The sequence below is a fragment of the Mesorhizobium atlanticum genome, from assembly GCF_003289965.1.
Taxonomy (GTDB): Bacteria; Pseudomonadota; Alphaproteobacteria; order Rhizobiales; family Rhizobiaceae; genus Mesorhizobium; species Mesorhizobium atlanticum.
Genome location: NZ_QMBQ01000011.1, coordinates 1 through 57671, shown reverse-complemented (window position 1 = coordinate 57671; position 57671 = coordinate 1). Strand labels below are relative to the sequence as shown.

Here is a 57671-nt window from a genome sequence, read left to right as displayed (position 1 = left end):
CTCATCGGGAATGTCGAACAGCGGATGGCCTTTGGCACAGTAGAGCTTCTGCACCTCGGAAAAGATCGTCTGCGACCGGAAATGGGAGGGCAGGCTGCTCATCCATGGCATGAGGACGATCTGATAGGCGCCGTCGAGCAACCCCTGGTAAAGCACCTGTGGCGCGGCGACGTCGATTTCCAGGCGGACGCGCGGCGCCACCCTATGGAATTCGCCAAGCGCACCCTGAAGGTTGAGGGCGCGATTGGTCATCATCGCATCCACCGTGCCGAATTTTAGGCTGCCGGACAATTCGCCCTGCGCCTCGCCCAGTCGGCCCTGGAACTGCTCGATCGATCCAAGCAGGTCGAGCGTCGCGGCATGGACCTGTCGTCCTTCTTCGGTGAGCAGGAAGCCGCTGCGGCCCCTTTCGCAGAGCCGTAACCCCAGCCTTTCCTCGAGATGGCGCATGTGGGTCGAGATCGTCTGCTGCGTCATGCCGAGGGCGGCCTGCGCCGCAGAAAATCCGTTGTGATGAACGATCGCCGCGAACACGCGCAGCAGCCGCAACTCGACATCGCCGAGCGACAGATTGAGCACGCGTTGGCGGGAACGGTTGCGCATACATCGAATAATGCACAACTAAACATCCAATCATAGGAATTTATCGAAGTAGCCTTGTCCGACCTACTCCTTCGCCACGAAAGAGGGGTAGGCATGTCGAGCAATTCCTACGAAACCGGGCGACTGAACCTGCCGTTCGTCGGCATCTGCACGTTCGGAAAGTACCCGTACCAGCCCGACTGGGAGGCGATCGACGCCGACGTCGCCGTCGTCGGGGCGCCGTTCGACTGCGGCACGCAATGGCGCGCCGGCACCCGTTTCGGACCGCGGGCGATCCGCGAAGCCTCCACGCTGTTTTCCTTCGGCCATGGCGGCGCCTACGATCATGAGGACGACGTGACCTATCTGCCAGCCGGCGAAGTCAGGATCGTCGACATCGGCGACGCCGATATCGTCCACACCGATACGATGAAGAGCCATGCGAACATCGAATTTGCGGTGCGCAAGATTCTGGCGGCCGGCGCACTGCCGGTGGTCCTGGGCGGCGACCACTCCGTCAATATCCCGTGCATCAACGCCTTCTCTGACAATTGCGCCAAGAACGGACCGATCCACATCGTCCAGATCGACGCGCATCTCGACTTCGTCGACGAGCGCCACGGCGTGCGTTACGGGCACGGCAATCCGATGCGGCGCGCGGCGGAAAAGCCCTATGTCAGCGGCCTTTCGCAACTTGGCATCCGCAACGTCTCTTCAACGGCCAAGGAAGGCTACGAGGATGCCCGCAAGATGGGCTCCGACATCCTGTCGGTGCGTCAGATCCGGGCGTTGGGGATCGACGCGGTTGTCGAGCGCGTTCCCCCCGGCGCGCGCTACTACGTCACCATCGATATCGACGGGTTCGACCCCTCGATCGCGCCGGGAACCGGCACGCCATCCCATGGCGGCTTCGTCTACTACGAGGTTCTGGAGATCCTGGCGGCGCTAGCCAAGCGCGGCAGCATCGTCGGCATCGACCTCGTGGAGGTCGCGCCCGACTACGATCATTCCGGCTCGACATCGATCCTCGCCGCGCAAATTCTGATGAACATCATCGGTCGGGTCATGCACGCCAGGAAAGGCTGATCGATGGGCCGCGTCCGCTACGACTTCTCCGGCGAGAGCGCACTGGTGACGGGCGCTAGCCGCGGAATCGGGCGGGCTGTGGCGGAGTCCTTTGCGCTGGCTGGCGCCGACGTGGCGGTGCTGTCCTCAGGCAAGGGTATTCATGACGCCGCGCGCGACATCGCCGTGAAAGCCGGTCGTCCGGTGCGGGCGATCGAATGCGACATCACCGACGCTGCCGCGGTGAAATCCGCGCTGGCCGAACTCGGACACATCGACGTGCTGGTCAACAATGCCGGGTTGGAGCGCATCACGCCGCTGCTCGATCCGGACGAAGGCGTCGAGGAGACTTTCCGGCGCATCACCGACATCAACACCAACGGCACGTTCTACATTACTCGCCATGCAGTGCCGCTGATGGGCGAGGGCGGCCGGATCATCGTCACCGCCTCGATCTGGAGCCGTGTGGCTGTCCCCGAATTCGCCGCCTACATCGCTTCGAAGCACGCCAATCTCGGCTTTACCCGCGTGATGGCCACGGAACTCGGGCCGAAGGGCATTCGTGTCAACGCGGTGTGCCCCGGCTGGGTGCGCACCGAGGCAGCGATGCTGTCGCTGAAGAACATGTCGCTGCGCACCGGCCGCGGCGAGAATGATCTGTTGGCTGAGATCGTCGGCGCACAGGTCCTGCCTGGCCTGCTGGAGCCCGAAGATCTGGCTGCGCCGTATCTGTTCCTCGCCTCAGATGGCGCGAAGGACATGACGGGTCAGGCGCTGATGCTCGATCGCGGCGAGGTGATGGCATGAGCGCGCGGGTTCTGGTGACGGGGGCCTACAGAGGTATCGGTTCGGCCAGCGCTCTCGCCTTCGCCGGGACCGGAGCGCGCCTTGCGCTGGCCGACATCCGCGCGCCGGAAAACACCGCCGAGGCGGCCAGGGAGAAAGGCGCGATCGAGGTTCTAGACCTGGCTTGCGACGTGTCCGACGCCAATGCCGTGGTCGCGATGGGCGAGGCTGTCAGAACTGCGTTCGGCGGGCTCGACGTGCTGGTCCATTGCGCTGGCATCATCCACGAAGCGCCGCTTCTGGCGACGCCTGTCGCCGACTTCGACAGGGTGATCGCAGTCAACCTGCGCGGCAGCTTCCTCGTTGGCAAGACGGCTATCGGTCTGATGGCCGGGACGCAGGAGGCGCCCGCCCGCGTGATCATGATCGCGTCCGACATGGCCTATTGCGGACGCGAGATTTTTTCGCCTTATGTGGCATCCAAGCACGGGGTCCTCGGCCTGGTGCGCTCGTGGGCCAAGGAGTTTGCACCGCGCATCCTGGTCAATGCGATTTGCCCCGGGCCGATTGATACCGAAATGCTTGGCGCGGCCAATATGAGTGCCGAATGGCGCGCCAGGGAGCTTGCCATCCCGCTCGCCCGTTTCGGCAAGCCGGAAGAGGTGGCAGAGCTCGCCGTCTTCCTCGCCGGCGCAGGCGGCCGCTATTTCACCGGGCAAGGGCTTGGCATCAATGGCGGGAGCGTCATGCCATGATCCGCAACCCGATCCCATGGCCGAACGGCGCCAAATGCGCGGCTTGCATCACCTTCGACATGGATGCGGACAGCCTCATCCACATTGCCCATCCTCAAGACGGTCATTCGCGCGTCTCAGCGATCTCCATGCTGCAATATGGGCCGAAAGTCGCCGTGCCGCGCATCGTGGAAAGCTACCGGCAACTCGGCGTCAGGCAGACTTTCTTCGTGCCGGCCTGGTGCATCGAGCAATATCCCGCTGCTGTCGAAGCGATGCTAGCGGGCGGCCACGAACTCGCCCATCACGGCTTCCTGCACGAGCATCCGCGAGAGCTGACGGAGGAAGAGGAAGCCTATTGGCTCGACCGTGGCATCGAGGTCATCGTCAAGGCCAGCGGCAAGCGGCCGCGCGGCTGGCGCGCGCCCCTCTACAATTTCTCGCACCGCTCCGCGGACCTGCTGGCATCGCGCGGCTTTGTCTACGACGCGTCGCTGATGGGCGACGATATTCCCTATTTGCTTGAGAGCGCGGCGGGGCGGCTGGTCGAGCTTCCATCGCATTGGGGCCTCGACGACTGGCCGCAATATGTCCAGTCGATGGACCTCGATTACTTGATGCCGATCCGCGCTCCGGAGCAGGGCTTCGCCGCCTTCGCGCAGGAGTTCGAGGCGGCCTACCGACACGGCGGCCTGTGGATTCCGGTAGTCCATCCTTTTGCAACCGGACGACTCGCGCGCTGGGAAGTCGTCCACCGGTTCCTCGAGACCGTGCTGGCGCGCGGTGACGTCTGGTTCGCGCCAATGGAGGACATCGCGGCCCACGTCCTGATGGTGGTGGCCGACGGTTCGTGGAAACCCCGCGTCGATCGGATGCCCAGCTATGCGGAACCGGTGAGAGTTCGATGAATTGGGGCGCCACCTCGTGTTTCGAGGGAGCGCCCCAGAAAGACAAGCGTCTGAGGGGACGCTGCTTTTAACAATAAAGCTCTGAATGGGAGAATGACATGCTGAACAGGTTAGTTGGTTTTGCAGCTATTGGATTGGCGTTGGGCTTGGCTTGGCCGGCCGGGGCGGGAACGCTCAGGCTCGCGCATTCGACTTGGGTCGGCTACGGGCCGTTCTACATCGCGCGCGACAAGGGCTTCTTCAAGGAAGAGGGCGTCGATGTCGATCTGACCATCATGGAAGACACGCCCGCGAAGATGGGCGCCTTGCAGGCCGGACAAATCGATCTCGTCGCCTCAACGGTCGACGAGTTTCCTATCTACATGCCGCCGGGCAAGACCCTGCGCTACATCCTGGCCGTTGACAATTCCAAGGGTGGCGACGGCATCGTCGCGCGTAAGGACATCAAGTCCATAGCCGACCTCAAGGGCAAGAAGGTCGCCTTCGAAACGGGGTCGGTTTCCCAGTTCTTCTTCGACGCCATGCTGAAGGAAGCCGGCATGTCGGAAAATGACGTCGAGGTCGTTAACATGACGGCCACCGATGCCGGCGTCGCGTTCGTGGCCGGGCAGGTCGACGCCGCAGTGACGTGGGAGCCCGCGCTCAGCCAGGGCGCAAATTCCGCCAACGGTCATCTGCTGCTGTCGAGCGCCGACAAGCCGGGATTGATCACGGACGTCGTCGCCGTCACGCCGGAAACGGCGGCTACTCACCAGGCGGATATCAAGGCTTTTGTGCGCGCCTGGTACCGGGCCCTCGAATTCATCAAGACCAATCCGGACGAGGCGAACCAGATCATGGCGAGCGGCGTCGGCGGCTGGCTTGCCGATCCGGCGGTCTTCAAGCAGACGCTGGCTGGGATCGAGTATCTCGACAAGAACGCCAACAACACGTTTTTCGGGTCCGCCGCCGCGCCCGGGCAGATTTCAAAGACCCTCGGCTACGCGCTCGACATCTGGTCGGAAAAGGGACGTATCCAGGCGAAGGTAAAGCCGGACGACCTGATCGACTACGGCTTCATCGGAGGGTAGCCCGATGACCAGCGCGGCATTGATCGTAAATCGAATGCTCACGCCACGCCGGCCCATATCGCGCGGTGTCACTCTGGGTGCCGGCTCGATCCTCAGCAGCGGCATTCTGCTGACCTGGTGCGTCGCGACCTATGGTGGGCTGGCGGACCCGCTTTTCCTGCCGGCTCCGCACCGCGTGATCGGCGCGTTCTGGCATTCGCTGATGGACGGGTCGCTGCTGAGGAACACCTGGGCCAGCCTTCTCGTCATCAATGTGGGTTTCCTGCTGTCCTCGCTCGTGGCGGTTCCGCTCGGAATATTGATGGGCAGCTTCCGGGTCGTGGCCGCGGCGCTGGAGCCGATCGTCAACTTCACGCGCTATCTGCCGGTGACGTCGATGATCCCGCTGCTAATCTTGTGGATCGGCATCGGCTTCGAGGAGAAGGTCGCCGTTATTTTCATCGGCACGTTCTTCCAGCAGATCGTGATGATCTCCGATGTCTCCGCCCGCGTGCCGGCCGAATTGTTCAACGCGTCCTACACTCTGGGCGCGACGCGCTGGCAGGTCGTCACCAGGATGCTGCTGCCCGCGACTTTGCCCGGCGTCATGGACACGTTGCGCGTCACGATGGGATGGGCGTGGACCTATCTGGTGGTCGCCGAGCTGGTCGCCTCGAGTTCCGGCCTCGGCTACATGAGCATGCAGGCCATGCGGGGGCTGCATGCAGAATACATTTTCGTCGGCATCCTGGTCATCGGCCTGCTCGGGCTGGCCACCGACCAGATTTTCAAATGGATCAAGATCGTGTGCCTGCCGTGGGCAGAGCAGCGTTGAGGAGGTCGCGCGATGGGTGCTCTGGACATTGAAAATGTGGGCCTTCGGTTCAGGACGCAGCGGGCGGGCGAGGTCGTCGCCCTCAGCAACCTCCAAATGCGCATCCCGGACAAGCAGTTCGCCGTGATCGTTGGCCCTTCGGGCTGCGGCAAGTCCAGCCTGCTCGATCTCGTGGCAGGCTTGAAGGAGGCGTCGAGCGGCGAATGCAGGGTCAATGGAAGAACCGTGTCCGGTCCAGGTCGGGACCGGGGAATGGTCTTCCAGAACTATTCCCTGTTCCCCTGGCTGTCGGTCCAGAAGAACGTCGAATTCGGCCTAGCGCTCAGAAACGTGCCAATGCAGGAGCGGGCCGAACAGGCGCGCCATTTCGTCCATGCCGTCGGCTTGAAGGGCTTCGAGAACGCTTACCCGAACCATCTGTCGGGCGGCATGAAGCAGCGTGTCGCGATCGCCCGCGCCTTGGCGAACGATCCGGAAGTGCTGCTTATGGATGAGCCGTTCGGGGCGCTGGACAGCCAGACCAGGGCAGTGATGCAGGAATTGCTGATCGACATCTGGGAGCGGCACCAGAAGACCGTTCTGTTCGTGACGCACGATATCGACGAGGCGGTTTTCCTCGGCGACGTCGTCTATGTGATGTCGGCCAGGCCCGGCCGCATAGTCGATACGGTTCAGGTCGACTTGCCGCGGCCGCGCCACTACGACCTGGTGACGACGCCGGATTTCATCGAGCTGAAGCGGCGGATTCAAAAGAACCTGTATCACGAAGTCCACAGGGCGATGGCGGCCGCCGACGCCGCCTGATCCCGCAAGGGCCAGACCGCCCTAGGTGCTCTCCTGGGCTCGCCCGGGGGCGCCGTGGATTCGGCCGCGAAACAACGCAACAGGACTCCTTTGCCGGCAGGCGGCACGGGTCCGAAGATTCATAGGGATAGCGCCATGGACGCCACCTTCGACTACATCATCATCGGTGCCGGCTCAGCGGGCTGCGTGCTGGCCAACCGCCTCTCGGAGGATCCCTCAACGCGCGTTCTCGTTCTGGAGTACGGCGGCAGCGACAAGTCGATCTTCATCCAGATGCCTACGGCATTGTCGATCCCGATGAACGGCACGAAATACAATTGGAAATACATGACCTTGCCGGAACCTGGCCTCGACGGCCGGCGCGTCCATTGCCCGCGCGGAAAGGTGCTCGGCGGATCCTCCTCAATCAATGGTCTGGTCTATATGCGCGGCCATGCGCGCGACTTCGACGAGTGGGCCGAGCGCGGCGCGCGCGGTTGGGGCTATGCCAACTGCCTGCCCTATTTCCAGCGCGCCGAAAGCTGGCAGGAAGGCGGAGATACCTATCGCGGGGAAGACGGCCCGCTCGCCACCAATGCCGGCAACAGGATGAAGAATCCGCTCTACCGCGCCTTCGTCGATGCCGGGCACGAGGCCGGCTACGTCACGACCGAGGATCCGAACGGTTATCTTCAGGAGGGCTTCGGCCCGATGCACATGACCGTCAAGGACGGCGTGCGCTGGTCGACGGCCAACGCCTACCTCAAGCCGGCGATGAACCGGCCGAACCTGACCGTCATCACCCATGCGATGACACGGCGGGTGCTTCTGGAAGGCAAGCGCGCCGTTGGCGTCGAATACGAACAGGGTGATCGGCGTCATGTTGTGAGGGCGGCGCGCGAAGTGTTGGTCGCATCCGGGCCGATCGGCTCTCCGCATCTGTTGCAGCGATCCGGCATCGGGCCCGCGGCGGTGTTGCGCAAGGCCGGCGTCGAGGTTCTGCACGACTTGCCGGGCGTCGGCGAAAACCTCCAGGATCACTCCGAGGTCTACATTCAGTACGCCTGCAAGGAGCCGATCACGCTAAACGGCAGGATGGGCCTGCTGAGCAAGGCGCTGATCGGCGCAGAGTGGCTCCTGTTCAAGCGAGGGCTCTCGGTCTCCAATCATTTCGAAAGCGGTGGCTTCATCCGTTCCGACGCTTCGCTCGAGTGGCCGGACATCCAATTCCATTTCCTGCCGGCAGCGATGCGCTATGACGGCAAGAAACCGCTCAAAGGCCACGGCTTCATGGTGCTGACCGGTCCGAACAAGCCCAAGAGCCGCGGCTATGTACGGCTGCGTTCGCCGGATGCTCACGAACATCCAGATATCCTTTTCAACTATCTCGACCGCGAAGAGGACCGGGAAGGCTTCCGCCGCTGCCTGAAGCTGACGCGTGAGATCATCGCCCAGCCGGCTTTCGACCGCTTCCGCGGCGACGAGATCGCGCCGGGCGCCGATGTCAGGACGGACGACGAAATCGACGCCTGGGTGCGCGAGACGCTGGAGAGCACCTATCATCCCTGCGGCTCGTGCCGGATGGGCGAGGACGCGATGGCGGTCGTCGACAGCAATCTGAAGGTGAGGGGGGTCGACGGACTGAGGGTCATCGACAGTTCGGTCTTCCCGTCGGAGCCCAATGCGAACCTCAACGCACCGACGATCATGCTGGCGGAGCGGGCTTCGGACATCGTTCGAGGCAAGGCGCTGCTTGCAGCCTCGAACGCCGCCGTGGGGGTCGCGCCAGGCGTGGGGGTCACCCAGCGCAGCCGCGAGCCGGTCCGAAAGATAGCGCATTGATGGGTGGTTCGAGATCGCCGGCAGGCTACACCGCCAGCGGCCTCGCCTTCAGAAAATGCAATTTCAGCCATGGGGGCGGAAAATGATGGCTCGGGGCATCGGCTATGTGGTGGCCGGCCAGAACTGCGAAAGCGATCCTGGCAAAGGTCACCACGAGCCTTCGAGCGATGCCGGTCGTGGCTCCTCCATTGCCCGGTTCTTTAAGAGGGCCATTGCATGCCTGACGCCTGACCTGTCGGACGTTGGCCAACCGCCAGGGCGAAATCGCGGCGCCGCCTCTCGTGCATCCGCTTAGTGTAAAAGTGGTATAGTTCAAACGCAATAAGTGGCCATCCGAAGCAGTCCATTTTCTTGGCAAATTCCAAGCCGTCTGTTGTTCGGAATGCCCCAAGATGATACCTCAGCCGACGCGCGTTGCCAGGCGCTGTTCACCTTGCCCGAGAGCCTCGGGCGAAGAAGAAGCTGCCGGGAGCGGGGGCGCGATTCGAATTGCCGCGGATGCCCGTCGGGACGGAAAGACCGCATCGTGAAGGGATCGCTCACAAAAGCGATCCACGGCCTGGATTGGCGCAGCCGGATCGAAAACTTGCCGCCGACCATCCGCGGGCGTCTCGCTGAGCGTGCGGAAACCGCGCCTCTCTTTGCCCACGCCTACGCTTTCCATCTCAATCTCAGGTTCGGTGGCATGACACCGCTTGACTTGGCGGCGTTCGCGCATGGCCAGGGTCTTCGTGGCATCAAGATCCATGTCAGCGATGGCGAACATGCCAGCCTCGAAGCCATGTCGCATGGCGAGTTGCAGGCATTCGGAGAAAAGGCGACGGAGGCCGGCCTCGAAATCCACGTTGAAACCAGCACGACCGCGCCTGATGGGCTATCGGACGCCGTTCAGCGCGCCTTGGCGGTCAATGCCACTTCGCTCCGCTGCTATCCTCTCTACGAAGGGCACGTCTCCGAAATCATCGACTGGACGATCGACGACCTGCGCAGACTACGGCGGTTCGATCCCGCCGGCAGACTGCGCGTCACACTGGAGCAGCATGAGGATCTGACGTCTGACGAGCTCGCGCGGATCGTGCAGGAAGTAGCGAACCCGAACCTCAGCCTTCTGTTCGACTTCGCCAACATGATCAACGCCCATGAAAGCCCGCTTGCAGCGCTTATGCGCCAGGCCGCGCACATCACGGACGTACACATCAAGGACTGTACGATTCAGCCGGATCGGGGCGGCTGGGCACATCTCGCCTGCGCGACCGGCCAAGGAGAACTGCCCATCCACGCCATGCTGGTCGAACTCCTCCTGCTCGGCGAGGCAAAGCCCCAAGTCTTGGCTTTCGGGCTTGAGGAAGAGGAAGGCTATTTCGCCCCGGCGTTGCGATGGCCGTCACAGGAGGCGGACCCGTTCATCGCCGCCCGAACACCCAGCTTCACCGACCCGGGCTCGTCGAACCTTGCTCAGCGGCTGAAGCAGGAGTCGATGGCGGCACACACGCAAGTCCGCACCGTCCGATCGATACTCGAGGACATTGCGAGGGAAGCCCTGAACCATGAGGATCGCGGGAATGTCCGAACCCATTTGCCCTGACGAGTGCCTCGCCCTGGCGAACGCGATGGCGGATGCCGCCCGCGTCACAATTCGTCCGCATTTTCGCAAGCGGCTTGCGATCGATTCCAAAACGGATTCAAGCCCCGTCACGATTGCCGACCGCGAAACGGAGGGGACGATGCGGAGCATGATAGAGGCCGCTTTTCCCACCCACGGTATCCGGGGGGAAGAATTCGGAGCGCATCAAGCGGATGCCGAATGGGTGTGGGTTCTCGATCCGATCGACGGCACGAAATCGTTCATTTCCGGTTCGCTGGCCTTCGGCACGCAGATCGCCTTGCTGCACCGGGGCGTGCCGGTCCTCGGCATTATCGACCAGCCGATCACCGGCGAGCGCTGGCTCGGTCGCATCGGCCATCCGACCCTCCTCAACGGCGAGCCGATCCACACGAGTTCGATCGCGAGCCTAGGCGAGGCCATCGTCTATACATCGGCTCTTGAACAGTTCGACGCGGACAGACGGGATCGGTTTTCGGCGCTCGCCGCCGGTGCCCTTTTCATCAGAATGTCGCATGACTGCTATGCTGCAGGCCTGCTGGCGCTCGGCGGAGTCGACCTGCTTCTTGAGAGCAATGTTTTCGACTACGACATCCTGCCTCAGATGCCGATCGTACTCGGTGCGGGTGGCATCGTTACCGACTGGGACGGACAACCGCTCGGCGATGCATCGCGCTACGAAACCGTGCTGATGGCGGCGAACAAGGAACTGCATCACGCAGCCTTGGAGCAACTTTGGAATAGGTGACGAGCCGCGCCCGTTGTTGGCTGACTGCGCTGTTCCTTTCCGGCGGGTGCGATGCGCCTGGTGTGATCGCCGGTTGGTGATAGCCGGACAAATTGCTCTTCGGCGCCTCGATCGTCGCTTGACTGTATGCGAACTTGCATCTACCAAGTTGTAGGCCTAACCATACAACTATCATGAACGCTTCAAAATCAGCTTCATCGGTCGCACCGCTGCAAATCCCGGACCTGCCCGGGCCGGATGCTCAACGGCATCGATTGGCACACCCAGGGCGCTGGGTCAGCGCCATTGTCGGACTTGCGCTCTTGGTGATGATCGTCCGCGCCTTTGCCGTGGGGCAAATAAGATGGGACGTGGTCGGGCAGTTTCTTACCGCCCGAGTCATCGTCATCGGGTTCGGCTGGACGCTGCTGATCTCCGCCTGTGCGCTGGCCCTGGGCATCGCGCTGGGTTTCGCGTTCGGCATCATGCGCACCGCGACCAATCCGACGCTGCGGTTCGCCGCCTGGCTCTATGTCTGGGTCTTTCGCGGCACGCCGGTGCTGCTGCAGCTTCTGATCTGGTTCAACATCGGACTGGTCTTCCCGCGCCTCTACATTCCGGGGCTGGTCGACGAGCGGATGGTCGACGTGGTCACGCCTTTTGTCGCCGCTGTACTCGGACTTGGGGTCAACGAAGGCTCCTACCTGACAGAGGTGGTGCGCGGCGGCATCGCATCCGTGGACCGTGGTCAGATCGAGGCCGCGCATACGCTCGGCATGACGCCGGGTCAGACGATGCGCAGGATCGTGCTGCCGCAGACCTTGCGGCTCATCCTTCCGGTCCTTGGCAATAGTGCTGTCGGCATGCTCAAATTCTCATCGCTCGCCGCGACCATCGCCATGGGCGAGATGCTGAACGCGGCGCAGCGGATCTACTTCATCAACGGCGCGGTCATCGAACTGCTCTTCGTGTGCGCCATCTGGTACCTGGCCGGAACCACCATGCTGTCGATCGGTCAATACTACCTAGAACAGCATTTCGGACGCGACGCCACGACGGCGGGATACCGTAAGCAATGGTTCAAGATGAGCTCGTGGCGCGCCATGGCTTCGGGGGAAGCATGAGTCTCGCGGTCAGAGCGGTCGGGGTCCGCAAAAGTTTCGGCGATCACGAGGTGCTGAAGGGGCTCGACCTCGAGGTCGCCTATGGCGAGGTGTTGTGCATCCTCGGTCCGTCAGGCAGCGGCAAAAGCACGTTCCTGCGCTGCATCAATCATCTCGAGATCCCGAATGCCGGCTATGTCTGGGTGGACGGCTCGATCATGGGCTACGATCTCAGGGCCGGCGTCCTGCACGAACTGCCTGTGCGCCGCCTGCGCGGCCAGCAAAGCCAGCTGGGAATGGTGTTCCAGCACTTCAATCTCTTCGCCCATCGCACCGTGCTGGGCAACGTCATCGAGGGGCCCATGGTCGTGCGCGGCTTGCGCCGTGCCGAGGCGGAAAAGCGCGCCATGGAGCTGCTCGACCAGGTCGGAATGGCCGGGCGCGCATCGAGCTATCCGTCGCAGCTCTCGGGCGGACAGAAACAGCGTGTCGCCATCGCCCGCGCGCTCGCGATGGAGCCTCGGGTGATGCTTTTCGACGAGCCGACCAGCGCGCTCGACCCCGAACTGGTCGGCGAAGTGCTCGAAGTCATGCGCAACCTCGCCAAGGGTGGCACCACCATGATCGTCGTCACGCACGAAATCGGCTTCGCCCGCGAAGTCGCGGACCGCGTGCTTGTGATGATCGACGGCGAGATTCGCGAGACTGGGAAACCCGAGCAGGTGCTCAGCAATCCCGACGATCCACGCGTGAGAACATTCCTTAGCCGCGTGCTGTCCTGACAATCAGGCCACGCAAAAATCCAAAATGGGAGAGACCAAATGAAACCAACGTTTTCCGTGATCCAGCGCCTTGCCTCGGCGGCTCTTCTGGGGTTGGCCGTAAGCAGCCAGGCCATGGCGGCAAAGGATGAGGCGGCGGCCGCCAAGCTGCCTGATTCGGTTCGAACCGGCGGCAAGCTCAATTTGACCATCAGCCTCGCCTATCCGCCGATGGAGTACAACGATGCTGGTTCGACCGATCTCAAGGGCTTCGACATCGATCTGGCAAAGGCGATCGCCGAGCGGCTTGGCCTGGCGGTCGATTTCCAGAACGTCGACTTTCCGCAGCTGATCCCGCAGGTTGTCACCGGTCGCTCGGACCTGATCATGACAGCCTTCTCCGACAAGGTGGAACGCCAGACGCAGCTGGATTTCATCGACTACTTCCAAACCGGCAACGTCTTCTACACCGCCACCGAGCTAAAGGATTCGGTAAAGACCGAGGCGGATCTGTGCGGCAAGACGATAGCGGTTGCGACCGGCACCAGCTGGGTCACCTGGGCTGAGGATCTGAGCAAGAACACCTGCGCCGCCGACAAGCAGATGAACGTCATCCAGATCCCGACCCAAGCCGAACACATCATGCAGATCAAGCAGGGGCGCGCGCAGGCCTCGATCATCGGCCTGGAAGGACTGCTCGACCTGATGAAGCAGGAGCCCGGCAAGTTCTACCAGATCGGCGCCGTCGGCGAGATCAACCACTACGGCATTGCGTTCGCCAAGCAGAACGCACAGTTGCGCGACGCGGTGCTGGCGGCTCTTAACGGTTTGAAGGCAGATGGCACGTATGTCGAGATTCTCGACCGTTACGGCTTGAAAGAAGCGGGCGTCGAGGAATTCACGGTGAATGGCGCAAAGAAGTAGAGGGACCATGCCTCGCTCGGTTCGGACCAACCCGCCCGTCGCAGAGCCACGGCTCGAAACAGGGCGCCCGGATTTCGGCCTGTCGCGGCAGCAGCTCGACGCCTATTCGGGCGAGCAGCTCTACCGGCAGCTTTACCGGATGCTGCGGGCGGCGATCCTCAGCGGGGATCTCGCCGAGGGCGAAGCCATTCCGTCGGAAAACCAGCTGCGCGATCAGTTCGGCATAGCGCGAACCACGGTCCGCAATGCGATGTCGCTGCTGGTGTCGGAGGGTCTGGTGCAGCAGGTCCGGGGTCGTGGAACGATCGTCTCGCATCGGCCGATCAGCCACAGCATCTGGAACTTCGGAAGCTTCACGGAGCTGGCCCGCAGGCAGGGGCAGCGCCCGGTGACGCGTGTGCTGGAACACCAGGTCGCGGACGGCGAATTGCATCTCGTCCGCGCACGCGGCCTCGCCAACGGCGAGGCCGTCACGTGGCTGAACATGGATACGTCGTGGCTGAGCCTCGAGCTCTATCCCGGCCTCGAACGTTATGATTTCGCGGAGCAGTCGCTCTACGAGACCCTGCGTCGCGATTATGGCCGTCACCCGATGCGCTCGGAGCTTCTGCTGACGGTCGTGCCGCCCTCGGAGCGCCTGATGGAGGTCTTCGCCGGCGCGCCGGACGTGCCGGGCTACCTTTGCGCCAGCGGCGACGTGCTGGATGGCGACGACCGATTGGTCGAGCGCACGTCGATCGTCTACTCGCCAGCAGTCCAAATGAAATTCGCGACCCGCTGGGGGCGCAGCACCGCGCAGCTCCCGTCGGGGCGTGACGCAGGAGAAAAGACATGAGCCGCTTCGGCGAAACCTTCACCAACCCCAAGCCGATCCTGGCGATGCTGCATCTTGCCGGCGAAGGACGCCAGGCAAAGCTCGCGCAGGCTGAGGAAGAGGCGCGCATCCTCGCCGGCGAAGGAGTCGACGGGCTGGTGATCGAGAACTATTTCGGCGACGCCGAGGACGTCGAGCGCGCGCTCGATCGCATCAGCGGCCTGGGTCTCGGCAGCAGGATCGGCATCAACGTGCTGCGCGATGACGCGTCCGCCTTCGCATTGGCGGGACGCTATCCTGTGGATTTCATTCAGATCGATTCGGTCGCCGGCCATCTGCCGCCGCAAGACGATGCGCCTTTCGCCGCGGAACTGGCGGCGCGCCGGGCCGCCGTCCTGGTGCTGTTGCTCGGCGGCGTGCGCTTCAAATACAAGCCTGTTCTTTCCGGTCGGCCGGAGGCCGAGGATGTCGAGATCGGCGCCGCCCGCTGCGACGCTCTGGTGGTGACCTCGAACGCGACGGCAGAGCCGACCGACCTCGACAAGGTGGCGAGGTTCCGTGCCGCGACGAATGGGTCGTTGCCGCTTCTGATCGGCGCCGGCATGACGGAAGCCAACGCCGCCGAGCAACTCGCCGTCGCCGACGGCGCCATCGTCGGAAGCTGGCTCAAGCGCGATCACCGCGACACCGGCCCGGTTGAAGCCGCCCATGTCGCGCGTTTCATGCGGGCGGTGCGTTCGCTTCGGATCGCCGCATGACCGGGCTGGATCACATCGTCGCCCGCCACGCGACTGCCGAGGCCTTCGCGCGCTTCGGGACGGTCTATGACCTTGACGGCGGCCGCGACGAAAAGGTCGTCTGGACTGACGGCAATAGCTGGCGCGATGGTTTCACCCACAAGCCGCTGATCAGCGGCAGTGGCCATCTCGGCATGACCAGCGGCGCGGCCGCCCCTTGGCGCTGCGCGGAGATGGAACGTCACCTCGGCACGGAAGAGGCTATCTTTTGCGCGGGTGCGCCGGTCGTCCTGGCCGTCGCTCCGGCTTCCGCGGCGCCGGCGCCCCGCCGCGACGAGATCGAGGCCTTCATAGTTTCGCCGGGACAGGCGGTGGTCATGGACCGGGGCGTCTGGCACGACGCCTGCCGGGGCCTGACGCAGCCCACAGCCTATTTCTGGATGGCGATCTGCGGGCTTGGAGCCAGCCCCTGGGTTCCGGTCGAGGGCGGCCCGCTGCTTGTCCTTGCGGATGCGGGGCAGGGGGCGATCGCGTGAGTGCCTTCTTCATCGGCGATGTCGCGCTAGACGAATATTACACCGCCGAGCGCTGGCCCGGCCCGGCGGACAAGGGCATTGTGAGCGAGTTGCCGGCGGAGATCGGCGGCTCGATCGCCAACGCCGCCGTCGTGCACGCATCCCTTGGCGGCGAAACCGAATTCATCTCGTTGCTGAACGACAGCGCGTTGTCCCGGCGCCTGATCGTGGACCTGTGTGCCAATGGCGTCGGCGTGGCGCATATACTGACCGATCCGACCATCGCGGAATCGCGCAACCTGATCTTCCTTGTCGGCGGCGAGCATGTGGTGCTGACCGTGGAGATGGGCGAGCAGCCGATGTGGCTGCGAACGGAGACGCTGGCGGCGTTGCGCTCGCCGGGCTTTCTCTATCTGACGCTCTATCGTGCCCGCCGCCTGCGTTGCAGGACGGGCGGCGAAGTGCTTGCACAAGCCCAATTGCTGGCCGACCTGCGCGCGCACGGACGCCGTGCCGTCTTCGACCTGGACGTGGGCGGCTGCGTGGAAGCTGATCTGCCCTATCTGGCGGGGGCAGAAGTCGTCATCTTCAACCAAGTGGGTTTTCGCGCCAGCTTTGGCCATGACGATATATCTCGCATCGGCGACTGGATGCGCGCGGCGAAGATCGCATGGGTGGTCCGAACCATGGCGGCCGATGGAGCCGAGGCGAGCAACGGTCAGGAGATTGTACGCGGCCGCGGCTATCCGGTCGAGGTCGTGGACGTGACCGGAGCCGGCGACACCTTCGGCGGCACGTTGACGTGGTGCCTGTCGCGAGGCCAGTCCTTCGCCGATGCCCTCGATTTTTCCGTCGCGGCTGCCTCGCGATCGGTAACGATCCATGGGCCGCGCGGCGGCAAGGCGAAGGTTGAGGATGTGCATCGCTGGCGCGAAGCAGCATCGCCTGCAGTCGCCGTGTTGTCCGAGGCCCCTTCTCCAAAGACGGACTAATTCTAGCAGCGGTCTGACCAGGGTGCGTTGGGATGCTATGCGGCGAGCGTCAGCAAGTCCCGTTCCGATACGCTGATCTGGACCGTCGAGCCCACTTCCGGTGGCGGCGCATCTGGCCGGTTGAACGTATCGAGCGAAACGAACTCACCGCCGACCTGCACGCGGACGCGGATGACTGAGCCGAGGAAATGCACTTCGGCTATGCGCCCCGACAGAACGACATTGCGTCCTTCATGCCGACCGAGCGAGACCGTCTCGGGCCGAAGCGCAAGGCTGACCTTGCCATCGGCGGTTATCGGCAAGGCCCGGTTGAGCGCGACGGGAACGTCGCCAACCTTGATCTTGCCCGCCTTCGCATCGATCACCGAAGCGCCGATCAGGTTCAGCGTGCCGACGAACTGGGCGACGAAACGCGTTGCCGGGCGGTTGTAGATCTCGAAAGGCGTGCCGACCTGGTCGGCTATGCCCTGATGCATGACGACGACGCGGTCGGACATCGACAGCGCCTCCTCCTGGTCGTGCGTCACGAAGATCGTCGTGATGCCGAGCTCGCGCTGGATGAGGCGGATTTCCTCGCGCAGGTTGACGCGGATCTTAGCGTCAAGCGCCGACAGGGGCTCGTCGAGCAGCAACACGCGCGGCTTGGCCGCAAGCGCGCGCGCCAGCGCAACGCGCTGCTGCTGACCGCCGGACAGCTGGAAGGGATAGCGCTCGTCGAGGCCGGGTAAGCCGATTAACTTCAGCATGTCCGCGACGCGGTCGTCGATCTCCGCCCTTGGCTTGCCGGCGACACGGAGGCCAAAACCGATATTCTGCGCAACGGTCAGGTTGGGAAACAACGCATAGGCCTGGAACACCATGCCGATGTTACGCTGGTTCGGCCGCAGGTTTGTCACGTCCTGACCGTTGATGCGTATCGAGCCGGAGCTTGGCGTTTCGAAGCCGGCCACCATGCGAAGCACGGTCGTCTTGCCGCATCCCGACGGCCCGAGGAAGGAAACGAATTCGCCCTTGTCGATGGCGAGGTTGAAGTCCTTCACGACGTGGACCGCGCCGAAGGATTTCTCCAGATGATTGATGTCAAGGAAGGCCATGCTAGCGTCTCGCGGCGGAGAATTTGGAAAATCGTGTGACGAGCTGGATCAGCCCCATGCAGGCCCAGGTGATGATGAAGGCGATCACCGCCAGCGCCGAGGGTTCGTAAGCGCGGTTGCCGCCCATCCAGACCATGAAGGGGCCAAAGCTGTTGATGTTCAGCAGCGCCGCGAAAACATACTCACCAATCACGATGGCGAAGGTCAGGAAGGCGCCCGAAAGCACCGAAATCAGCACGTTGGGCAGGATGACCGTAGCCAGAATCCGCGTCCAGCTCGCGCCGAGGCTCTGCGCTGCTTCGGTCAGGGTGGCGACGTCGATGGTGCGCAGGCCGGTATCGACCGCCCGGTACATGTAGGGCAGGGCGAGCGTGGCGTAGCCGAAAAGTGTGAGGATGTTGGTTCCCCACCAGCTTCCGGTCAGTGGCAGGATCGAAGACGTGTTGTAGATGCGGATATAGCCGAAGACGATGACGATCGGCGGGATCACCAGCGGCAACAGCGTGATGAATTCGATAACGGGGCGAGCGCTCGGCAGGCGCAGTCTCACCCAATAGGCGGTCGGCACGACGATAAGCGCGCCAAGCACGATGGTGAGGAGCGCGAGCACGATGGAATAGCCGAACGTATGCTGGAACTGCGGGTCGGCCAGCACCACACGGTAGGCTTCGAAGCTGTAACCATCCCGCTTCATGCGCATCGAGAATTCGAACATGCCGGCGAGCGGCAGCAGGAAATACAGCGAGCCGAGGAGAATGACGATCCAGGACCAGGCGCGGTTGCCGTTCATTTGAGCCACCTTTCGGCGCGCATGCGCAGCAAGATGTAGATGGCGTTCGCCACGGCGGTGAGGGCAATCATCGCAAAGGCGATTGCATAGCCCAGATGAGGATCGTTCAGCACATCGCCGCGGATTTGCGCGAACAGCATGATCGGCACGATCGACAGCGAGGATCCGGTCAACGCGATTGCCGTGGCGACGGCGCCGAAAGCGTTGGCAAACAGAAGCGCCAGTGTTCCCAGCAGCGACGGCCATAGCACTGGCAGTGCGATCATGCGCCAGTACTGGAGGCCGCTTGCCCCCAGTATTTCCGCGGCCTCCCACCACTCCCGCCGCAGGCCTTCGAGGGCCGGGGTGATGATGAGGACCATCAACGGGATCTGGAAGTAGAGGTAGGTGATGGAAAGACCGAGAAAGGAGATGAGGTTGAAGCCGCAGGCGTAGAGGTTCACGCCGAACCAATCCCGCAGGATCAGGGTGACGAAGCCGAGCCGGCCGAGGGTGGCAATGAAAGCGAAGGACAGCGGCACGCCGGCGAAATTGGAGGCGACGCCGGAAAAGGTGGTGACGGTGTTGCGCAGCCAGCCGGGCAGGTTGCCGAGCGCGATGGCCGCCGCGATCATGAACCCGAACACGCAGCCAAGCACCGCCGTCAACATGCTCAATTCGATCGAAATTCGGAAAGCCTGGCGAATCGTCGGCGTGAACAGCGCCACGATGTTGCCGAAGGTCAGGTCGCCGTCGGCATTGCCGAATGCGCCGATGACGATGTTCATGGTCGGCAGGATCAGAAATAGCAGGGCGAACAGCAGGAATGGGGCGACGCCCAGCCAATTCAGCGCGTGACGAGTCCTGATGGTCGAGCCCATATTTGCAATGTTCATCGTCATTCTGGAGCGGTCCCGGCGATCAAATGATCGAGGCAGGCTCCGCCCGTCAGGCGGAGCCTGGTCTTGGGAGATGCGGTCGTCAGGGCTTACTTGACGTTGGCGCCGACCACCTTGTCCCAACCTCCGGTGACCGCGACCTTGTTAGCGGCAAGTTCCTCGACGGTCGGGAAGATGGCGGCCTCGTAGGCAGCTGCGGGCGGCAATTTGTCGAGGAGTTCCTTGGGGAATTTGCCGGCCTTCGACATGGCGGCGAAACGGGCCGGGTGGCAGTAACCCTTCAACCAGCCGGTCTGGCCCTCGTCCGAGTAGAGGTACTCCATCCAGAGCTTGGCGGCGTTCGGATGGGGAGCGTAGGCGCTGATCGCCTGCACATAGACACCCGCCACGACGCCGGACTTCGGCACCACGACATCCATGGGAGGATTGCCCTTGAGACCATCGCGCCAGGCCAGCAGATTGTAGTCCCATGCGGCGACGATCGGGGTCTGCCCCTGGGCGATCGTTCCTGCCTTGCCCATGACCGGCACGAAGTTGCCGGACTTGTTGAGCTGAGCGAAGAACTCGAGCCCCTTCTTGCCACCCTCTTCGCCCGCCTTTGCGCCCTGCGACAGGCCGGAGGACATGATCGCCAGGATGGCCTGCGAGGACGAACGAGGATCGCCGGTAAGAGAAACGGCGTTGGCGTAGTCGGGCTTTTGAAGGTCGGCCCAGTCGGTCGGGGTCGCCTTGATCAGGTCCTTGTTCACGCCGAAGGCCATCACGCCGTAGTAGTCGCCGTACCAGTAGCCTTCGGCATCCTTGATGTTGTCCGGAATCTCCTCCCAGGTCGCCACCTTGTAGGGCTGGATCAGGCCGTCGGTTTTTGCCGAGGGGGCAAAGGCCAGGCCCAGGTCGACGACGTCGGGCGCCTGCGGACCGGTATTGCCCTTGTTCGCCTTGATCGCCTCGATCTCGTCGCCGGTACCGGCATCCGGGTTCAGTTCGTTGATCGCAATGCCCGGATACTTTGCCTTGAAACCGGCGATGACGTCACCATAGCCGCACCAATCATGAGGCAGCGCGATCACGGTGAGCGCGCCTTCCTTGGTCGCGGCCGCGGCCAGGTCGCTCATCGCGTCGGCGCGGGCAGCCCCGGCTAGCGCGGTCAGCGCGAACGCCGAGGCAATGGCCACACGGCTCGTTGTGTTGGTGAAATTGTTCATCGACTTCTCCCTGTTCAAGCGCTCTCGGCGCCATTGTTTGTGCTATTCCCCGGAAAATCCTGTCTCAGGCGAAGGCCGCCGCCCGAAAGCAGGCGAGCGCGGCCAAGTCCAACCGCGATCCCCGGTGGGACCTTCCGCCGCCGACCCACTCGCGAGAAAACAGTAGGTTTGCGGTGACCGTCTGATCGTCGCCAGAGTGCAACAATTGGACAAACTATCAATGTCCACTATGCTGGTTCACAGCATACCAATTTCATGCCCATGTCACATCCGGAACCGGTCGATTGGCAAAGCAGCAACAAGGCCCGATATTGCCCTTCGTGCGGATCGACCAAACCGCCCCGATGCCGAAGTTCCGGCAGATACAGGATCAACTCCGCACGGCGATTCTCCGGGGGCAATTGCGGGCCGGATCCCGCTTGCCGGCCAGCCGCGTCCTGGCTGACGAGTTGGGGATGTCACGGCCGACGATCGTGCGGGTGCTGGAGAACCTGAAGTCCGAGGGATATCTCGAGACGCGGCAAGGTTCAGGGACTTTCGTGACAAGCGATCTTCCGCGCCGATTGCCCCGCCAGGCTCGGACAACAGGCGCCGTAGCCCCATCGGAAACGGCGGCGCCACGCTTGTCGCGGATCGGAGATCTCTCGCGCCAAATGGCCGCGGACATCGGCAAGGCGGAATATCGCCCGTTTCTGCCCAATCACCCGGCTTTCGAGCGGTTTCCCTTCGCTATCTGGCGAAAGTGCTGGAACGTTGCCACCAGCGGCGGCCGCGCAAACGGTCTGGGTTATGGCGATCCCGCCGGCGAGGTGGTGCTGCGGCAGCGAATTGCGGAGTATCTTGCTCTGCATCGCGGCGACTTGTGCGATCACGAGCAGATCGTGATTACCCCCGGCGGCCACAGCGCTTTTGCGCTCGCCGCGCTCGTGCTCGGCAATCCGGGCGACAGAATCTGGCTTGAGGATCCCGGGCCGCTGACGGTCCGCAATCTGTTCTGGACATTGGCGCTCGACGTCTGTCCCGTTGCCGTGGACCGGGATGGAATGGATGTCGGCCAGGCGATCCAGAAATATCCGGGTGCGCGCTTTGCCTTCGCCATGCCGTCACGCCATCATCCACTGGGCGTCACCCTGTCCCTGCCTCGCCGGCTGGCCATGCTCGATTGGGCGAGACAGCACGAGGCGTGGATCATCGAGGACGACTACGACAGCGAGTTCCGCTATGTCGGACCGCCGTTGCCGTCCATCCGGTCGATCGACGGCCATGATCGTGTCATCTACGTCGGCACATTCAGCAAGGCGCTCTACCCGGCGATCCGCGTCGGCTATCTCGTGCTGCCCCGTCAGCTTGTCGGAGCCTTCCGGAATCTGACGGGCCTCATGAACCGCAGTGTCCCGGTCGACGTCCAGCTTGCTCTCGCGGAGTTCATCGGCGGCGGGCATTTCGCAACGCATCTGAGGCGAATGCGTGACCTGTACACGCAGCGCCGCACCGCCTTCATGGAATTCGGCGCGGGCGCTCTCGACGGCCTTGCACGAATCGACTGCCCCGACAGCGGGATGAACGCCGTCGCCTGGCTTGAGGAGGGGCGCGACGATGTCGTGGTTCATCGATCGGCAGTGGCGGCAGGCATCCAGTGTTTTCCGTTGTCGGACTACACCGTCGGAGCAAAGATGCCCGGTGCGCTCGTCCTGGGGTTCTCCGGCGTGCCGGTCGAGAGAATGAAGCGCCACTTCGACGCGCTTGCGGATGCGATAGCGCGAAGCTGACGCCGAACCGTCGGCTTGAACGGCTCACCGTCCCGAACGTGGACGTTCCGCTCCCGGCCCCCCTTTAGCCGAATAAGTAGCTGGGCGTTCCTCCAGTGGCCAATCATGGCCGAAGGAGAAACGAAATGGGACATTCTCACATGACCCCACTGTTCCTGATCGCCGCGCCTGGAACGCGGGCAAGAAGGTCGGAACGAAACGGCCGCTGAAGTGTCGACAGATATGGGAGATCCGGTTCTTTCTCGATTGAGAGCGGCGACTTCGCGATCGAGCACTCTTCGATCTAGCAATCGACAGCAAGTTGCGCGGCTGCGACCTGGTCAAGATCAAGATCGGCACCTTGGTTCTCGGGCCGGAAATTTGCACTCGTGCGATGGTCATGCAACAGAAGACGGGCCGACCGGTCCAGTTCGAACTGATGAGCGATGGTCGCGGTCTATCATTCCGATCATCGCGAACTATGTGCACACGAGCGCGATTGGCCGTTCCGCATCATCAATATCCTTGAAGTGGTTGGTGAAAGCATGGGGTTGCATCGGCACGATCGCTACAAGGAGCTCAAGGTCATGCAAGACGCCGACCAAATCGTCAACGAGTGTGGGGACCTAATCGCAAAGCACTCCCTCGATCCCCAAGATGCTCGTGACGCCGTTGTCAGGGTGCTACTGGGCGAGCAGCCGCTTCCTCTGCGGGGCAGCGAGAAGGCGAAAATGTCGTAGCACCAGGTTGAATGTCGGCGTTCTCGCAAGCGGTCGTTCGCGGCGTCGCCGCCAGTCATGGCAGCACCCAAGCAAAATTGCGAGCTTGGGAGAACGACCGACCTGCTGGTCGTCGAATGAGAGCGCGAGAGGTTCCCTCAAAAGCTGTCACACGTCTGCGCCCAAGCCGACTGCTTTGCGCCTTATATCGGCCATTCGGGGCTCTGTTGGCGCCCCCAAAAAGCAGACCTCCAAACGGGTTTGCCCAATAGGTCGGTCTGGCTCTATTCGACCGGAAAGCGGGCACCCTACTGAGCGCTTCGCCCATTAGTTCCAGCCATTGCAGCCGCGAGGCTCAAAGCTCGCTTGGAAAGCCGATGCGGGTTCCGTAAATATGTTTGATAGCTTTAAACCGATCCGTTCACGGATATTTGTGCGTTACATTGGTCGTAACTATCGCCTTGAACGGAGCTCTTAGTTGACTTCCGGGCTTGGCCCAGCCAGCCTGCTAGTCCTCGACCGATAGATACCAGATGGCGATGGTAACCCACTGTTGCCGCGACTTCAGGACTCTTAATATTGCGTAGTTCGTAACAATGATCAAACAGGCCAATTATAAGACAGCAATACTGACTGTGGCTTGTGCTGGAGTATCAATTTTCATTCCTTCGTCGCATTCTCTCGCGGGCGAGCTCGTTATCACCGAACAATTGACATGTGGAACGCTCGGCGACTCAGAGCGACGCCAATGGGAAACCGCCGCTGCCTCAGGCAACACGGCGGCGCTCAACAATCTCGGCTTTCTGTACGTATTGGGTTGCGGTGTGAAGCCCGACGCCCAGGGCGCAAAGCAGTACTTTGAGCAGGCCGCCGACAAGGGCGACGCGCAAGCAGAGCACAATCTGGGATACCTCTATAGCAAGGGCGGCATCGGCGTGGCTCAAAACAGCGCTCTCGCCTTCGCCTGGTATACTAAGGCGGCGGCCAAGGGATTTGCTCAATCGGAATTGAGCCTGGCCATAATGTGTCAGACCGGCCAAGGAGCACCAAAGGACCCGGTCAGGGCCGCCGAACTCCTCCGCCAGGCGGCGGACCAAGGGCTTGCCCCTGCCCAATTTCAACTCGGCGCAGCCTACGAGAGCGGCGAGGGTGTTGGGCGCGATTATGCGCAAGCGATGATGTGGTATCAGAAGGCGGCAGCCCAGAACGATCCCACGGCGTTGGCGGCAATTGGCTATTTGTATGAGTATGCCCGGGGGGTTCCACAGGACTTCGCCGCTGCCATGCGCTGGTATCGGGCTGCTGCCGCGCTAGGCAGCCCTATCGCGGAAAATAATCTAGGCGGACTTTATGACACCGGCAGAGGCGTCGCACTCGATCCCGCACAGGCTGCCATTTGGTATGCAAAGGCCTCTGCGCAGGGACTGTCTGCGGCCAGTGCCAATCTCGGCACCCTCTATGCTGCCGGCAAAGGAGTGCCGCAAGATTATCAACGCGCAATGGATTTGTTTTCGATCGCGGCTCAACATGGGAATGCTAAAGGTGAGTATAATCTCGGGGAAGCCTACTTAACCGGAAAAGGTGTTGGGCAGGATTATGCCATTGCTCGTCAATGGTTTGAAAAATCGGCAGATCAAAACAATCCTAGAGCGCAATATGACCTGGCAGCCATATATATGAATGGTATGGGTGTTGAAAAGAATATTGAAAAATCAATAGCATTGTTTGAAGAAAGCGCCAAAAATGGCGACGATGACGCTCAATACGTACTTGGAACCATCTTTGAATTTGGAATTGGTGTAACAAAAGATCGATCGACTGCTATTATATACTACAACAAAGCCGCAGCAACAAGCAATATTAAAGCAAAAGAGGCACTTAAGCGACTTTTTTGATGAATATTATGTAGATTTTCTCTCTTCTCAGAAGGCCGTGACCGTTAACAACCTATAGGCTAGATTTGGCGTCGGATTGGAAGCGGATGCTACGGTAGATGGATCGGCTTAATCGCGGGAGGTGGTCGGCTGGTCCGACTGAACGGAACCACCTTATCCGCTTCCCAGTCCGGTCATCCCGAAAGCAGACATTCGGCTCTCGGCCCCGCAGCCGTCGGTCAGCAAAGCGCCTCATATCGGCCGTTGGGCAGACTATAGCCGTATTGCCAAAAGCGGACATCCGACCGCCTAGGCGAGGCGGCATGTTTGCCGTAGCCAAGTAGTGGGCTATCTCTGGCGCTCTGCAACGTCAAAGCGGGGCGGAGGGCCGTGAAGATGACTCGTCGCCTCCACTTCCAACGGATCACCGTTTGGCGAAGCCATCTTCCGTCCTGAGCCTCGTACTTGGCTCGGAAAAGGCGGTTTGGTTCGGCAGTCAAGCCTCAGGGGTTCACTCCAATCCCGGGTCAGTTCTCAGCGAAAATCAAAGAGTCTTGCAAGGGCCATCGGGCCATCTCCTGAGTTGCCATCGAAAAGGCAGTTGCCGGCGAGAGCCTTGCCCGCCGCGACATCAGCCGCCACCGCGAACTCTTCGGGGTAACTGTAGACGAAAGGGTGCGACCGCGTTGTTTAGTGGGCGCCACCGGCGCCGCTGCCGTCGCCTTTCTTGGCGAAGAGCAGGGCGGTTGCGGCCAGGGCAAGAACCGTGCCGATAACACCAAAGGTATCACCGAAACCCAGGATCAGGGCCTGGCGATGCACGGTTGCGGCGATTGCCGCAACTGCCTTGTCGTGAGCAGCAGCTGGGTCCACAACTCCGTGCGCTAGGAAATATTGAGTCAGGTGGGTGATCCTGTCCTGAACCTGGTTACGATGACATTTGAGTGGAATTGTTCGCGCTTGGTCAGCAGCGTGGCCAACATGGCTGTGCCGGCCGCGCCGCCGAGATTGCGGAGCATGTTCGACAGACCCGATGCCACGCCCGCTTCGGTTGGAGAGATGCCAGCCGTGGTGATGACGGTAACGGGTGTCAAAACCAAGGCCTGCCCGATGGCGCGTACGATGTTTGGAAGGAAGAACTGGTCCCCGGCGTTGTCGAGTGACAAATGGACGTTCATGAAACAGCTGGCCGCAAATATACTGATGCCAACGAATTCGATAAAGCGGACGTCAAAGCGCTTTACCAGATATGGCACTAAGGGAATTATGATAAGTTGTGGCAAGCCGGTCCAAGCTAATACCAGTCCGATTTGCTCAGCGTTGTAGTGTTGCTGAGCATATGCGAGCGACATGCACTATTGGCCGGCTCCCGTAACCTTTTGCCGGCGAGATTTGACTGCCTCCAGCAGTTCGCGCTCGTTCGTATGAGCATTCCGAAAAATGGCCACAACCAATATCGCCACAATTTCAGCGTTCGGGTCCAAGGGATCGAGGCGTTCATCCGCGCAGACCTGATTGAACACGCGTTCGCAAACAGCCATATCGAGAGGGCTAAGACAGGTACGGTTGAAACGCTGATGCGGCATGTGAGCGAACCTTTTCAAGGCCCGCCGCCCGTGCTTTGCGGCGGGCTTATGTCACGAGGCATGAAAGATGTTGTCCATAGCTTTCAAGCAACGTTACTCCATAGCCGGCGGTTGCGTTATCAATAACCCCAAAATCTGCGCGCACTCGCGAGACCTATATTGCCCGGCTGTCATCAACTGGTAATAGTCTTGCCGCTTATTTTCCGGTATATGAAAGCCGCGCCGAAATTCAGCTGCCTCTTTTGGAGTTCGAGTGCAGCCGAGCTTGCTGGCGCTGACTTTCAAGCTCGCCAGTGAGCATCCGAGCTTTGCCGCAATGTCTTTCAGTGGTTCGTTATTGACGTATCCATCAAGAATTATCTTGCGGCGAGCTTCTCCTTTGATCTTCTCGTTCATTCGCGGTCTCCTCAACGTCGCTTTCACGATGTCGGAATCTATAGGTACCACTCCGAATTCTGTCGTTAGCCTCGCATCCAGAAACTTGTCACGGGATGCATTTCTTGCTGTAACTCAGCGTGATCGATGATCCCGCCGACAGGCTTGCCAGACGCCTGGAATACACCACATGATTGCGGGGGCATGGGCATACCGGAATCGGATATGGCACCCCGCGCGATGGACGCTAACAAGCAGGACGAGGCGCACACTGGGCAGGCGCCGGAGCTTGAGCGGCGTCGTTGGCCTCGCGACGCTCAACCTGACAGCGCGGCAGCTCAGCCAATCGCACCGGCGTTGGAGCCACTGTCGCTTTCAACGGTGGAACTGGCACCAAAGGACCAATTCGCCGCTTGGCAGGCGCATGTGGCACCGCTTGTCGAGCTCAGGTTGCCGGACAACAAATCGCAGGACGATGGCTTCCCGGCCACCCACACGGCTTGGAATCTTGGTGGCATGCTGATCGTTGAACAGCGGACGCCGGCGCACAGTTATATTCGTTCCGCCGCAAAGCTTCGCTCCAGCTCGATCGATCACTGGTATGTCGTCTTGCCACATACCGGCCGGTCGTGGACGGAGGTCGATCGCCGCGTCGCGGAAGGACAACCGGGCAAGCTTGAGATCAGGTCGTTGGGCTACCCGTTTCGCGGCAGGACAACGGAGTCAGAAAGTCTCCTTCTCTATTTGCCGCGTGATTTGTTCGCAGATGCGGCGGCAACCCTCGACGCGAACAACAATTCAATTCTTTCCGGCAACCTTGCTAACCTTTTGATCGACTACGTCGACAGCATCGTGACAAGACTGCACAGCCTCACGGCGGACGACCTGCCCCGCATCGTACACGCAACGCGCAGCATGATCATTGCATGCCTCGCGCCTCCGGCCGAAAACGCGGCCGCGGCCGAACAACTGGCCAGTGTCGCGCTGATGGAACGGGCGCGTCGATACGTCCACAACAACCTGGACGCGGTTCGTTTGACGCCGGATTCAATGTGCCGGGCGCTCGGAGTTTCGCGATCTCGTCTTTATCAGTTGTTCGAACCGAGCGGTGGAGTACTCCACTACATTCAAAGTCGCCGACTTTTGGCAGCCCATATTGCGCTCAGCGATCCGGCGGACAGCCGGCGCATCGTTCAAATTGCGGAAGCCTTCGGCTTCAGCTCAGCAGCAAATTTCAGCCGAGCATTCAGCAAGGAGTTCGGTTACAGCCCCCGCGAAGGGCGCAGGACGACAGTGTTGCCGCGCCCCTCGCACTCTGTTTCGCTTGGCGAGCATGAAAAGGCCTCCTCCTTTGAAGGATGGCTCAAGGCGCTTGGAAGCTGAGCACGAGCGAGGCTCCGGTTGAGATCGGCGACTTTTCATCAGAATGCCTCGCGGGGGTTCTGCCGGATGCCTAGCAGCAATCCCCTGCCGGGCAAGAAACTGCCCTGGGGACGGCAACCAAATGGCAACAGCCCTGGGCGAGCGATGCCGCGCCGATATCGAGATATGTACGCCCGGATAAGAATTTGGATGCGCAGCTAACGACAACGCGACGTTACTCGTAGATGTTCGCATGACTTTAGCGGGGGGCTCGGCACAGGCGGCAGGTTTCCAAGTTGGGGGAAATATCGCACCGCCTGTGCCGACCGCGTTGCCGCTATCCGTCAAAAAGTGGTGGCGTAATCGAGCTAGCGTGCCAAGGCCGGGGGCGGCCGGCTGGTGTTCATTCCACCGCAAGATGGCTTCGTGGGGGCTCGACGGCTTAGTTGGGGGCTCGGCACAGGCGGCAGGTGTCCAAGTTGGGACATCAGATCGCCTGTGCCGCTCGCGCCACCTCTGTCCGTCAAACGTGGTGGCGTATTGAGTAAGCGTGCCGATGGCCGGGGGCGACCGGCCGGTGTTCAATCCGTCGCAGAATGGCTTAGTGGGGGCTCGGCACAGGCGGCAGGTGTCCAAGTTGGAGATACCGGATCGTCTGTGCCGCTCGCGCCACCGCTATCCGTCAAAGATGGTGGCGTTGTTGGGTAAGCGTGACAAGGTGGACGGCGAACGGCTGGCGTTCATTCCGCCGCAGATGCCAACTCTTGTCGAGCAGCCGCCCGAAGATGACGGGTGGGTCCACGAGGCCAAGCTCGACGGCTACCGGACGCAGATCATCATCGATAAGGGCGGCGTGCGGCTCTACAGCAAGAATGGCCGTGACTGGACGACAAAATACTGGCCCATCGCACTGGCGGTCGACCTGCCCTGCCGGGCTGCCATTCTCGACGGCGAGGTGATTGTGTCAGGCGAGCGGGGCACGCCCGATTCCGTTGCGCTGGAAGCCGCGGTCTGGAATGAGCCGAGCGAACTGGTGTTCGTCGCGTTCGATCTCCTTCATCTCGACGGTCGCAATCTTACCCCCCTACCTTTGTTGCTGCGTAAGCACGCCCTGCGGCAACTGGTTGAACCTGGCCTCGGCAAGATCCAATACAGCGACCATTTTGAGCGCGGCGCGCTGGCGAACTTTGGCGTCATCGAGAAGACAGGGTTTGGTGGCATTATCTCGAAGCGTTCCGACAGCCCGTACAGGAGCGGACTGTCGAAAACATGGCTGAAGACCGAATATTCTTGAAAGCGTCTTGATTTGCCAGGACAGCCCCGCACAGCGAACGCTGCTCCCCCGGGGAGCCCAATAGTTCGAATCACGTGCGGCGCTATTTTAACATTCGCTAATTTACGTTTTGTTAATGAACTTTGGTGTTCGGCATGTGGATAACGTGCCGCCAATAGCAGTGGACCATGAATTTGCGATGTGGCGCACGCGGCGTTTGTTAAACCGCCGAGTTGAAAGTTGCCAAGCTTGTTACTTATGCTATTTCTAATCTGGGGACGGGGACGCTAATTTACACCGCCTATGGAGGTGGCTTTTGCGCCCGGAGGTATCAGGCGTCGGCACAGAGAATGAGAAGCCTTCCTCGATCGATGTTTCACGTGCTGGCGAAGCGCTTCTCGCTGACCTGTTGGCGAATACGACTGAACTTTTGTCGCTCTATGATCGCGACTTTCGGCTAACGCACTACGCAGCCAGGCTCAAAGGCCTGTACGGAGGCGCGGTGATGCCAGGCGCCGCCATTTGGGAAATCTACCCAAGCTTCCTCGATACCAGGTGCCGCGACGAATTCCTTCGGGTATTTCAGGGCGGCTCTGCGGCAAGCATCGAATTGCCGCGATCATCGGGCGAAGCGCCTAGGTCCGTTTTCGTCTTCGGCACCGCAGATGGTGTCGGAATCATCGAATCTCAGGGGCAGGGAGGGCGCAGCGCCGCGGAGGAGCAGGAGCATGTAATTCTGCTCCATCAGGCGACCCACGACGTGCTGACCGGACTGCAGAATCGACGGCAATTCGGAGAGCGACTACAGGAAGCGCTAGCGGCAATCGGCGGCCCAAAACCGAAAGCCGCCCTGCTCCAAATCGACCTTGATGATTTCAAGTCGGTCAACGACACGCTCGGCCATGGAGCAGGCGACACGCTTCTGCAACTCGCGGCAGGTCGAATCCGCGACGCGCTGCAGGACGGCGAATCTGCATACCGGTATGCCGGCGACGAGTTCGCTGTCATCCAATTGGGCAAGGAGCAGCCCGTGGAAGCCGAGCGCCTCGCCGGATCCCTGGTCAATGCCTTCAAGGACCCGTTCATCATCAACGGCATTCCCGTTTTCGTTGGTTCAAGTATCGGAATAGCTTTTGGGCCGGAGCACGGGACCGACGGCGAGCAGTTGATGAAAGCCGCCGACATCGCTCTTTATGCAGCCAAGACGGATGGACGCGGCTGCGCCCGAACGTTCAATCGCTCGATGCTGCTCTTGCTCGAGCAACGCGAGAATCTCAGGCGCAGCCTTCGAACCGCGCTGGAGCGGGGCGAACTCTATATTGAGTATCAGCCGCTCATCCGGCCTCCTTCATCGGTGATCGGTTTTGAAGCGCTGCTGCGTTGGCGACACCCCGAGATCGGCATCATCCCGCCCGGTGTATTCATTCCGATCGCCGAGGCCGACGGTCTGATGGACGAGATTGGACGATGGGTGCTCGAGCAAGCCTGTCGTCAGGCATTGACGTGGCCTTCCTCGCTGACAGTCGCAGTGAACCTGTCTCCGGCTCAGTTTCTGAGCGGTTCGTTGACAGATACGGTCGCTCAGATCATCGACGCAGTTGGGATTCGAGCCGAAAGACTTGAACTTGAGATAACCGAAACGGTTCTTCTTGAGAAGACAATCGATAATATAGATACATTAAATACTTTGAATGTATTGGGGATAAGAATTTCGCTGGACGATTTTGGAACATATTACTCATCGTTGAGCTACCTGAAGAACTTTCCATTCGACACCTTGAAGATAGATCAATACTTCATCGCGGACTTGGAAACCGATCGCAAGAGCCAAACGATCGTGCAATCGATCATCAACCTGGCGCACGGCCTTGGTATAAGCGTCACCGCCGAGGGGGTCGAGACGTCGGCGCAGGCACGGTGGCTGGTCAAGGAGAATTGCGATTGCCTGCAAGGTAATTTCCTGGGACGGCCGCTTGGAGCCGAGGCAACCAGCGATTTCGTCAGGCGGTCGCCATCGAAGGAGGCGCGAGCGATGGAGGAATCGAATCGGGCGCTCTAGCCCTGCACTCTTTGTGGAGGGTTGAAAAACGATCGAGCTGGATACCGCGCGATGCGGAAACTCATCACGAGGCGGTCAAATTTCCGCCTCGGAGGTCAGGAGGATGCCGATGGGATCTGTTCATCACGAACCGGCTGGCGAGCCGACTTTTGAGCCGATGATCCAGATCGACATGGAGATCAAAACCTTTGTCTCCGCTTGGAAACACTGCGACTATGTCTCGACATATATGGCGCGGATGATCAGTCAAAACAGAACAGACTCGGTCCGACATTCGAATCTGTTTTCTTCTGCCTTCAACGAATTGCTGGAGGTCGCTTTTCGTACGCGCCATGCCGACGGCGAATTGGCATGCAGGGTGTCCCGCCACGGCGCGACGGATAGAATCGAGCTAACAATTCCTTGCGTGCCGGAGGAACGCCAATTCTATCAGGAGGCCGTGTCGCAAGTCGCCGGATTTGAGGCCAGGGAGCGATATCTCAATTCCGTGTCTGGAGATCTGGCGCCCAGCCGGGAGGTGGTACTCCTGGAACTGGCTGTCGACTACAACGCGACACTCAGGGTCGAGGAAGCCGCAAGCGACGCGATCAAACTTGTCGTGGATCTTCCACTTGAGGGCCTGCAGCATTGAGCCCTTACAACCTTCTCCCGCGCTTCAAGGCCCAATACGACGCGAACAACCAGGAGTTCTCCATAGCTGGGGTGGTCCGGCCGCAGGCGATCGATGAGCTTGGGCCCAGCCTGGCATTGCTACGCGATGCGATCGGCCGTGTACGCGGCGTTCTCTATGTCAATGTCAGGCGCCTGACGCAGATGAACAACGCTGCGTTCCATGCCTTTTCGAGGATCATGATTGACGCCTGTCGCGCTCGACCCGATCTCAAATTTGTCGTCATCACATCAAGCGTCGTCGGATGGACCTCACGAAAATTCGGTCGCTTGAGCGGAATCGAACCGAACATCACGGTCAAGCAGTATGACAGCGAATTCTATCCAGGGCAGGGCTTCCTTGAGGAAGGCGGGTTCGTTCCAATCCTGCGCACACAGACAAAGATGACCTGGCGCCACGAGCGTACAATCTTGCCGAGACACGGCATGAGGCCCGGGATCGTTATGGCAGACATCTGTTGCGGGATCGGCGATTTCGTCGTGCTCGTGCAGAAAGAGTTCCAGCCATCGCGGATCGTCGCCCTCGACCATTCCATATCAAGCCTGGACTACGCCCGACGAGTGATGCGCGAATTCGATATCCGGGGCATCGAATATACTTATGGAGATGCGTCGGAAATGCTGCTCGACGAGGCGCAGTTCGACTTGGTCACCTGCCGACATTCGCTTCAAATCTTCAATCGACCGGAACTCATCCTCAAGGAACTCTACCGCATATGCAAGCCAGGCGGGCGGGTCTACATCACCAACGAGAAGAATTCGCATTGCCTCGGCGAGCCGCGCGCAGAAAGCATTCGTTGGACATACAATGAAGTGGCGAAGCTGTTCGCGCATTTCGAGATGGACGTCGAGCTTGGGCCTAAGAGTCGGCGGTACCTGATTGAAGCAGGATTCGAAGACATACGTGTCGAGACCTTCATGGTCACCAACCTGGACGGAGATCCGCAGGACTTCGCCGATGTCATTGTGGCCTGGGCGGATGTCTATGCGGGCGATATGGCCACCCGACGCGGCGATGGGCCGGAGTTCATTGCACGATTCCGGCAGGGCTTTCAGGATCACATTTTTGCTGCGCTGCACCCCAAGGGTTATGCGGGTTGGCCGATCTGGGTCGCATCGGGGCGGCGGCCTCAATGAAAGCCGACGATCAGCCTACACCGCGCTTCGGCCTGCGCTCCTTTCGAGCAAAATTCGTATTGGTCGTTGGCGGCGCGGTACTGTTCGACCTCTTGCTCAGCGGTGGTCTGGCGCTTTGGAACGTTCAAAAGCTGTCGCGCGACGCCACATCGGAAGTCGGTGAGGGCCTGACCACCGCGAACCAGGAATACATTCGCTCGTATGCCGACTCGACAGCGTTAAGTGTCGACCTCCTGCTCGATCGAGTTCATGGGGACGTGAAGGCGCTGGCTGGCGTTCTGCAGGCACAGATCAACGATCCGAGCAGGCAGCAGCAGGTCGGAGCAACCCTTTCGCATCAAGCTCCCGGGTCGGTGAAAGTCGTCTATGACGCGCAGGGCGATTGGGCGCAGAACCTGCCGGGCGCGCCTTCGGTGATAAGCGTCTGGGGCTACCTGCTGGGCGCCGACCATACTCCGCTCCCCGCCGTTCAGCGGGAAATAGAAGACAGTACCGTGATCGATCTCGTCGCGCCGACCCTCATGGCCAGCGGATCGCCAAAACTCCAGATGTACTATATTGGTCCAAAGGAACGGCCGATCTTCAGGACGGTACCCTATACGGACCAGGCGCAGACCTTCGACCGACTCTATCCGGGTCACAACAAGGCGGAGTTCTGGGAGTTCTTCTTTCCGGGCATCTATGGGTCATGGCAGCAATGGGCCAGGGATCCGGCCTTGCGTCCGGTCGCCGACGACATCACTCAGACAGCGCCTTACACCGATGCGATCACGGGAAAGCTGATCGTCAGCTTTTTCCACCCGCTGTGGACGCGAGATCGCACCGGTATCGCCGGTGTAGCGGGTGCGGACATCACCCTCGATCAGCTCGCGGAAGTCGTCGAGCGCGTGAAGATCGCCGAGACCGGGTTCGGCTTCCTCACCATGTCGACCGGCAATGTGGTGGCGATCAATCCATCGGGCCAAGCGATCATCGGCCTGACTTCATCTAATGATGCTGGTACGCAGGGCGTCACCGGCCTGGAGAGGTCCCTGCGGGGAAGTACGCAGCCGGCTATCGCGTCGCTGCCACTCGACCAGAACAATGACGGTGTCATTCAGCATATCATGCTCGACAACAAGGGCGAACGCGTGCCCTACATAGTCGTCCTCAAGAGATTGAAGCCGACCAACCTGTGGAGTTCGGGACCGATCAAGTCCGAAGCGATGTCGGTCGGTATCGTCGTTCCCGAACGCGAGATCTATGCATCTTTGTTCGCCGCGCAGAAGAGTATCTCCCTTGCGACCAATCGCATCCTGCTCTTTCAGATCGGCGCCATCATCGTTTCGCTTCTGATTGTTTTTGCGGCAGTGCTCGGGATCTCGAAGCGGATCACGGCCGGCCTCAGGGCGCTTGCCGGCGCGGCCCAGAGGCTCCAGTCCAAAGACTATTCCGTCCGCGTGAGCATTCCAACGCGCGACGAGGTTGGAGCGGTAGGCGTCGCCTTCAACCGAATGGCCGAGCAGATCAGCTTTCACACGGAAAACCTCGAGCAACTCGTCGACGAACGAACCAGGGAGCTCGGCGATGCAAATCAGGAGATTTCCGCGCTCAACGAAAAGCTGCGGGATGAGAACATCCGGCTCGGCGCCGAGCTCGCGGTTGCCAGGCACATCCAGATGATGGTTCTGCCGAAACCGTTCGAGCTCGAAGCGATTCCGGGGCTTGAGATCGCGGCCTATATGCGGCCGGCCGACGAGGTCGGTGGCGATTATTACGACGTTCTGCAGAACGGGTCACGGGTCAAGATCGGCATCGGCGACGTGACAGGTCACGGTCTCGAGAGCGGCGTGCTGATGCTGATGGTCCAATCGGTCGCTCGCGCGCTGCAGGAGACCAACGAAGGGAATCCGCACCAGTTTCTCGATCGGCTGAACAGAGCAATCTACAAGAACATCGAGCGGACGAACACCGGCAAGCATCTCTCGCTGGCCTTTCTTGACTTTGAGGATGAGCGGGTAACGCTATCCGGCCAGCATGAGGACGTTCTCGTCATGCGCGCTGGCGGGGAAGTCGAACGCATCGATACGCTTGATCTGGGTCTTCCGGTTGGTCTGGAGAATGACATCTCGCCGTTCATTGACACGCGTGACATCGCGTTCGGGAGCGGTGACGTGATCGTGCTGCACACCGACGGCGTGACCGAGGCGGAGGATGAAGACAAGAGACTGTTCGGGTTCGAGCGCCTCTGCGAGAGCGTGCAAAAACGTCACGGCAGGACCGCCGAGGACATCAAGACCGGGATCATCGATGACCTGATGGCCCATATCGGTATCCAGAAGATCCACGACGACATCACCCTCGTGATCATAAGGCATACATGAGATGACAGCGCTGTTCGGTAGCCCTGACATTGCAATCGGGATGAAGGAGAATGTCAGTCGCCTGCGGCTGTTCGACGGACCAATCGACTTGAGTTGGCGCCATTGCGCCACGACCTCGGACTTCATTGCCGATCTTTTCGCGTTGCGCTTTCAGTCGTCCCGCAATGACTACATGGAAGTGCGACATAGCATCGGATATCTGGTCAACGAGCTCATCGAAAATGCGGTCAAGTTTCGCGCACCGGGTGAGATCGTGATCGAGGCGTCGATGGATTCGGAGTGCTTCAAGCTCAAGGTGTCGAACGACGTCGACGGTGAGAACGCGTCTGAGTTCCAAAGTCTCCTGGCGGACATCACGGTTGGCGACCCCAAAGACCTGCTGATACAGCGAATTGAAGCTAATGCCGCGAATCCTGACGTGGCGCGCTCCGGGCTGGGACTGCTGACGTTGATGAGCGACTATGGCGCACGCCTGGCCTGGATATTCAGCTCCGCCGATGAAAGAGATCGGATCTGCCTGGAGACGTATGCCTCCATTCCGATATCGCAAACGCACAACTAGATGAAACGAAGCCAAGCAATGGAAATCAAGACGGACGACTACCGTGTTTGGATTGAGGGAAGCAATATTTTTTTCGACGGTGCAATGCGGCTTGCCAGTTCAGAGGCAGGTGCGCCCGTCATGGCTTTGGCGAACAGTGTCCTTGCCTCAAATCCTTCAACTATTACGCTCGATTTGAAAGACCTTCATTTTCTCAATTCTTCCGGCATCAATCTACTGGCGAAATTTACCATCGAGGTGCGCAAGCATCCCGATGTTCGTCTCGTCGTGCGCGGAACGCCCGACATACCCTGGCAATCGAAATCATTGCCGAATCTGAAGAAGCTGCATCCCGCCCTGGTGCTTTTGATGAACTAATCGGCTTGTCAGAAAGTCAATGCGCCTCTTCAATTGTCAGCTGCTTGAGCATGGACTGGCGGCCGACGTATACTGTTGGGGAATGGGTACTTGAAAACGTCGGCCGCACGTTGACTCTCACGAACGAGGCAACGACGGGTATTCAGTTTCCCGGTGTCGTGCACCGGCCGATTACTGCGAAAATACGGAGGCGAGACCGCAATCGCGTTGAGGGAGTCCGGCTGGCCGCTCGAAGCCGGCATTAAGGATATGCCAACATTGAGCCAAGGCACTCTCTCGCTTGCGGTCGACAAGGCGCAGTTCGAACAAACAGATCTATGCTACGACGTTTCCATTCAACGCACGCTCGCCTATCCAGGAGACTCGAGCATCGGTCTCGCCGCCCTTGATGCAGTCGACCACGAGCTATGGGTTCGATGACTATCCGCGCAGACACTCACCAGCCTTGAAGATCGATCGACCGCAACGTCCAGGGCAACATTTCGCATCGGGCAGATAGGCGACCGTCACATGATGCCGAAGGTCCTGTAAGCGTCCGTTGCACTCATCCCTTCGCGGATCGCCTTGGCGACGCGTTTTTCACCGCGAGCCTTTTCGAGGGCGAGGCGCACCACCTCTTCCTCGGCTTCGGCGGGGACAACGAGGACGCCTTCCTTGTCGCCGAACATGAGCGTTCCCGGCTCTATGCGCAAGCCGCCGATTTCGAGCGTGCAGCGATAGTCGACGACCTTGCCGCGCACGCCCTGGTCCTGTGCGTAGTAGCCGGTGCAGAAGCAAGGAAACCCAAGGGCCTTGATGCCGTCGGTGTCGCGGGCGAAACCGTCGACCAGCGCGCCGCGCGCGCCGAGGATCTGCGCACGCGTCGACATGAGCTCGCCCCACAGCGCATAGCGGGGCGAGGCGCCGCTCGCGACATAGATCTCGCCTGGTTTCAGATCGTCCAGCGCCTCGAACATCAGCCCGAACGGCTTGCTCATCAGCGGATTATGGGTCGGTCCATTGGACGGAAAGATGTCGGTCTCAAGCACGGGCATGGCCCGGCCGAGCAGGCGCGTCTTCTCGTCGACGGGCTTGAACACCGGCGGAAGGAATTGATGCTGCAGCCCCAGCGTGTCCATCACGTCGCCGACCACCGCGACGAAGAGCTCCTGCTCGAACAGGCGGTACATTTCGGAATCGTCGGCGTAGAGGCGTGTCGATCTGGTCATCAGGCTTGCATCCGGATGTTGGTGAATTCAATGGTCCGCGAAGGTCCTAGCGCCGCGGCGTTCTGCACCAGCGCGCGCATATAGCCGAGCGCAAAGGCCTTGCCCGCATGCCAGGGCGCGTCGCAGGACATTTCCGGCGTGTGGTCGGGGATGATGACGCCGTCATAGTTTTCGTCGCGCAGGATGCGGACGATTTCAGCCATGTCGATGTCGCCGTCGTCGACGAAGGTTTCGTGATAGTTTGGCACCTTGCCGCGCACGTTGCGGAAATGGATGTAGCCGATGCGCTTGCGCCGGGCGAAGCGCCGGACATGCCCGTAGATCTCGTCGGTGCCCGGCATTTCCTGCAGCGAGCCGAGGCAGAGCTCAAGCCCGTTGGACGGCGAATCGACGATGTCCATCAGCCGGTCGTATTTCTCCGGGCGGTTGACCAGGCGCGCTGCGCCCCGCAACGCCTCGGCCGGCGGATCGTCCGGATGGGCGGCGAGCACCACGCCGGCTTCCTCAGCCACCGGAACGACGTCGCGCAGGAAGGCGCCGAGCCTTTGCCAAAGCTCATCGCTGCTCACCGTCACCAGCGCGGCACCCGGCCGGGCGGCGCGGTAGCGCATGTTCCAGACCACGCCGTCGGGCAGGGGCAAATCGGGGTCGATCGCCGCAAGGTCGAGCCCCACCGACATCGCTTCGCCGCGCGCGAAAGGTCCGCGCGACCAGCCCCAGACGCCGGCAACGGAGAAATTGTAGCCGATGCAAGGGATGCCGGCGCGGCCGGCATCGCGGATGAGTCGCTTCAGCCCTTCGATCTGCTTCGCCCTGTCGGGGCCATCGAGCAGAATATCGGACCAGAAGCGCGGCGAGAAATTCTCGATCGCGGCGATTTCCAGCCCGTTGCCGCGCACGGTCTTCATCAGGTCGGCGAAGTCCTCGTAGTTCCACAACTCGTCGATGGAGCAATCACCCCAGCCTTCCGTCTCGCTGCCGGCCGACAGCGAAGGGTCGCGGCCGCGAAAATAGTTGGTGAGGTGGGCGACGATATGCGTGGCGCCCGCCTGGCGGGCGAAGCGGAAATTGTCGGGGGTCAGCGATTCCCGGTAAAGGCCAAGACCGATCTTCATGGTTCTACTTCACCCCTATGCCGGCGGTCAGGCCGCCGTCGATCTTATAGTCCGCGCCGGTGCAGAAGCCGGCTTTCGAGGAGCACAGAAAGGCGATGAGCTCCGCCACTTCCTCGGGTTCGCCGATGCGGCCCAGCGGATGGGCCGCGCCGAAGCGCCTGTAGGCCTCCTCGACATCGGCATCGCTGCCGTTGTCGCCGCGCGCGGCCTTCTCCAGGATCGGCGTGCGGATCGAGCCGGGGCTGACCGAATTGACGCGGATGCCGGCCGCCGCGTAGTCGAGAGCCAGCGAGCGCGTCAGCGTGTGGATCGCGCCCTTGGTGGTTGCATATGCGGCGACGTTCTGCTGGCAGGCGAAACCCTGCACCGAGGCGACATTGACGATGGCGCCGCCGCCGCGCTTGATAATTTCCGGGATGCCGAAATGGGCGGTCAGGTAGATCGAGGCGACATTGACCGTCATCGCCTTGTTCCAGGTTTCCCAGTCGGTGGTCGTCGCGGTTCCATAGGGATGGACCGCCGCCGAGTTGACGATCACGTCGAGGCCGCCGAAACGCTCGACGCCGGCAGCGACGGCGTCGCGGACCTGGTCCGGCACGGAGACGTCGGTGTCCACGACCAGCGCGCCGGCCCCGGAACTTTCCAGCTCCGCCCGCATCGCGGCGTTGGCCGAGCGGTCGATGCCGCAGGCGACGATCGCGGCGCCACCGGCGGCAAGGCGCCTGGCGGTTGCGAGACCGATCCCTGTCGTTCCGGTCACCAGGGCGACCTTGCCCTCAAAATCCTTCATTGCCGAAACTCCTTTGGTCACGTCTTGGAAGCCGGTTCTTCGGGCAGGAACCGCAGCGCGAAATCGAGATGGCGGCTCATCAGATAGGCGTAGGCCAGCCTGTCGCGCGCGCGGAGCGCAGCGATGATCTCGCCATGCGCGGCACGGGTGTCGGCCAGCACCGGGCGCATTTCCTTGCCGATGGTCATGATCCGCAGGATCACGGGCGACAGGAAAGAATACATGTCGGTGAGCATGCGGTTGCCCGCCAGCCCGATCAGCGCCATGTGGAAATTGAAGTCGTTCTCGGCGGCTTCCTCGATCGAGCGGCTCTCGACGATCCTGGCATTGATGTCGTCGAGCGCCTCGATCTGGTCGCTCGTGGCGTTGAGCACGATGTGGTCGCCGATGCCGACCTCGATGATGCGCCGAAAACCCTGGATGTCGGCGAAGGACGAACGCGAGACATCCATGTGGGCGGCGAAGAAGTTCTGGATGGCGATGCTCTGCCCGTCGGCCAGCACCGCGCCGACGCGCGGCTTGGGCTCGATCAGCCCATAGGTGCGGATTGTGCGCAACGCTTCGCGCACCGTGTTGCGGCTGGCGCCGGTGATCTCGCTGAGCTCGCGTTCGGTCGGCAGCACATCGCCGACATTGAGCTGTCGCGCGCGGATGAGGTCGAGGATCCGTCCTGCCGCGGCATCGACCGCGGAGCTGCCGCCGGCGCGACGGGCACCGACATTGTCGCGTAGGGCCTGAGGGTTTTCCGACATTTATCCTCCAAATTGTTGGACCACAATATCCTAAGATTCGCGGAAAACAACCAACTCGCGGCTCACTCCGTCGAATTTTCTTAGGCGACCGGGGGGCAGCAAGCCATCTTCGAGTGCCAAATTTTAATTTGACTCTCGTTGTGGTCCAACAATAAGGTCTCGGCCTCTGGTGAGGAAAGCGGCGATGGAACAGTGCTGGCGCTGGTATGGTCCGGACGATCCGGTGACACTCGATCATGTCAAGCAGGCGGGTGCGACAGGCGTCGTCTCGGCCCTGCACGACATCTATGACGGGCGCCTCTGGCCGCTGGAAAACATCCTCGAGCGCAAGCGCATCATCGAGGCGGCGGGGCTGAGCTGGTCGGTGGTCGAGAGCATTCCCGTCCACAACTCGATCAAGATCGGCGCGCCGGAGCGGCTCCGTTATGCCGGTTTCTACAAGGACACGATCCGCGCGCTGGCGAAGGCCGGCATCGCGACGATCTGCTACAATTTCATGCCCGTGGTCGATTGGACCCGAACGGATCTGGCCTATCGCCTGCCGACGACGGGCTATGCGCTGCGCTTCGACGCGATCGACTTCGCGGCCTACGACCTGTTCGTGCTGAAGCGCAAGAATGCGCAGGACGGCTACACGCCCGCCCGCATCGCCGAGGCGGAGTCGCGGCTGAAAGAGCTTGGCGACGACAGGATCGACAGGATCGAGCGCAACCTCATCGCTGGCCTGCCTGCTACCGAGCGCGCCTACAACCGCGACAGCTTTCGTGAGGCCTTGGCCGACTATGACGCAATCGGGCCGAAGGAATTGCGCGAGAACCTGGCCTGGTTCCTGCGCGAGATCATTCCGGTGGCCGAACAGGAGGGGGTGCGCATGTGCATCCATCCCGACGATCCGCCATTCTCGCTCTACGGCCTGCCGCGCATCGTCTCGACCGCCGAGGATGCGCGCTTCATTCTGAACGCCGTCGACAGCCCGGCCAATGGGCTGACGTTCTGCACCGGCTCCTATGGCACGCGCGCCGATAACGACATCGTCGCCATGGTCAAGGAGTTCGCTAGCCGCATCCATTTCGTCCATCTGCGCAATGTCACCATCGAGGATGATGGCTCGTTCCACGAGGCCGAGCATCTCGAGGGCGGCACCGACATGGCGCATGTGATCCTCGCGCTGATGCAGGAGGAGGCGCGCCGCCGCAAGGAAGGCCGCGCCGACTGGCGCATTCCTATGCGACCCGATCACGGGCATCTCCTCGCCGACGACATAGGAAAGACCAGGATCAATCCCGGCTATTCGCTAATTGGCCGGCTCAAGGGCCTCGCCGAACTGCGCGGCATCATGCGAGCCGTCGAGCGGTTTGGGCTGGCGTGAGGTGGCGGACGGGCAGAGGATTGTTGTTTGCGTATGTAAAAACTATTTGCTCAGGTAAAAATAGCTGCTAGTGATCTGCGAGCCGGGCACCTGCCCGGTTCCAGGGAGGAATTGCCGGATATGACAAGACTGCGCGGTCTTGCGTGGGATCATCGACGTTGCTGGGGGCCGCTGGACGCGAGCGTCGGGCCATATTGCGCCGCCAATCCCGGCCTGGAGATCGAATGGGATCGCCGCAGCCTCTATGAGTTCGGCGAGGGCGCGCTCGGCCCCCTGCTGTCGGCCTATGATCTGGTGGTGTTCGACCATCCGTTCATCGGCGACATCGCGCAGGACGAGCTGATGGTGCCGTTCGACGCTTATTTGTCGGCGGAGCAGATCCGTTACTTCGAGCAGGATTCGGTCGGTCCGTCCTGGCAGTCCTACGAAAAGAAGGGGCGGCAGTGGGCATTGCCGGTCGACGCCGCCTGCCATGTTGCTTCGTATCGTCCGGATCTACTGGAGCGCTATGGCCCGGTGCCCCGCACGCATGAAGAGGTCGTCGATCTCGGCCGTCGCGCGCGCAAGGACGGCAAGTGGCTTGGCCTGCCTTTCGTGCCGACGGACGCGATGTGCCTGCTTCTGACGCTTGGCGACCCACAGGAATATGGCGAGCAATTCATCGCGCCGGATATGGTCGAGAAGGCCGTCGGGCAATTGCGCGAGCTTGCGGGGCTTTCGCATCCGAACTCGTCCAAATGGAATCCGATCCGCTGCTACGACCACATGATCGCGCATGACGACGTCGTCTATGTGCCGTTCGCCTTCGGTTACGTGAACTACGCCGCGAAGACCGACAGGCCGTATCTGCGCTTTGCCGACGTGCCGACCGCCCGATCGGCCGGCGCGCTGCTCGGCGGCGCGGGCGTCGGCGTCAGCGCCCAGTCGAAGCACAAGCAGCAGGCGATCGACTATGCGCTGTTCCTGTGCTCGCCCGACTATCAGCGCGGCGACTATGTGAAGTCGGGCGGGCAGCCGGGAGCGCTGGCGGCCTGGAAGGATGCCGGGGTCAATCATCTCTGCCGCGATTTCTTCGCCTCGACGCTGCGCACGATCAGCTCGTCTTATCTGCGTCCGACGCATCCGGGCTTCATCGCCTTCTTCCGCGAATGCGCGCCGCGCGCGGCGGCTGCGATTGCCGGCGACGTCTCGGCCGCTGAACTCGCCGATCACGTGAACCGCCTCTATCGCGAAACCAGGCTACCGGAACGGAGCGTCGCGTGATGGCTGCCGGCATTGCCGAAACCCTCGAGGAAAGCGAAGGCGGCCGCAACGGATATCGCGTGCCGGCGGTGGAGAAGGCGCTCGACGTGCTGGAGTTCATGGCTGCAAGCGCCGAAGCGCTGACCCAGACCGAGATCGCGACCGGCCTCGGCCGCTCCATCCACGAGATCTACCGTATCCTGCTTCTCCTGGAGAAGCGTGGCTACATCTTCCGCACGCGATCGGACCGCTTCCGGCTGTCGCTCAAATTGTTCGAGCTGGCGCATATGCATCCGCCGGTGAACCGGCTGGTCGAATGCGCGCTGCCTGTGATGCGCGAATTGACCGCCAACGCCGATCAGAGCTGCCACCTGGTGGTGCGCGAGGGACAGAACGCGCTGGTGGTGCTGCAGATCGATTCGCCGCTGCCAATGCGCTACTCGGTTGCGCTCGGATCGCATTTCCCGATCCTCGAAACCAGTTCCGGCGCTGTGCTGCTCGCCCATTCGAACCGGGCCGAGCGCGACCGCATCGTCGAGCGCATTGTGGCCGCCGGCGAGGGCCAGGGAACGCGCGAAGAAATCGAGGCGCGGCTGAACGAGGCGGCCAGGCTCGGCTACGAAATGCGAGCATCACTGGCCGTCGAGGCCTGCACCAACATCTCAATGCCGGTGCGCGATCACACCGGTGCTGTCATCGCCGCGCTCACGGTGCCGCTGCTGCCGCAGAAGGCGGCGCGCTTCGACCGTCAGACCGTCTTCGAAAGAACCCGGGCCGCCGCCGAGAAGATATCGGCCGCGCTCGGTTGGGGCGAAGCCAACAGCTCTTCACGTGCCGACCCGGAACGGGGGGATTACCCGTTCAGCGACTGAGACAAACGAAAACCCTGGGAGAGAGAAATGCACCGGTCCAAATCAATCCTGCTCGCATCTGCGGCCATGCTGGCCATGGGGGCCACGGCGGCGCATGCCGAGAACATGCCCAAGCACATCGGCTACGTCACCAACTACGCCACGCATGAGTGGTACCAGAATGTCATCAAGGGCATGAAGGCGCATGGCAAGGAACTCGGGATTGAGGTCGAGGTGCAGGACGCCAATCTCGATATAGCCAAACAGGTCGCCGCGGCTGAAGACTTCATCGCCAAGGGCGTCGACGTGCTGATCATCACACCGGTGAATGAGGAAGGCGTGGTGCCGCTGCTGCGTCAGGCCAAAGCTGCCAATATCCCTGTGGTGCTCGAGGGCAACCCGGTCAAGGGCATGACCACGATGGTCGCCATCTGCGACTACGACACCGGCTATTTCTCCGGCGTCGAGGCCGGCAAATATGCCAAGGAAAAGCTCGGCGGCGTCGCCAAGGTGATGAATGTCGGCCTGCCGTTGCTTTCCGCCACGGTGCTGCGCTCTCACGGCTTCATGGACGGGCTGAAGACCATCATCCCCGATGCGGTCATGGTTCATGACCTCGATGGCGGCGGCAATCCCGACCGCGCTCTTGAAGTTTCCTCGGCGGCGTTGGCTAAGAATTCGGACATCAACATCATCTACGGCATCAACGATTCGTCTTCGCTGGGCGGCCTGCAGGCCTGGAAGGCCGCCGGCAAGTCGCAGGACGGACTGCTGACGGTCGGCACCGGCGGCGAAGGACTTGCCTTCATCAACGCCATGCAGAATGAGCCGTCCTACCGCATCGAGGCCGCCATGTTCCCGGAGAAGGAAGGCTTCACGACCATCGACGCTGCGGTCAAGCTGTTCAACAGCGAGCAGGTTCCGGAGCACATCGTCAGCCCGACCGCGCCGATGAGCGGCGACGACTGGAAGAAGTATTACGACTATGACGGCAAGACCCGCGCCATCAAATGGGACGCCGTCAATGCGCTCCAGCCGCCGGCAAAGTGTATGAAGACCTCGGCCGACCTGAAGAAATAGGTCGATCGACACGGCCCTTCCCGCAACACGGGAAGGGCTACCCGCCAGGCGCCAATGCCGGCAAGGACACGGGCGCCGGCGCCTGACCCGACCGACGGGAACGGACTGACATGAGCGAGCTTACACACGCTTCCGCGCAGAAGCGTCTTATCGGCGGCCAGCTTCTCGGCAGCAGCCAGCTGGTGCTGGGCGCCATCCTGGCAGTGCTTTGCATCGCCATTTCGATCGCGGCGCCGCAGTTCTATTCGGAAGCCAACATCATCGCCATCCTGCGCCAATGCGCTCTGGTGCTGATAGTCGCCTCGGGCATGACCATGCTCATCATCACGGCGGAAGTCGACCTGTCGGTCGGCGCCTCGCTCGCCTTCGTCGGCTGCATTGGCATGGCGGTGCTCAATTCCACCCACAGCCTCGCGCTCGGCATGCTGGCGGCGCTTGCCTTCGCCGGCGGCGTCGGTCTTTTCAACGGGCTCGTCGTCACCAGGCTAAGAGTGAACTCGCTCATCGCCACCATCGGCACCATGATGATGCTGCAGGGCGGCGTCTATCTGTTCACGCGCGAAGCGGTGCAGAACCACAATCAACTGACAAGCTTCACCGATCTCGGTGCCGGCTATGTCGGCGCCGTGCCCGTCCCCGTCATCATCGCGGCACTGATCTTCGTCGTCGCCTATGTGACGCTGCGCTTCACCACGCTCGGCCGCTATCTCTACGCGGTCGGCGCCAATGAAAGGGCGGTGCGCCTGTCGGGCCTGCGTTCGGAACGGCTTAAGCTGCTTGCCTTCGTCGGCACCGGCCTTTGCGTCGGTGTCGCCGGTATGATCCTATCCTCGTTGATGAATGCCGGCCAGCCGACCGCCGGCCGCGGCTTCGAGCTGACGGTGATCGCCGCCGTCATCCTTGGCGGCACCAGCCTGCTCGGCGGCCGCGGCTCGCTGTTTGGCACGCTTCTCGGGGTGCTGGTTCTGAAGGTGATCGACAACGGCATCATCATCCTCGGCTGGAACCAGGACTTGCAGATGGTGGTGCCGGGCATCGTCATCATCCTGGCGACCTATCTCGACATCATCCGGAACAATGCCAATGTCCGTTGATTTCCTTCATCCCGGCGAAGACGCGGCCATCGACACGATTGTGCCGGCGCTGGAGATGCGCGGCATCGGCAAGCGGTTTCCGGGCGTGGTGGCGCTCGACAATGTCGATCTCACCCTGGAGCCGGGCAAGATCCATGCCCTGATGGGCGAGAACGGCGCTGGCAAGTCGACGCTCATCAAGATCATGGCCGGCGTCTACGGCAAGGACGCCGGCACGATCCGCATGCGCGGGCGCGAGGTCGACGTCAAGTCGCCGCGCGACAGCCTGAAGGAAGGCATCAAGGTCGTATTCCAGGAGATCGCGCTGATCTCCGAATTCACCGTCGCAGAAAACATCTTCCTCGAAGGCTATCCGACCGGCAGGACCGGCTCGATCGACTGGAAGAAGATACGCGCCGACTCGGCGGCACTGTTCAACCGCATCGGCTTCAACGTCGATCCAACGGCGCGGACGGGATCGCTGCCGGTCAGCCAGCAGCAGATGGTCGAGATCGCCCGCGCGCTTGCCCACGAGGCGCGCGTGGTGGTGATGGACGAACCGACCTCCTCGCTGACGCCTAACGAAGTCTCGCTGCTGTTCGCCGTCATCCGCCGCCTGGCGGCGCTCGGCATCGCCGTGGTCTACGTTAGCCACAAGCTCGACGAGGTGTTCGAGATCGCCGATACGGTGACCGTGTTGCGCGACGGACGCCACATCTCGACCAAGCTGATCGGCGAGCATACCAACGACACGCTGATCCAGGACATGATCGGCCGCCGCATCGACAACCTCTTTCCGCGCCAGCGCGGCGCGGCGGGCAGCAAGGTGGCGCTCTCCGTCGAGAAGCTCAGCACGGCGAAGAAGCTCATCGACGTGTCCTTCGAAGCGCGCGCCGGCGAGGTGCTCGGCTTCTTCGGATTGATGGGCGCCGGCCGCACCGAGCTCGCCAAGGCGATCGTCGGCTACGATCCGATCACGTCAGGCACCATCACCGTCGACGGTCGGCGGCTGTCGCCGCACGACACGAGCACCGGCGTTCGGCTCGGCATCGGTCTGCTCACCGAGGACCGCAAGAGCGAAGGCCTGATGGGCGAGCTGCCCGTCTACCAGAATGCCAGCCTCGCCTCGCTCGGCGCGTTCGCCCGGTTGGGTTTCGTCGACAAGGCCAAGGAGCATCAGGCGGTGCAGGACTATGTCGACCGCTTCCGCATCAAGACGCCCAGCCTGTTCCAGCAGATCAAGAACCTGTCGGGCGGCAACCAGCAGAAGGTGCTTATCTCGCGCTGGCTGATGCGCGGCCTGAAGGTCATCGTCGTCGACGAACCGACACGCGGCATCGATGTCGGCGCCAAGTCGGAAATCTTCGCGTTGATCGACCGGCTCGCCGGCGAGGGCCTGGCGGTCGTCATGATGACGTCGGAGATGCCGGAGCTGCTCGGCCTCGCCGACCGAATCGCGGTGATGTGCGAAGGCCGCCTGACCGCGGTGATGCCGCGCAACGAAGCCACGCAGGAGAAGATCCTCAATGCGGCGATCGGATAGAACCATGGCGCATCGCCTCGGCATTCCTTGCGACACGGGTCATTCCCTCGGAGGAGTTAAGCGATGAGCCTGGCAAGCACTGCTTCCGCGAAAGACCAGCCATCCATGCTGGCGCGGCTCTTTGCCCGGCAGGAACTGGCGCTGCTCGTCTGCCTCGTCCTGGTGCTGGCGTTCTTTTCCGCAACGGTCGAGAATTTCTTCTCCGTGCGCAACATGACCAACGTGCTGGGACAGGCCTCGCTGGCGCTCACGGCCGGCGTCGGCTGCGCCATCGTCTTCATTTCCGGCGAGGTCGACATCTCAATTGGCTCGCTGCTGGCGACCATCGCTCTGCCGCTGATCATCATCATGAACGACACCAATTCGCTGCTGCTCGGTGTCGGCGGCGCGCTGCTGTTCGGGCTCATCATCGGGGTGGTGAACGGCTATCTCGTCGCCTATGCCGGCATCAACTCGCTGATCGTGACGCTGGGGACTATGTTCATCATGCGCGGCGGCGTCTACCTCTACACCGGCCAACGCGCGATACCCGACGCCGCGAGTCTCGACAGCTTCATCGCGCTCTCCGACGGGCGCCTGTTCAACATCATCCCCTATTCGGCGGTGATCGCCATCGTGCTCCTCGCCGCCTTCGGCTACATGATGCAGCACCGGCCGTTCGGGCGGCAGATCTATGCCGTCGGCGGCAATCAGGAAGTGGCGCGGCTGGCCGGCTATGACGTGCGGCGCGTCAAGTTCATCTGCTTCATCATCAGCGCGCTGCTGGCGACGGTCGCCGGGATTATCCTGGCAGCGCGCGTCGGCTCGGCGCAGCATACGGCGGGGCTGAACTTCGAATTCCAGGTCGTCGCCGCGACGGTGCTGGGCGGCGTGAGCCTCGCCGGCGGCATCGGCAGCCTGACCGGCATGGCGCTGGGCGTGCTCATCCTGCAGTTCCTGTCCAACGGCCTGCGCGGGCTCGGCCTGCCGACCGAATGGCAGCTTGTCATCACCGGCATGATCATCATCGCCGCCGTCGCCTTCGACGAAGCGAAGCGCCGGCGCGCGAATGGAGGCTGACATGGCTCGTCTTGAAGGAAAATCCGCTGTCATCACCGGTGCGGCCGACGGCATCGGCCACGCGATCGCCGAGGCGATGGCGCGCGAAGGGGCGCATGTGTTCCTCGGCGACATCGCCGATGACGCAGGCGAGACGTTCGCGGCGGCACTTCGTGCGGCTGGCCGCCACGCCGACTATGTCCATTGCGACGTTTCGCAGAAAGCCGATATCGCCGGCCTGATCGACAGCGCGGTGAAGAAGACCGGACGTCTCGATATCCTGGTCAACAACGCCGCCGTCGCGATAGGCGGCATGCCGGTGCACGAGATGACCGACGAGCAATGGCACCGGCTGATCGCCGTCAACCTGACCAGCGTGTTCCGCGGCTGCAAATACGCGCTGCCGCATATGATCGCGCAGAAGTCAGGATCGATCATCAACATGGCCTCGGCGCAGGGCCATATCGGCCTCGATGGCTGGACCGCCTATGCCGGCGCCAAGGGCGCGGTGATGGCGATGACGCGCCAGATGGCGGTCGAGTTCGGGCCGGTGAATGTCCGCGTCAATTCGATCTCGCCGGGCACCATCAACACGCCGATGAACGACAGGCTGATCAAGGAGATCGGCGGCAGCCTCGCCAAGGCGTGGGTCAAGATGCATCCGCTCGGCCGCATCGGCGAGCCTTCCGAAGTGGCGGAGGCCGCCGTCTATCTGGCATCCGATGCGGCCGGCTTCACTACCGGCACCGACCTGCGCGTCGATGGCGGGCTGACCGTGGCCCCGCGCTACGTTCCCGAACTGCTTTGAAAAACGAAACGAGACAGAAATGAACAAGGCCCTGGAAGGCGTCCGCATCCTCGATTTCAGCCATCTGCTGCAGGGGCCGTTCGCCACGCAACTGCTCGGCGACATGGGCGCCGATGTCATCAAGGTGGAGCGCGCCGGCGCCGGTGACATGTTCCGTGGCATGACCTTCTTCGCCAAATGGGTAGGCGGCTCCGAAAGCCCGAACTTCCTCGCCTGGAACCGCAACAAGCGTTCGATCGCGCTCAACCTGAAGAGCCGCAAGGTGCACGCCATCATCATGGAGATGGCGAAAAGCGCGGACGTCGTGGTTCAGAATTTCCGGCCCGGCGTGCTGGCCAAGCTCGGCTACGGCTATGAGGACTTCAAGGCCGTCAATCCGCGCATCATCTACTGCTCGGGTTCGGGCTATGGCGAGGAGGGGCCTTACGTCGAGCGCCCCGGACAGGACATGCTGATCCAGGGACTGGCGGGGCTGATCGCCAACACCGGCCGCGGCGACCAAACGCCTGTTCCCGCTGGCGCCGGCCTCGCTGACCAGATCGGCGCCATGAACATGGTCTACGGCATCCTGTCGGCGCTCTACTATCGTGAGAAGACCGGCAAGGGGCAGAAGATCGAGGTCAACCTGCTGGCCGGGCTGCTCGCACATCTCAACCAGGAATATGTGGCCGTGCTCAACCTCGGCGAGGATTTCGTTCGGCCGAATTCTGGCATCGGCCATCCCGGCATGCAGGCGCCGTTCGGCATCTACGAGACGAATGACGGCGGCTATGTGTCGATCGCCATGAGCCCCTTCAAGACGCTTTACGAGGTGCTGGAAGCGCCGCGGCTTGCCGTCTATGACGATTTGAAGACCTTGTTCGACAAGCGCGACGAGGTGTTCGAGAAGGTCAATGCCGAGACCAAGAAATTCGCCACCCAAGATCTGCTGACGCGGCTTCTCAAAGCCGACATCTGGTGCGCCGAGGTGAAGGATATCCGCCGGGCGGCGGAAGACCCGCAGGTCACGCATATGGGCATGATCACCAGCTACGATCATCCGCGCGGCGGCAAGGTCAAGGTGGTGGCGCCGGCGGTCAAGATGAGCGAGACGCCCGCGACCATCGAGCGGCCGGCGCCGCTGGTCGGCCAGCACGGCCGCGAGATCCTGGCCGAGCTTGGCCTGTCGAAGGACGAGATCGCGGCGCTCGAGGCGTCCGGCGACATGACCGTGGACGCAGCCTGACGATGGGCACCTACCAGACGCTCACCGTCGAGATCCAGGGGCGCGTCGCGGTCGTCACCTTCCGCCGCGCCGACCAGCTCAACGCCATGAACCGGCTGATGCAAGGCGAGATCACCGAAGCATTCGAAGCGCTGTCGGGCGACGAAGGTGTCGGCGCGATCGTGGTGACCGGGGAGGGGCGCGGCTTCATGGCCGGTGCCGACATCAAGGAATATGCAGCGCAGACTGCGGCCGAGTTCGACACGTTCCAGGCTGCGGGAACGCGCATGTATGCGGCGATCGAGGACAACCGAAAGCCGGTGATCGCGGCGGTCAACGGCTTCGCGCTGGGCGGCGGCATGGAGCTGGTGCTGTGCTGCGACATCGTGATCGCCAACCAGTATGCGAAACTCGGCCTGCCTGAGATCAAGCTCGGGCTGATCCCCGGTGGCGGCGGCACACAGCGCAGCGTCGCCAAGCTCGGCCGCAACCGCGCCAATCTTCTGCTGATGACCGGCGCCATCGTGTCGGCCTCCGAATTCGTCACTGCCGGCCTGGTCAACGAGATCGTCGACGTCGAAAGCCTGATGCCGCGCGCGCTGGAACTGGCCGGGATGATCGCCGCCGAGCCCGCAGCCGCGATCGAGGGCCTGAAAGCCCTGACGGCGCACGCCGTGTCGGGCAATCTGGGAGAGGGCCTGGCGATGGAGCGCAACATATTGGGTGGCCTCTATCGCAGCGAGGTCGGTCAGCGGCGCGTCAAGGAGTTCGCCGAGAGGAGCGCCGTGAAAAAGGCCAGCTCATGAACGGCGACGACTATCGCGGTCTCGGCTGGGCGCATGGCGCGCTCACCGTGCAGCGGCTCGGCGCAATGCTGGCGCCGGTCACGTTTGTGCTGGCCGACGGCCGGCAGGTCTCGCCGATGCATATCGCGCCCTGGTCGGGCGAGCGGGAGGCGAAAGCGCTGCCGGGCATCCTGCGCAGGCTGCGCGGCGAATGGCCTTGCGTGCCCTTCGGCTATTCGGTGCCCGTCGATGGGTGGCCGGAGGAATGGGCGCGTGTGATGGGGCCGCCGGCGCCGGACGAGGAAGTTCATGGCCACGGCTCCAACCATGACTGGACCTGGCGGGCCGGTGGGAACGGATCGCTGTCGCTGGCGCTTGCCTATCCGGAGGCAAGCCCGGTCGAGCGTATTGAACGGACGATAAGGCCCGATCCGTCGGCGCCGGCCATAGACATTGAGTTCCGGGTATTCGTCCGTCGCGCCTGCCGCCTGCCGATCGGCCTGCATCCGGTGTTCCGGCTGCCGTTGGAGACGGGTGCTGCCAATTTGGAACTTAGCGGCTTCGACGAAGGCCGCACCTATCCGCATGATGTCGAGCCCGGCGCTTCGCTGTTTGCCAGGAACAAGACCTTCTTCGAGCTGATATCGGTGCCGACCCGCGGCGGGGATACGATCGACGCCTCCCGTTTGCCGCTCGTCGCCGACACAGAGGAGCTGCTCCAGATCGAAGGTGTCGACGGCACGGCGGCGCTCGTCAACCACGAGGACGGATACCGGGTGCAGCTTTCCTGGCAAAAGGAGCATTTCCCAAGCCTCCTGCTCTGGTATTCCAATCGCGGGCGCAAGGCGGCGCCCTGGAACGGCCGTCATGTCGCGATCGGCATCGAGCCGATCTGCTCGCCTTTCGGGCTCGGCCCCGCGACCGCGCTGGCAGACAATCCGGTCGCGCAATCCGGCATAGCGACGGCGCTGGACTTCTCGCCCGAGGAACCGTTCGTGACCCGCTACCGCATCGAGGCATCCGCGCTGTGACAGATCGCAGGTCAGTTTCCCTGGTCAAGGGTAACCGGCCGCGGTTCACCGATATCGAGGGGCTGGCGGCGATGGTCGGCGATAGCGATGCTTTCGGCGTCGGGGGCCATCACTTCGCCCGGTTGCCAATCGCCTTGCTGCGCGCGATCGCTGCGTCCGGCGTCAAGGACCTACACTACGTCTCCTGGGCCGGTGGGTTGCCGCTTGAGCTGCTGTTGGAAGTGAATGCGGTCGCGGAAATCGACCTCTGCTTTTCCAGTCTCGACATTTTCGGGCTGCCGCCGAAATTTCGCGCGGCCGCCGAGAACGGCGCGATCCCCGTCCGCGACTGGACGGCTCTGGCCATGATCCAGGCGCTGCGGGCGGGACAGCAGAACCTGCCGTCGATGCCGTTCCAGTTGCCTCAGGGCTCCGACATGCTGGCGCGCGTGCCGGGCGCGGTCGCCAGGCCCGATCCGGTTGCCGGGACCGAAACCGGATTTGTCCCGGCGCTCAGGCTCGACACCTTCATCGTCCACGCCCAGCGCGCCGACGAAAGCGGCAATGTCGAGATCGTCGGGCCGCGGGCGCTGGACTTCGCCATGGCGGGCGCGGCGCGGAAAGTGCTGGTCACGGTCGAGGAGATCGTGCCGGTCGGGGCGCTGCGGCAGGACGGCCGCCAGAGCATCCTCACCCGCAACCAGGTTTCGGCGATCGCCCTGGCGCCGGGCGGCGCTTATCCGGCCTCGTGCCTGCCGTTCTACGTCACCGACTATCAGGCATTGTCGGAAGCGTTCGCGGTCAAGGATTCAGGTCTGTCGGACAAGCTCCGCGTGCCAGCGGCCGGCCTGCCGGAGAGGCTTCAGAAGGCGGCCAAAGTCACCGCCGAAACAGTCCTTGCGGCGCCGGCACGGGGTGACGGGAAAGCAACCGTCGACGAGATCATCGCCGCCCGCATCGCAACCGAGCTTGACAATCAGAGCTTCGCCAGCGCCGGCGCGGTCTCGCCGCTCGCCAACGTCGCCTACCGGCTGGCCAAGGCAACGCACGCGCCGGACATGATCATCGCGACGATGAGCTGCGGCCACCTCGACATCGCACCAAGTCCGATGGTGCTGTCGCTGATCGAGAGCCTCGATTGCGAGACGGCGGTCGCGCATGCCGGCGGCGATGACACCTATTCGACCTATTACCAGGCAGGCGCGGTGACGCATGAGATTGTCGGCGCCGCGCAGGTCGACCGGCACGGCCACGTCAACACCATCGCGTTGCGCAAGCCGAGTGGCGGCCTTATCCGGCTGCCGGGGCAGGGCGGCATGGCAGACGTCGCCAACATGCATCGCGACTATCTGCTCTATGTCCCGCGTCACTCGGTCCAGTCGCTGGTGGGCTCTGTCGAGATCGCAAGTTCCGCCCGCGGGCTGCTGAGGCCGGCCGAACGCGAGCCGATGGGCTATCGGACGGGCAAGGCGCTGGTGTTCACCGATCTCTGCATCTTCCGGCTCGACGAGACATCCCGGGAGTTGATCGTCATCGAAACCATGCCCGGCGTTACCCGGCAGCAGATCCGTGACGCCACCGGATTTGAAGTGACATTCGATGCCGACTGCCGCGAGGTGCCGGTGCCTTCCGGCGATACGCTTGCCGTGCTGCGAAACCGCATCGACCCGCTCGGCCTGCGGCGTCTCGAATTCATCAGCGCCAAGGATCGTGGAGCGCTCATCGCCGAGATTCTGGCGGCCGACCGCGCCATGGTCGAGCGTTGCATCGCCGCCGCGCAGAGGTTGCCTGCCGCAAGCTGAGGAGCGTTCCATGGCAAAGCCGTTGCTCGAAATGTCTGCCGCCCGCGTCTTCTTCGACGGCATCTTCACCAATCCGCGCGTCGCGCATCCGGAGGGCGTGGCGGTCCATCGCGACGGATCGATCTGGTGCGGCACCGAAACCGGTGATCTCCTGCGGCTTTCCGCCGATGGCGGTTCGGTCGAGCGCATGGGCGGCACTGACGGCTTTCTGCTCGGCATTGCCTTCGACAGCGTCGGCAACTGTTTTGCCTGCGATCTCAAGCATGCCGCGATCTTTCGCCGGGATGTCGCGACAGGCCATATGGAGCGCTTCGCTTCATCCGGCATCCGTGTGCCGAACTATCCCGTCATCGACGAGGCGAGGGGCTGGCTCTACGTGTCTGACAGCGTCGGCGAGGACAATCGCTCGGGCATCTTCCGCTACGATCTCAAGACGGGAGAGGGCGGCCTGTGGTGCCAGGAAGCGATGTCCTTCGCCAACGGCATGGCCATGGCGCCGGATGGCGATGGTCTTTTCGTGGTGGAAAGCAACGCGCCGTGTGTCAGCTATGTGCCGATCCTCGCCGATGGTGCGGCGGGCGTCCGGCGGGTCGTGGTCAAAGAGGTGAAGAATGTTCCCGATGGGCTCGCCTTCGCTCCCGACGGTTCGCTGCTCATCTCATGCTACGAGCCGAGCCGGATCTATCGCTGGCGAAAGGACAGGGGTCTCGAAGTGCTGATCGAGGATCCGGCGGCGACGACGCTGGCGCATCCCACCAACATCGCCTTCAAGGGCGACAAGCTCTACACAGCAAACCTTGGCCGCTGGCACATCACGGAGATTGATCTGGCGACTGTTCCGGCCTGAGAGATGCTTAATCTAGACATGCAAAAGATATGACTACGCTACCGAGACACCCATCGCCACTCAACGCAGTTCCCCTACATATTATGAGTTGGCAGCCCTCGTGCCGTTCCGCCCAACTCGGTGTGAGATGGAATTTCATTTTCTGCGCCGATTAGCGAAAACGCCGCTAAAGGGTCGATCGAGGACGGCTGATCGCGCTGCTCAGGTCCTCGATGTCATTCACCGGCCATGCGCAGAAAGCTACCGATGTCGGTTCACCGAAGGTCTGCCGCCAGCTTCAAAGCCTATACCAGTCGCGAGCGACCGCGTTATTCGCGGTTGTTTGCTTTCCAATCATGAGTGCGGTTCAAAGCCTGGGCGAACCGCTCGCGCGCGGCCGCCATGGTTCCGGCGGGCTTCGCCGACTGGGCGAAAGCGGTCGGCACCGGTCCGTTCAAGCTCACCGCCTTCCAACCCGGCGTTCGACATAGTCGGTACCGAGCCGCTTCAGCGTGCCTTCGAGCGAACGCATGACGGCATCGCGCGAAAAGTCGAACTCGGCGCGGAAAGAGCCGGGCTGATCCCACAGCGCGGGCTTAAGCTCCTCGGGCGGGATCGTCATGAGGTCGTTCCCGACCTCAGCCGTCGTTAACTCTTCATCGAATTCACTGTTGACGCGCTATAGTGGAGTTAATAATCTCCTAATATGAGGGGTAGCGCCAAATAATCTCCCGACCGGCAACAACGAGTTATGGCGCTATTGGGGTAGGGAAGCCGCGCGGCTGCTAAAGCCGTCGTAGCCATCGCAGTATGATCGGCGCGGGACAGCGAATCGCTTTGTCAGCCATTCGCTCGTTGTCGCTCGATTGTGTGTTGTCGCATGGCATTTTGATCGTTTTTCTCCCCGGAAGCGGGCGCCGATCGTATCGGCATAGTGTGGTCTGCCGATTGCGGACGGCAAATGTGCAGGCGCTGGGCGCGCCGGCCTGGGGAGATCAAAAATGGCTTCGACTGTTGGCACAAGCAGCAACGACAATCTGGTCGGCGGCAGCGGCGACGACGTGCTGAATGGGGGCGCTGGGGATGATCGCCTGAACGGCGGGTCGGGCGATGATATTCTCAATGGCGGCAGCGGCTTTGACACGGTGCTTGGTGGATCGGGATCGGACATCCTGATCTACAAGGCCTTCGAGAACCAGTATCTTCTAGGCAGCACATTCGCGGCCTCCACGCAGACGACAACAGGTGGAACCCTCTATTCCGGAACAGACCAGACCACGGCCGGAAGCGTGCCCACGCAGATGCAGACCTCGCTCAACGGAACCACGTTTTCTGGGTATGATTCCTATGACGGTGGAAACGGCGCGGTGCAGCTCGGCAAAGCCGGATCCACACCTGACGCCGACACTTTGCAGATATGGCTCAGCGCCGCCCAACTGAGCGATGCCGCAATCACGGCAGAGATTGCATACTTCAAGAACGTTTGGCTTCCGGCGCACATCAGCGCCCAAACCGGCCAGGCCGACAGTTCCGTCTACACTTTCAAGACGCTTGATCTCAAGGTCACGGGTGTTGAGAAGGTTGTGGTTCTTGATAGTGCCGGCAAGGCACCCGTCGCCGTCAATATTGTCGATTCTGCGTTAAATGATAGTGATAACAGCTCGGTCGTAACGTTCACATTCACTGGTCCGGTGACGGGTTTCACGGCGGCCGATGTCACGGCGTCCCACGGCACGCTGACCGATTTCGTGGTGATTGATGCTTCGCACTATACGGCGAAGTTCACGGCGGCAGACGGTTTTGATGGCATTGGCTCCGTTTCGGTAGCAGCCGGTAGCTACACCGACTCTGCCGGCAACGCCGGCGCTGGTGGTGGCGACACCGTAGCGATTGACACGCTCAACCCGACGGTTGTGGTCGCCCTCGACCGCGACACCTTCGACGACCATCACAACACCTCGGCGGTGACCTTCACCTTCTCGGAGGTGCCGAGCGGCTTCGATGCGGGCGACATCACGGTGACCGGCGGCCTGATCTCCGGTCTCACCCAGGACCTTGCCGGCGATCCGTCGGGCAAGACCTACACGGCGACCTTCACCGTCAGCGACAATTCGACGACACCGGTCTCGATCTCGGTCGGCGCCAACACCTTCACCGATCCTGTCGGCAACGACAACACCGCCTCCAACACCGACACGGCCACCGTCGACACCGTCAACCCGACGGTTGTGGTCGCCCTCGACCGCGACACCTTCGACGACCATCACAACACCTCGGCGGTGACCTTCACCTTCTCGGAGGTGCCGAGCGGCTTCGATGCGGGCGACATCACGGTGACCGGCGGCCTGATCTCCGGTCTCACCC

The 57671-nt window shown here is 62.0% G+C and carries 53 protein-coding genes and 2 pseudogenes (1 of these 55 running past the window's edge); 43 read left to right on the top strand and 12 right to left on the bottom strand.

Annotated features, from left to right (window positions below; all coding sequences use genetic code 11):
- Window positions 1–549, bottom strand: the 5' portion of a protein-coding gene (locus tag DPM35_RS28835; RefSeq protein ID WP_245431687.1) for a LysR family transcriptional regulator. Its footprint begins 321 nt before the window's first position; the window shows 549 of its 870 coding nt (coding positions 1–549); the start codon lies at window positions 547–549; the stop codon falls past the left edge of the window.
- 147 nt (window positions 550–696) lie between these two features.
- Here DPM35_RS28835 and speB point away from each other — a divergent pair, with 147 nt between their 5' ends.
- From speB to DPM35_RS28750, 17 genes are all read left to right on the top strand, one after another.
- Window positions 697–1668, top strand: a complete 972-nt coding sequence (speB, locus tag DPM35_RS28830; protein ID WP_112130747.1) for an agmatinase — start codon at window positions 697–699, stop codon at window positions 1666–1668.
- 3 nt (window positions 1669–1671) lie between these two features.
- On the top strand, window positions 1672–2454 hold the full coding sequence (locus tag DPM35_RS28825) for an SDR family NAD(P)-dependent oxidoreductase (protein WP_112130744.1): 783 nt from the start codon (window positions 1672–1674) through the stop codon (window positions 2452–2454).
- Complete coding sequence (locus tag DPM35_RS28820) at window positions 2451–3188, top strand: SDR family NAD(P)-dependent oxidoreductase (protein ID WP_112130742.1); 738 nt, start codon at window positions 2451–2453, stop codon at window positions 3186–3188. The genes DPM35_RS28825 and DPM35_RS28820 overlap by 4 nt, the downstream gene beginning before the upstream one ends.
- A complete protein-coding gene (locus DPM35_RS28815) occupies window positions 3185–4075 on the top strand; it encodes a polysaccharide deacetylase family protein (RefSeq protein WP_112130740.1) in 891 nt (296 codons plus the stop codon). Before DPM35_RS28820 ends, DPM35_RS28815 begins: the two co-directional genes overlap by 4 nt.
- Window positions 4076–4221: 146 nt before the next feature.
- Window positions 4222–5145, top strand: a complete 924-nt coding sequence (locus tag DPM35_RS28810; RefSeq protein WP_181592201.1) for an ABC transporter substrate-binding protein — start codon at window positions 4222–4224, stop codon at window positions 5143–5145.
- Window positions 5146–5149: 4 nt separating this feature from the next.
- Entirely contained in the window at window positions 5150–5959 is an 810-nt protein-coding gene (locus DPM35_RS28805; protein ID WP_112130735.1) for an ABC transporter permease, read from the top strand.
- A gap of 12 nt (window positions 5960–5971) precedes the next feature.
- Window positions 5972–6763 carry an ABC transporter ATP-binding protein gene (locus DPM35_RS28800; protein WP_112130733.1) on the top strand — a complete coding sequence of 264 codons (792 nt, stop codon included), beginning with the start codon at window positions 5972–5974 and terminating at the stop codon, window positions 6761–6763.
- A 135-nt stretch (window positions 6764–6898) separates the two neighbouring features.
- The gene (gene betA, locus DPM35_RS28795) at window positions 6899–8584 is read left to right on the top strand and encodes a choline dehydrogenase (RefSeq protein ID WP_112130731.1); all 1686 of its coding nucleotides are present in this window, start codon (window positions 6899–6901) and stop codon (window positions 8582–8584) included.
- Between the two features lie 526 nt (window positions 8585–9110).
- Window positions 9111–10169, top strand: coding sequence for a sugar phosphate isomerase/epimerase family protein (locus tag DPM35_RS28790; RefSeq protein WP_181592200.1), 1059 nt, complete (start codon window positions 9111–9113; stop codon window positions 10167–10169).
- Window positions 10147–10935 (top strand): inositol monophosphatase family protein, encoded by a 789-nt coding sequence (locus tag DPM35_RS28785; protein WP_181592199.1) that lies wholly within the window; start codon window positions 10147–10149, stop codon window positions 10933–10935. The genes DPM35_RS28790 and DPM35_RS28785 overlap by 23 nt, the downstream gene beginning before the upstream one ends.
- 173 nt (window positions 10936–11108) lie before the next feature.
- Window positions 11109–12038 carry an amino acid ABC transporter permease gene (locus DPM35_RS28780; RefSeq protein ID WP_112130725.1) on the top strand — a complete coding sequence of 310 codons (930 nt, stop codon included), beginning with the start codon at window positions 11109–11111 and terminating at the stop codon, window positions 12036–12038.
- On the top strand, window positions 12035–12799 hold the full coding sequence (locus DPM35_RS28775; RefSeq protein WP_112130723.1) for an amino acid ABC transporter ATP-binding protein: 765 nt from the start codon (window positions 12035–12037) through the stop codon (window positions 12797–12799). The genes DPM35_RS28780 and DPM35_RS28775 overlap by 4 nt, the downstream gene beginning before the upstream one ends.
- A gap of 39 nt (window positions 12800–12838) precedes the next feature.
- The gene (locus DPM35_RS28770; RefSeq protein WP_112130721.1) at window positions 12839–13702 is read left to right on the top strand and encodes an ABC transporter substrate-binding protein; all 864 of its coding nucleotides are present in this window, start codon (window positions 12839–12841) and stop codon (window positions 13700–13702) included.
- Between the two features lie 7 nt (window positions 13703–13709).
- Window positions 13710–14537 carry a GntR family transcriptional regulator gene (locus DPM35_RS28765; protein WP_181592198.1) on the top strand — a complete coding sequence of 276 codons (828 nt, stop codon included), beginning with the start codon at window positions 13710–13712 and terminating at the stop codon, window positions 14535–14537.
- A complete protein-coding gene (locus DPM35_RS28760) occupies window positions 14534–15274 on the top strand; it encodes a BtpA/SgcQ family protein (RefSeq protein WP_112130717.1) in 741 nt (246 codons plus the stop codon). Before DPM35_RS28765 ends, DPM35_RS28760 begins: the two co-directional genes overlap by 4 nt.
- Window positions 15271–15789, top strand: coding sequence for an ureidoglycolate lyase (locus DPM35_RS28755; protein ID WP_112130715.1), 519 nt, complete (start codon window positions 15271–15273; stop codon window positions 15787–15789). The genes DPM35_RS28760 and DPM35_RS28755 overlap by 4 nt, the downstream gene beginning before the upstream one ends.
- Window positions 15786–16760 carry a carbohydrate kinase family protein gene (locus DPM35_RS28750; RefSeq protein ID WP_181592197.1) on the top strand — a complete coding sequence of 325 codons (975 nt, stop codon included), beginning with the start codon at window positions 15786–15788 and terminating at the stop codon, window positions 16758–16760. Before DPM35_RS28755 ends, DPM35_RS28750 begins: the two co-directional genes overlap by 4 nt.
- Window positions 16761–16795: 35 nt before the next feature.
- On the opposite strand, the gene DPM35_RS28745 is transcribed toward DPM35_RS28750, so the two are convergent.
- From DPM35_RS28745 to DPM35_RS28730, 4 genes are all read right to left on the bottom strand, one after another.
- Window positions 16796–17854, bottom strand: coding sequence for an ABC transporter ATP-binding protein (locus tag DPM35_RS28745; protein WP_112130711.1), 1059 nt, complete (start codon window positions 17852–17854; stop codon window positions 16796–16798).
- A gap of 1 nt (window position 17855) precedes the next feature.
- A complete protein-coding gene (locus DPM35_RS28740) occupies window positions 17856–18644 on the bottom strand; it encodes an ABC transporter permease (RefSeq protein ID WP_112130709.1) in 789 nt (262 codons plus the stop codon).
- Window positions 18641–19519, bottom strand: coding sequence for an ABC transporter permease (locus DPM35_RS28735; RefSeq protein WP_112130984.1), 879 nt, complete (start codon window positions 19517–19519; stop codon window positions 18641–18643). The genes DPM35_RS28740 and DPM35_RS28735 overlap by 4 nt, the downstream gene beginning before the upstream one ends.
- Before the next feature lie 92 nt (window positions 19520–19611).
- The gene (locus tag DPM35_RS28730) at window positions 19612–20727 is read right to left on the bottom strand and encodes an ABC transporter substrate-binding protein (protein ID WP_112130707.1); all 1116 of its coding nucleotides are present in this window, start codon (window positions 20725–20727) and stop codon (window positions 19612–19614) included.
- A gap of 284 nt (window positions 20728–21011) precedes the next feature.
- Here DPM35_RS28730 and pdxR point away from each other — a divergent pair, with 284 nt between their 5' ends.
- The 4 genes and pseudogenes from pdxR (at window position 21012) to DPM35_RS28710 (ending at window position 25089) form a co-directional block, all read left to right on the top strand.
- Complete coding sequence (pdxR, locus tag DPM35_RS28725; RefSeq protein ID WP_146768007.1) at window positions 21012–22496, top strand: MocR-like pyridoxine biosynthesis transcription factor PdxR; 1485 nt, start codon at window positions 21012–21014, stop codon at window positions 22494–22496.
- 205 nt (window positions 22497–22701) lie between these two features.
- Window positions 22702–22929, top strand: a pseudogene (locus tag DPM35_RS33250) (site-specific integrase); the annotation flags it as partial.
- A complete protein-coding gene (locus tag DPM35_RS28715) occupies window positions 22922–23215 on the top strand; it encodes a hypothetical protein (RefSeq protein ID WP_181592195.1) in 294 nt (97 codons plus the stop codon). The pseudogene DPM35_RS33250 and the gene DPM35_RS28715, both read left to right, overlap by 8 nt.
- A 575-nt stretch (window positions 23216–23790) precedes the next feature.
- A complete protein-coding gene (locus DPM35_RS28710) occupies window positions 23791–25089 on the top strand; it encodes an SEL1-like repeat protein (protein WP_112130703.1) in 1299 nt (432 codons plus the stop codon).
- Window positions 25090–25758: 669 nt separating this feature from the next.
- Here the strand turns inward: DPM35_RS28710 and DPM35_RS28705 are convergent.
- Window positions 25759–26399: pseudogene (locus tag DPM35_RS28705) on the bottom strand (MFS transporter); the annotation flags it as partial.
- Between the two features lie 348 nt (window positions 26400–26747).
- Window positions 26748–27050 carry a hypothetical protein gene (locus DPM35_RS28695; protein WP_112130699.1) on the bottom strand — a complete coding sequence of 101 codons (303 nt, stop codon included), beginning with the start codon at window positions 27048–27050 and terminating at the stop codon, window positions 26748–26750.
- 219 nt (window positions 27051–27269) lie between these two features.
- Here DPM35_RS28695 and DPM35_RS28690 point away from each other — a divergent pair, with 219 nt between their 5' ends.
- The 8 genes from DPM35_RS28690 (at window position 27270) to DPM35_RS28655 (ending at window position 36811) form a co-directional block, all read left to right on the top strand.
- Window positions 27270–28412, top strand: a complete 1143-nt coding sequence (locus DPM35_RS28690) for a helix-turn-helix domain-containing protein (protein WP_112130982.1) — start codon at window positions 27270–27272, stop codon at window positions 28410–28412.
- Between the two features lie 535 nt (window positions 28413–28947).
- Entirely contained in the window at window positions 28948–29685 is a 738-nt protein-coding gene (locus tag DPM35_RS28685; RefSeq protein ID WP_245431685.1) for an ATP-dependent DNA ligase, read from the top strand.
- A gap of 346 nt (window positions 29686–30031) precedes the next feature.
- Complete coding sequence (locus DPM35_RS28680; RefSeq protein ID WP_112130978.1) at window positions 30032–31723, top strand: putative bifunctional diguanylate cyclase/phosphodiesterase; 1692 nt, start codon at window positions 30032–30034, stop codon at window positions 31721–31723.
- A gap of 109 nt (window positions 31724–31832) precedes the next feature.
- Window positions 31833–32354 carry a ubiquinone biosynthesis methyltransferase UbiE gene (locus DPM35_RS28675; RefSeq protein WP_112130976.1) on the top strand — a complete coding sequence of 174 codons (522 nt, stop codon included), beginning with the start codon at window positions 31833–31835 and terminating at the stop codon, window positions 32352–32354.
- On the top strand, window positions 32351–33529 hold the full coding sequence (locus DPM35_RS28670; RefSeq protein ID WP_112130697.1) for a class I SAM-dependent methyltransferase: 1179 nt from the start codon (window positions 32351–32353) through the stop codon (window positions 33527–33529). The genes DPM35_RS28675 and DPM35_RS28670 overlap by 4 nt, the downstream gene beginning before the upstream one ends.
- Window positions 33526–35892, top strand: a complete 2367-nt coding sequence (locus DPM35_RS28665; RefSeq protein ID WP_112130974.1) for a SpoIIE family protein phosphatase — start codon at window positions 33526–33528, stop codon at window positions 35890–35892. The genes DPM35_RS28670 and DPM35_RS28665 overlap by 4 nt, the downstream gene beginning before the upstream one ends.
- 1 nt (window position 35893) lies before the next feature.
- Window positions 35894–36454 (top strand): slr1658 superfamily regulator, encoded by a 561-nt coding sequence (locus tag DPM35_RS28660; RefSeq protein ID WP_181592194.1) that lies wholly within the window; start codon window positions 35894–35896, stop codon window positions 36452–36454.
- A gap of 18 nt (window positions 36455–36472) precedes the next feature.
- The gene (locus tag DPM35_RS28655) at window positions 36473–36811 is read left to right on the top strand and encodes a slr1659 superfamily regulator (RefSeq protein WP_112130696.1); all 339 of its coding nucleotides are present in this window, start codon (window positions 36473–36475) and stop codon (window positions 36809–36811) included.
- A gap of 506 nt (window positions 36812–37317) precedes the next feature.
- On the opposite strand, the gene DPM35_RS28645 is transcribed toward DPM35_RS28655, so the two are convergent.
- From DPM35_RS28645 to DPM35_RS28630, 4 genes are read right to left on the bottom strand one after another with little or no spacing between them, the layout of a single operon-like run.
- Window positions 37318–38019 (bottom strand): RraA family protein, encoded by a 702-nt coding sequence (locus tag DPM35_RS28645; protein ID WP_112130692.1) that lies wholly within the window; start codon window positions 38017–38019, stop codon window positions 37318–37320.
- On the bottom strand, window positions 38019–39134 hold the full coding sequence (locus DPM35_RS28640) for a mannonate dehydratase (protein WP_112130690.1): 1116 nt from the start codon (window positions 39132–39134) through the stop codon (window positions 38019–38021). The genes DPM35_RS28645 and DPM35_RS28640 overlap by 1 nt, the downstream gene beginning before the upstream one ends.
- A 4-nt stretch (window positions 39135–39138) precedes the next feature.
- The gene (locus tag DPM35_RS28635; RefSeq protein WP_112130688.1) at window positions 39139–39924 is read right to left on the bottom strand and encodes an SDR family NAD(P)-dependent oxidoreductase; all 786 of its coding nucleotides are present in this window, start codon (window positions 39922–39924) and stop codon (window positions 39139–39141) included.
- Window positions 39925–39941: 17 nt separating this feature from the next.
- The gene (locus DPM35_RS28630; protein ID WP_112130686.1) at window positions 39942–40676 is read right to left on the bottom strand and encodes a FadR/GntR family transcriptional regulator; all 735 of its coding nucleotides are present in this window, start codon (window positions 40674–40676) and stop codon (window positions 39942–39944) included.
- Between the two features lie 184 nt (window positions 40677–40860).
- Between DPM35_RS28630 and uxuA the strand changes: the two genes are divergently transcribed.
- From uxuA to DPM35_RS28565, 13 genes are all read left to right on the top strand, one after another.
- Entirely contained in the window at window positions 40861–42045 is a 1185-nt protein-coding gene (gene uxuA, locus DPM35_RS28625; RefSeq protein WP_112130683.1) for a mannonate dehydratase, read from the top strand.
- 120 nt (window positions 42046–42165) lie between these two features.
- Window positions 42166–43308: an ABC transporter substrate-binding protein gene (locus tag DPM35_RS28620; RefSeq protein ID WP_112130681.1), complete on the top strand. Its 1143-nt coding sequence runs from the start codon at window positions 42166–42168 to the stop codon at window positions 43306–43308.
- Window positions 43308–44159 carry an IclR family transcriptional regulator gene (locus tag DPM35_RS28615; protein WP_112130679.1) on the top strand — a complete coding sequence of 284 codons (852 nt, stop codon included), beginning with the start codon at window positions 43308–43310 and terminating at the stop codon, window positions 44157–44159. The genes DPM35_RS28620 and DPM35_RS28615 overlap by 1 nt, the downstream gene beginning before the upstream one ends.
- A gap of 27 nt (window positions 44160–44186) precedes the next feature.
- A complete protein-coding gene (locus DPM35_RS28610) occupies window positions 44187–45218 on the top strand; it encodes a sugar ABC transporter substrate-binding protein (RefSeq protein ID WP_112130677.1) in 1032 nt (343 codons plus the stop codon).
- Between the two features lie 110 nt (window positions 45219–45328).
- Window positions 45329–46312, top strand: coding sequence for an ABC transporter permease (locus DPM35_RS28605; protein WP_112130675.1), 984 nt, complete (start codon window positions 45329–45331; stop codon window positions 46310–46312).
- A complete protein-coding gene (locus DPM35_RS28600; protein ID WP_112130672.1) occupies window positions 46302–47834 on the top strand; it encodes a sugar ABC transporter ATP-binding protein in 1533 nt (510 codons plus the stop codon). Before DPM35_RS28605 ends, DPM35_RS28600 begins: the two co-directional genes overlap by 11 nt.
- A 63-nt stretch (window positions 47835–47897) precedes the next feature.
- On the top strand, window positions 47898–48893 hold the full coding sequence (locus DPM35_RS28595) for an ABC transporter permease (protein WP_112130669.1): 996 nt from the start codon (window positions 47898–47900) through the stop codon (window positions 48891–48893).
- Between the two features lies 1 nt (window position 48894).
- On the top strand, window positions 48895–49680 hold the full coding sequence (locus tag DPM35_RS28590; RefSeq protein ID WP_112130970.1) for an SDR family NAD(P)-dependent oxidoreductase: 786 nt from the start codon (window positions 48895–48897) through the stop codon (window positions 49678–49680).
- 19 nt (window positions 49681–49699) lie between these two features.
- Window positions 49700–50905 (top strand): CaiB/BaiF CoA transferase family protein, encoded by a 1206-nt coding sequence (locus DPM35_RS28585; RefSeq protein WP_112130667.1) that lies wholly within the window; start codon window positions 49700–49702, stop codon window positions 50903–50905.
- 2 nt (window positions 50906–50907) lie between these two features.
- Entirely contained in the window at window positions 50908–51690 is a 783-nt protein-coding gene (locus DPM35_RS28580) for an enoyl-CoA hydratase/isomerase family protein (RefSeq protein WP_112130665.1), read from the top strand.
- A complete protein-coding gene (locus DPM35_RS28575) occupies window positions 51687–52700 on the top strand; it encodes an aldose epimerase family protein (RefSeq protein ID WP_112130662.1) in 1014 nt (337 codons plus the stop codon). The genes DPM35_RS28580 and DPM35_RS28575 overlap by 4 nt, the downstream gene beginning before the upstream one ends.
- The gene (locus tag DPM35_RS28570) at window positions 52697–54481 is read left to right on the top strand and encodes a CoA-transferase (RefSeq protein WP_112130660.1); all 1785 of its coding nucleotides are present in this window, start codon (window positions 52697–52699) and stop codon (window positions 54479–54481) included. Before DPM35_RS28575 ends, DPM35_RS28570 begins: the two co-directional genes overlap by 4 nt.
- Before the next feature lie 10 nt (window positions 54482–54491).
- On the top strand, window positions 54492–55328 hold the full coding sequence (locus tag DPM35_RS28565) for an SMP-30/gluconolactonase/LRE family protein (RefSeq protein WP_112130658.1): 837 nt from the start codon (window positions 54492–54494) through the stop codon (window positions 55326–55328).
- Window positions 55329–55767: 439 nt separating this feature from the next.
- Here the strand turns inward: DPM35_RS28565 and DPM35_RS32625 are convergent, their stop codons facing one another.
- Window positions 55768–55929 carry a hypothetical protein gene (locus tag DPM35_RS32625; protein WP_181592193.1) on the bottom strand — a complete coding sequence of 54 codons (162 nt, stop codon included), beginning with the start codon at window positions 55927–55929 and terminating at the stop codon, window positions 55768–55770.
- A gap of 379 nt (window positions 55930–56308) precedes the next feature.
- On the opposite strand from DPM35_RS32625, the gene DPM35_RS28560 reads away from it, so the two are divergent.
- Window positions 56309–57671, top strand: a 1363-nt coding sequence (locus tag DPM35_RS28560) for an Ig-like domain-containing protein (protein ID WP_281004649.1), incomplete at its 3' end; no start/stop codon positions are given.

Bases quoted from the DNA above. Each gene is read 5' to 3' on its own strand.
- speB (WP_112130747.1), top strand. From the start codon at position 697: ATGTCGAGCAATTCCTACGAAACCGGGCGACTGAACCTGCCGTTCGTC.
- DPM35_RS28825 (WP_112130744.1), top strand. From the start codon at position 1,672: ATGGGCCGCGTCCGCTACGACTTCTCCGGCGAGAGCGCACTGGTGACG.
- DPM35_RS28820 (WP_112130742.1), top strand. From the start codon at position 2,451: ATGAGCGCGCGGGTTCTGGTGACGGGGGCCTACAGAGGTATCGGTTCG.
- DPM35_RS28815 (WP_112130740.1), top strand. From the start codon at position 3,185: ATGATCCGCAACCCGATCCCATGGCCGAACGGCGCCAAATGCGCGGCT.
- DPM35_RS28805 (WP_112130735.1), top strand. From the start codon at position 5,150: ATGACCAGCGCGGCATTGATCGTAAATCGAATGCTCACGCCACGCCGG.
- DPM35_RS28800 (WP_112130733.1), top strand. From the start codon at position 5,972: ATGGGTGCTCTGGACATTGAAAATGTGGGCCTTCGGTTCAGGACGCAG.
- betA (WP_112130731.1), top strand. From the start codon at position 6,899: ATGGACGCCACCTTCGACTACATCATCATCGGTGCCGGCTCAGCGGGC.
- DPM35_RS28785 (WP_181592199.1), top strand. From the start codon at position 10,147: ATGTCCGAACCCATTTGCCCTGACGAGTGCCTCGCCCTGGCGAACGCG.
- DPM35_RS28780 (WP_112130725.1), top strand. From the start codon at position 11,109: ATGAACGCTTCAAAATCAGCTTCATCGGTCGCACCGCTGCAAATCCCG.
- DPM35_RS28775 (WP_112130723.1), top strand. From the start codon at position 12,035: ATGAGTCTCGCGGTCAGAGCGGTCGGGGTCCGCAAAAGTTTCGGCGAT.
- DPM35_RS28770 (WP_112130721.1), top strand. From the start codon at position 12,839: ATGAAACCAACGTTTTCCGTGATCCAGCGCCTTGCCTCGGCGGCTCTT.
- DPM35_RS28765 (WP_181592198.1), top strand. From the start codon at position 13,710: ATGCCTCGCTCGGTTCGGACCAACCCGCCCGTCGCAGAGCCACGGCTC.
- DPM35_RS28760 (WP_112130717.1), top strand. From the start codon at position 14,534: ATGAGCCGCTTCGGCGAAACCTTCACCAACCCCAAGCCGATCCTGGCG.
- DPM35_RS28755 (WP_112130715.1), top strand. From the start codon at position 15,271: ATGACCGGGCTGGATCACATCGTCGCCCGCCACGCGACTGCCGAGGCC.
- DPM35_RS28745 (WP_112130711.1), bottom strand. From the start codon at position 17,854: ATGGCCTTCCTTGACATCAATCATCTGGAGAAATCCTTCGGCGCGGTC.
- DPM35_RS28740 (WP_112130709.1), bottom strand. From the start codon at position 18,644: ATGAACGGCAACCGCGCCTGGTCCTGGATCGTCATTCTCCTCGGCTCG.
- DPM35_RS28735 (WP_112130984.1), bottom strand. From the start codon at position 19,519: ATGAACATTGCAAATATGGGCTCGACCATCAGGACTCGTCACGCGCTG.
- DPM35_RS28730 (WP_112130707.1), bottom strand. From the start codon at position 20,727: ATGAACAATTTCACCAACACAACGAGCCGTGTGGCCATTGCCTCGGCG.
- DPM35_RS28715 (WP_181592195.1), top strand. From the start codon at position 22,922: ATGGTCGCGGTCTATCATTCCGATCATCGCGAACTATGTGCACACGAG.
- DPM35_RS28710 (WP_112130703.1), top strand. From the start codon at position 23,791: ATGATCAAACAGGCCAATTATAAGACAGCAATACTGACTGTGGCTTGT.
- DPM35_RS28695 (WP_112130699.1), bottom strand. From the start codon at position 27,050: ATGAACGAGAAGATCAAAGGAGAAGCTCGCCGCAAGATAATTCTTGAT.
- DPM35_RS28690 (WP_112130982.1), top strand. From the start codon at position 27,270: ATGGACGCTAACAAGCAGGACGAGGCGCACACTGGGCAGGCGCCGGAG.
- DPM35_RS28685 (WP_245431685.1), top strand. From the start codon at position 28,948: ATGGCCGGGGGCGACCGGCCGGTGTTCAATCCGTCGCAGAATGGCTTA.
- DPM35_RS28675 (WP_112130976.1), top strand. From the start codon at position 31,833: ATGGGATCTGTTCATCACGAACCGGCTGGCGAGCCGACTTTTGAGCCG.
- DPM35_RS28665 (WP_112130974.1), top strand. From the start codon at position 33,526: ATGAAAGCCGACGATCAGCCTACACCGCGCTTCGGCCTGCGCTCCTTT.
- DPM35_RS28660 (WP_181592194.1), top strand. From the start codon at position 35,894: ATGACAGCGCTGTTCGGTAGCCCTGACATTGCAATCGGGATGAAGGAG.
- DPM35_RS28655 (WP_112130696.1), top strand. From the start codon at position 36,473: ATGGAAATCAAGACGGACGACTACCGTGTTTGGATTGAGGGAAGCAAT.
- DPM35_RS28645 (WP_112130692.1), bottom strand. From the start codon at position 38,019: ATGACCAGATCGACACGCCTCTACGCCGACGATTCCGAAATGTACCGC.
- DPM35_RS28640 (WP_112130690.1), bottom strand. From the start codon at position 39,134: ATGAAGATCGGTCTTGGCCTTTACCGGGAATCGCTGACCCCCGACAAT.
- DPM35_RS28635 (WP_112130688.1), bottom strand. From the start codon at position 39,924: ATGAAGGATTTTGAGGGCAAGGTCGCCCTGGTGACCGGAACGACAGGG.
- DPM35_RS28630 (WP_112130686.1), bottom strand. From the start codon at position 40,676: ATGTCGGAAAACCCTCAGGCCCTACGCGACAATGTCGGTGCCCGTCGC.
- uxuA (WP_112130683.1), top strand. From the start codon at position 40,861: ATGGAACAGTGCTGGCGCTGGTATGGTCCGGACGATCCGGTGACACTC.
- DPM35_RS28620 (WP_112130681.1), top strand. From the start codon at position 42,166: ATGACAAGACTGCGCGGTCTTGCGTGGGATCATCGACGTTGCTGGGGG.
- DPM35_RS28615 (WP_112130679.1), top strand. From the start codon at position 43,308: ATGGCTGCCGGCATTGCCGAAACCCTCGAGGAAAGCGAAGGCGGCCGC.
- DPM35_RS28610 (WP_112130677.1), top strand. From the start codon at position 44,187: ATGCACCGGTCCAAATCAATCCTGCTCGCATCTGCGGCCATGCTGGCC.
- DPM35_RS28605 (WP_112130675.1), top strand. From the start codon at position 45,329: ATGAGCGAGCTTACACACGCTTCCGCGCAGAAGCGTCTTATCGGCGGC.
- DPM35_RS28600 (WP_112130672.1), top strand. From the start codon at position 46,302: ATGTCCGTTGATTTCCTTCATCCCGGCGAAGACGCGGCCATCGACACG.
- DPM35_RS28595 (WP_112130669.1), top strand. From the start codon at position 47,898: ATGAGCCTGGCAAGCACTGCTTCCGCGAAAGACCAGCCATCCATGCTG.
- DPM35_RS28590 (WP_112130970.1), top strand. From the start codon at position 48,895: ATGGCTCGTCTTGAAGGAAAATCCGCTGTCATCACCGGTGCGGCCGAC.
- DPM35_RS28585 (WP_112130667.1), top strand. From the start codon at position 49,700: ATGAACAAGGCCCTGGAAGGCGTCCGCATCCTCGATTTCAGCCATCTG.
- DPM35_RS28580 (WP_112130665.1), top strand. From the start codon at position 50,908: ATGGGCACCTACCAGACGCTCACCGTCGAGATCCAGGGGCGCGTCGCG.
- DPM35_RS28575 (WP_112130662.1), top strand. From the start codon at position 51,687: ATGAACGGCGACGACTATCGCGGTCTCGGCTGGGCGCATGGCGCGCTC.
- DPM35_RS28565 (WP_112130658.1), top strand. From the start codon at position 54,492: ATGGCAAAGCCGTTGCTCGAAATGTCTGCCGCCCGCGTCTTCTTCGAC.
- DPM35_RS32625 (WP_181592193.1), bottom strand. From the start codon at position 55,929: ATGACGATCCCGCCCGAGGAGCTTAAGCCCGCGCTGTGGGATCAGCCC.